Here is a 57,671-nt window from a genome sequence, read left to right on the forward strand (position 1 = left end):
CATACGATACGGAAAAAGGGGCAGGTACGATGAACCCGATGACCTTTTTGCGTTCGCTTGGACCCGAACCTTGGAAAGTGGCCTATGTGGAGCCTTCCCGTCGTCCTTCGGACGGACGTTATGGTGAGAACCCTAACCGGCTGTACCAGCATCATCAGTTCCAGGTCATCATCAAGCCTTCTCCGGACAATATTCAGGAAATTTACCTAGAAAGTCTGAAACGTCTTGGCATTGATCCGCTCAAACATGATATTCGGTTTGTTGAAGATAACTGGGAGAATCCTTCCCTTGGTTGTGCAGGTCTTGGTTGGGAAGTATGGTTGGACGGAATGGAAATTACGCAATTTACGTATTTCCAACAGGTTGGTGGGATCGAGACAAATCCGGTGGCTGTTGAAATTACGTACGGTATGGAGCGTTTGGCTTCTTACATTCAGGATAAAGAGAATGTGTTTGATCTGGAATGGGTGGAAGGTATCACTTATGGTGATGTATTCCGTCAGCCAGAATTCGAACACTCTAAATATACGTTTGAAGTATCTGATGTCAAAATGCTGTTTACACTCTTCAACATGCATGAAGAAGAAGCAAACAAGGCCATGGCGCAGCATCTGGTATTCCCGGCATATGACTATGTGCTGAAATGTTCCCACACGTTCAACCTGTTGGATGCACGTGGAGCCATCAGTGTAACGGAACGTACGGGTTACATCACACGTGTTCGTAATCTGGCTCGCCAAGTCGCTGCAACATATATGGAAGAGCGTGAGAAGCTAGGCTTCCCGCTGATCAAGAAAGGGGGAGCCGAGCATGTCTAAGGATTTGTTGTTCGAGATCGGGTTGGAAGAAGTACCTGCACGCTTTATGCGCACAGCAATCGCACAGCTGCAAGAGCGTGTCGTGAAATGGCTTGACGCATCCCGCATTGCTTATGGTGAAGTGAATGCATATGCTACACCGCGCCGTCTGGCTGTTTTGATTCACAATGTGGCTGAAAAGCAGGAAGATATCGAGGAAGAAGTGAAAGGTCCTTCACGCAAAATTGCCCTGGACGACAGTGGCAATTGGAGCAAGGCTGCACTCGGATTCGCCCGCAGTCAAGGTGTTGAACCGGACCAGTTCACGTTCAAGGAACTGAACGGTGTCGAATATATCTATGCAACGAAGAGCAGCAAAGGTGTGGAGACGGCTTCTGTAGTTGGCGAAGGATTACTTTCTGTATTACATGCCATGACGTTCCCAAAATTCATGCGTTGGGCTTCCTATGATTTCAAATTTGTACGTCCAATCCGCTGGATTGTGGCTATGCTCGGCAGTGAGGTTATCGATCTGGAAGTGACAGGTATTAAGTCGGGTAATGTAACTCGCGGACATCGTTTCCTCGGTAAGGAGGCTGTGATCTCCACTCCGTCTTCATACGTGGAAGTGTTGCGTTCCGAACATGTCATTGCTGATATCCAGGAACGTGAACAGATGATTGTATCCCAGATTCAGGCACTGGCTGCGGAGAAAAAATGGGATATTGCGATTAAGGAAGACTTGCTGGAGGAAGTTCTGTTCCTGGTGGAAACACCTACCGTATTGTTCGGGACATTTGACTCCTCATTCTTGAATATTCCACAAGAAGTATTGATTACTTCCATGCGTGAGCATCAGCGTTATTTCCCTGTACTGGACAATGAAGGACAATTGTTGCCATTCTTCGTGACGGTACGTAACGGTGGAAGTGATTCACTGGACGTTATTGCCAAAGGGAATGAAAAAGTTCTGCGTGCACGTCTGTCTGATGCCAAGTTCTTCTATGAGGAAGATCAGAAGCTACAGATTAAGGATGCATTGTCGAAGCTGGAAAGTATCGTCTTCCAGGAAGAATTGGGAACGGTTGGAGATAAAGTGCGTCGTATTCGCAAGATTGCCGATGGACTTGCTACCAAACTGCAAGTATCCGGTGATGTTGCTGAATCCGTTAGCCGCTCAGCAGATATCTGCAAATTCGATCTGGTGACACTGATGGTGGGAGAATTCCCGGAACTGCAAGGTGTGATGGGTGAGGATTACGCTCGTAAAGCTGGCGAAAAAGAAGAAGTGGCCAAAGCGGTATTTGAACACTATCAGCCACGTTTCGCTGGAGATCAATCCCCTGCTTCTCTTGTTGGTGCCATTGTGAGTGCTGCGGACAAAATGGATACAATCGTGGGTTGTTTCTCCATCAACATTATTCCAACGGGTTCTCAAGATCCGTATGCGCTGCGCCGTCAGGCTGCAGGTATTGTACAGATTTTGCTGGATCACAAGCTTCCGCTGACATTGTCAGACGTGTTCGGAGTAGCACTTCAAGTGCATGCCCAGATGAACCTGTTGAAACGTGCAGATGAAGAGGTTCGTAAAGATCTGCAAGACTTCTTTGGTCTTCGTGTGAAAAAATTGTTGTCCGAAACAGTTCGCTACGACGTAGTGGATGCCGTAATTTCTTCCGGATTCGATGATATCAGCGCTGTTGTACCAAAAGGTGAAGCGTTGATGGCGGCTGTTATGACAGGAGACGCATTCAAAACAACGGTTGAATCGTTCAACCGTGTGGGTAATCTGGCGGCCAAAGCATCCAATGCTTCCGTACATCCAGAACTGTTCACAGAAGATGGAGAACGTCAGTTACATGAGGCATGGAGCAAAACGAATGCAGAATATCGTCAGGCGTTGACTCAGCATCATGCTGCTGAAGCACTGGCTATTGCATCTGCCTGGAAGGATGGTATTACCTCATTCTTCGATTCGGTCATGGTTATGGCTGAAGATGAAGCTGTTCGGGCGAACCGACTTGCCTTACTCGCGGCTATTGATCGTGACTTGAAAGGATTTGCTGATTTTTCCAAGTTGGTTTGGTAATTGGGCGAATTTCATGAGTCCTTTTCCACAGACTTGGCGCAAAGCTAAAATTCAGTATTAAAGAAGGATATATGAGGGTATAAATATACGGAACGGGTTGTGAATTGTATTTTTGACAACCGCTCCGTATTTTAGCCTTTGATTTCCCTCGTTCCGGCAGAAGGATTTTGCCTGGCCGGGGTCGTATATAACAATATGCAGCTATTTTATGAAACCGGGTGGTCTGGGTTTGAGTGAGTTAAATATACGCCACATTGTTGTGGATGGTGATGCTTGCCCGGTCAAAACCGAGATTGCGCAAACAGCTCGCCTTTTCAACATCCCCGTATTGTTAGTCTCTTCATTTGATCATTTGCTTCAAGGAGGAGAAGGGGTACGAACCGTGCAAGTGGATCGCAGTGATCAGAGCGCAGACCTGTATATTGCTAATCATATTAAGCCATATGATGTGGTTATCACTCAGGACTATGGACTTGCGGCACTTGCGCTTGGCAAACGTTGTTATGTTTTGTCCTTTCGTGGTCGTGAGTTCAACGATCGTGACATTGATTTCATGTTGGATTCTCGTCATACTGCGGCCAAAGCACGAAAAAGAGGCCATTACGGGAAAGGCCCAAAGCCTTTCACAGAGCAGGATCGAGAAATGTTTCAACATAAACTGACAAAACTTTTAAAAGATTTGCAGGAGAATGTGTAAGTTTATCGAATTATATTTACGTGTTGAAGAGATGAAGGTGGCCAGAGATGAGTACCGGACAAGGCGGTATACCCGAAAGTATTATTGAATCGGTGTTACAGCAGAATGATATTGTCGATACGGTGAGCCGATTTGTGCATCTGACCAAACAGGGGAAGTATATGAAAGGCCTCTGTCCTTTTCATTCCGAGAAGACGCCTTCGTTCACCGTTACACCTGAGAAACAAATTTTCTACTGCTACGGTTGCGGCACGGGCGGAAATGCCATCAAATTCAGGATGGAAATCGAAGGGTTATCCTTTCCCGAGGCTGTCAAAACGATGGCGGAAGAAAGTCACATCTCTATGGGGGACTGGCAAGGGCGTGAATCTGCTCATGTGAATCCGGAGACAGAACGTCTGTTGGAGGCTTATGAGCTTACCGCGAAGCTGTATCATTTTTTGTTGAAAAATACAGAGCACGGCAAGTCAGCCATGGAGTATTTACGCTCAAGAGGTTTTGGCGACAAGTTGATTGACCAGTTCCAGATTGGTTTCGCACCAAATCGTTGGGACACACTGGTACAATTTCTTGAGAAACGTAACTATCCACTCGAAGAGATGGAAAAGGGTGGACTTCTGTCACCCCGAAATGAAGGTCAGGGATATGTGGATCGATTCCGAGACCGGATTATGTTCCCGATTAATGGCAGGAGCGGTAAGCCGATTGCATTTGCAGGACGCATATTGGGAGATGGGCAACCGAAGTATCTAAATTCACCGGAAACCCGGTTATTTAACAAAAGCCGTGTTCTCTATAATCTGCATCATGCCAAAAATGCAATTCGCAAACAAAGACAAGCCATTTTGTTCGAGGGATATGGTGATGTCATCTCCGCATGGGACCAGGATATCCAGAATGGTGTAGCGGCAATGGGCACTGCGTTAACCGAGAATCAGGCACTGATGCTCAAAGGGATGTGCGACGAAGTCATCATATGTTATGACGGCGACAGAGCAGGACAGGCTGCTGCACTCAAAAACTTCCCTATTCTTGAGGAAGCTGGATTGCAGGTCAAAGTGGCTCTCATTCCCGAGGGACTTGACCCGGATGATTTTATCCGGAAGCATGGTGGTGAACGGTTCCGAAACCAGATTGTGGACGGTGCCGTGACAACTACAAAATTTAAACTTATAAACTTAAAAAAAAGCCATATACTGCTAGAGGGTGGCGGACAAATCGCCTATTCGAAAGAAGCAGTAAAGTTGATTGCACCCTTACCTTCTCCAACAGAAAGGGAAGTGTATCTTCGTGAACTGGCTGCAGAAGTGGACGTATCGTTCGAAACATTGAAGCAGGAGTGTAATGAAGAACGGGAGGCGATGAAAAATAACCTCCAGTTTGGGGATAATAACCCGAAAAGGTGGAATAATGGTAGGCAACAAAATAGGCAGGTGCCTACACCCAATCTGTTGCCGGCTTATCACGCTGCCGAACGCAAACTGATTGCCTGGATGTTGCAGGATGATGAGGCTGCCCAGTACGTGAATGAGCATCTTGGTGAAGCTTTTAACTTGGATGATCATGCAGCTATTGCTGCTTATCTATATGCCTACTATGCGCAAGGCAAACCGTCGGATACAAGCCGTTTTATGTCTTCACTGCATGACGATCGCCTGGAAAAGACGGTTAGTTCAATCTCGATGATGGATGGTCCAGGTGAATGGAGTATTCAAATGCTCGATGATTGCATCAGGGAAGTGCTGAAGCATCCGCGTAAGAAAGAGTACGATTTGAAAAAAGAAGAAATGATTGCTGCAGAGCGGGCAGGTGATTCTGTACGCGCGGCACAGATTGCAATTGAAATGATTGCCCTAGAGAGACAGTGAACGTCTGATGAATAGATGTTTCTAGGGAGGAGGGAGTCGAATTATGGCGAATGATCAGCATACTGAACTAGAAACAGAATTGACACTGGATCAGGTTAAAGATCAATTGATTGAATCAGGTAAGAAAAGAGCTTCGCTGAATTACAAGGAAATTATAGAGAAACTCTCTCCTTTTGAGCAGGATGCAGAGCAAATGGATGAGTTCTATGAGCAACTGAGCGATCTGGGTATCGATGTAGTGAATGAAAATAATGAAGAGGTTACACTTCGTCCTAGTGAAGATTCCGAGAACAACACCAGAGAGGGAGAGGACGAATTCCACTTTGATGATGATCTGAGCTTGCCGCCAGGTATCAAAATCAATGACCCTGTCCGTATGTACCTCAAGGAAATTGGTCGTGTGCCACTGTTGTCGGCAGATGATGAAGTACAACTGGCTAAACGGATTGAGAACGGGGATGAAGAAGCCAAGCGTCGTCTGGCTGAAGCTAACTTACGACTCGTTGTCAGTATCGCCAAGCGTTACGTTGGACGTGGAATGTTGTTCCTTGATTTGATTCAGGAAGGTAATATGGGTCTGATCAAAGCGGTTGAGAAGTTCGACCACAAAAAAGGATACAAGTTCAGTACGTATGCAACATGGTGGATTCGCCAAGCGATCACTCGTGCTATTGCTGACCAAGCGCGTACCATTCGTATCCCTGTGCACATGGTGGAGACGATTAATAAGCTGATCCGGGTATCCCGTCAGCTGTTGCAAGAACTTGGGCGTGAACCGACACCAGAAGAAATCGCTGCTGAGATGGATCTGAGTGTAGAGAAAGTTCGTGAAATTACGAAGATTGCACAGGAACCGGTTTCTCTGGAAACACCGATTGGTGAGGAAGATGATTCCCATCTGGGTGACTTCATTGAGGATCAGGAAGCACTTGCTCCGGCGGATGCTGCTGCGTATGAGTTGCTGAAAGAACAGCTCGAAGATGTATTGGATACATTGACTGAACGTGAAGAGAACGTGCTTCGTCTACGTTTTGGTCTGGACGATGGACGGACGAGAACGCTGGAGGAAGTCGGCAAGGTATTTGGTGTTACGCGTGAGCGTATTCGTCAGATCGAAGCGAAGGCTCTTCGTAAGTTGCGTCACCCGAGTCGTAGTAAACGACTCAAGGATTTCCTCGAATAATCGAACTATGGGAGACTTTCCGCAAGACGCTTTAGCGGCGGCGGGGTCTCCTTTATTTTTAATTTAAACGTCTTGATTTCTTGGTTTTGGAAATTCATCCTTGAAATGTTTTATTGGATTTTATTTTATCGCTTTTCCTTGTTCAATGCAAATCAATAAATTAAATGAATGGTGTAGGTGCTTCATGAAACTTTCGAATCGATTACAGCGAATACATGATCAAATTCCCGATGGCAGCCGCATGGCTGATATCGGTTCAGACCACGCGTTGCTGCCAGTAGCCGCAATCCGCAGTGGGAAAGCTGCAAGTGCAGTAGCCGGGGAAGTCAATCCTGGCCCTTATGATGCTGCATGCAAACAAGTCAGCGATGCTGGCCTGAAAGAGAAAATCACGGTGCGTCGTGGAGACGGTCTTGATGTGATCTCTGCGGGTGAAGTGGATGTCATCACCATTGCAGGCATGGGTGGCGCCCTGATTGCTTCTATTTTGGACCGAGGTATATCCAAACTGGAAGGAGTCCAGTTACTTATTTTGCAACCAAATGTGGGTGAGGATATCCTCAGACGCTGGTTACTGGAGCATCACTGGGTGGTTGTAGCAGAACAGTTGCTCGAAGAAGATGGCAAGATCTATGAGATTATAACGGCGATGCCACAATCCGTAAGCCCGATTGCCAATGTAGAGGTGTATCGTGCACGTCCGCTTCAAGGCGGGGCAGAATTAACGGAAGATTTGCTGCTGCGGATGGGACCTTATTTGGTTGATCGTCCAACGGATGTATTTTTTGCCAAATGGGAAAGTGAGATCATCAAACTGCAAGGGGTTGTTAACTCCATCTCCAAATCCGATCAGGATTCTTCCCGGGACAAAGCGGCTGAGGTAGATCGTCTTATCGCAAACTTGAAGGAGGTTTTGGCATGTTTGCCAAAGGTCAAACTGTAATTCAACTGATGGAGCAACTCGCTCCCAAACATCTGGCTGTACCGGATGACCGCATTGGTCTCCAGCTCGGCAGTTTGCAAAAAGAAATCCGTCACGTGTTAGTAGCTTTGGACGTGACGGATGAGGTGGTGGACGAAGCGATTCGTATCGGTGCCAACCTGATTATCGCTCATCACGCGATCATTTTCCGTCCGGTTAAGTCACTGAGTACAGATACACCTATGGGTAAATTGTATGAAAAGCTGATTAAGCATGATATTGCTGTCTATATCAGTCATACAAACCTGGATGTGGCCGAGGGTGGGATGAATGACTGGATGGCCGATGCACTTGGCATCGAGAGTAAAGAATCGCTGGAAGATGTACACACAGATCATCTGTACAAGCTGGCTGTCTTTGTGCCTCGTACCCATCATGAACAGGTTCTTCAGGCCATTCTGGAAGCCGGAGCGGGGAGTATCGGTCAATACAACAAGTGCAGCTTTAACACGGAAGGTACAGGAACATTTGTACCTGGTGAAGGGACTCAACCGTTTATCGGTACCCAAGGGCAGATGGAACGTGTGGAAGAAATGCGTATTGAGACCATCGTACCCCAAAGTCTGAGAAGTAAGGTCGTTCAGGCGATGCTTAAGGCTCATCCGTATGAGGAAGTGGCCTATGACCTCTATGCAATGGATTTAAAGGGCCGTACGCTCGGTCTGGGACGCTTGGGACCCCTTAGGGATCCTAAGACATTAGGTGAGCTAGTGGAGGTCGTGAAGACCCAATTCAATGTGCCTCATGTGCGGGTAGTAGGAGATCTGAACAAGCAGATCAAAAAAGCAGCGGTTCTTGGCGGATCTGGCAGCCGTTACGCGCTCACTGCCCGCTTCAAAGGTGCGGATGTTATTGTGACTGGAGATATCGATTACCACACGGCTCATGATGCGTTAATGGCAGGTATGTGTATCATCGACCCGGGACATAATTCCGAGAAGATTATGAAACCAAAAACAGCGGATTGGCTTCGTTCCCGTTTGGAAGAGAAACGATATGATACGCAAGTTACGGCTTCTGAGGTAAATACGGAAGTGTTCCAGTTTATCTAAAAAGACCGTTGCTGTGCAGCTCCCAGTAATATTAAGCTTGTCTGGGAACCTAAATGCCTGTATACTATGTAATGTTGTTCGGAAAGCTTGACAGACAATCGCTGGTGGCCTTTGTTGCCACGAGAGGAAAGTCCGGGCTCCACAGGGCAGGATGCTGGATAACGTCCAGTCAGCGCGAGTTGAAGGATAGTGCCACAGAAATGGACCGCCGATGGCCGGATTTTCCGGCACAGGCAAGGATGGAACCGAGGTGTAAGAGACCCCGAGGAACGCTGGTGACTTCGTTCCTGGTAAACCCCATCTGGAGCAAGACCTAATGGGACACAGCCGCCTCTTCGGAGGAGGCAACCTTAGCCCGAGGTGTGTCTAGGTTGGTCGCTTGAGCTGTGCAGCAATGTATGGCCTAGATAGATGATTGTCGCTTCTGGTGGGAGGGTAGTTCCCGTATGAACCACGAAGAGCACAGAACCCGGCTTACGGTAAGCTTTCCTAACTGCAACAACAACACTATTGCAACACAATGTAGTCCACCTATCAGTCGAGGACAACTCGTATGAATTATCCGATGGCCTGACTGATCAGAAGGACCCATGAACATCAAAAAAAACATAACTCCTGTTGATAACAGGTTCTATAAAAATAAGGCGGCAGTTCCGAGATTCTCGGGCCTGCCGCCTTATTTTTGTTTCTCATATCAAGTTATTAACCATCATACGCTAATGGAATAGCGAAACGTTTATGACAGTTCATTACAGTGTAACAACACTGTCGGATGTTAAGGAAGCATGCCAACGTTGGATGGCGCGATCCATTCTTTCCACGGCTTCCGGAAGGAGCTCAGGGTCCGTATGAGTAAAGTTGATCCGCATGCGGTTTAACTCTGGTGTGCCTGCATAGAAGGAATCACCAGGGACAATGCACACTTTCTCCTGGATACCATAAGTGAACAGATTGCTTGCAAGCATGCCTTCAGGCAGTTGCAGCCACAAGAACATGCCACCTTGAGGTGAATTCCACGAGATGCCTTCCCAAGCTTTGGCTGCCATAAGAGTAGTCAATGTTTTCATGCGTTGTTCGTAATCCTCTGAAATATGGCGGATATGCGCATCCAGATCGAAAGATTCAAGCAGTGCATGAAGCGCTCTTTGGTCAATGCTGCTGGAGTGCAAGTCAGCACCTTGTTTGGCTCGTGCTGCCATTTTGACAATATCGGGAGCAGCCAGTATCCAGCCCGTACGAAGTCCAGGTGCTACCGTTTTGGAGAATGTACTGGTGTAGATAACGTTGGAAGGGCCGTCATAGGATACTGCATCCAGTTCTGCGAGAGCAGGGACATCCAATTGCTCCGGATTAAACCGAATTTCACCATAGGGATCATCTTCCAGAATGAGTACACCATACTTGCGGCACAGATCCACAGCCTGCTGTCTTCTTTCTCGCGACCATACTTTTCCCGTAGGATTGGAGAACGTGGGATTAATATAGACAAGTTTTGGACGATGCAACTGGAGCTGTTCCTCCAGAGATTCAGGCAACATGCCGTGATCATCACAGGCTACGCCGTGAGATTCAGCCTGATAGGAATGAATGACTTGCAGAGCAGCGAGGTAGGTTGGTGATTCAACCAATACGCGGTCACCCGGGTCGAGAAGGATGCGGCAAACCAAGTCAATGGATTGCTGTGAGCCCGTAGTGAGAAGCATGTGATCGGGTGAAGCGGGAATGCCCTTGGATTCAAGACGTTCAGCGATTTTGGCGCGAAGAGGACGGTAACCCTCAGTCTCCGCATATTGAAGAGCGGCTGCTCCGCTCATAAATACTTTTTCATATGCAACGCGTATGGCTTCCAGCGGGAATGAAGTCTGGGCTGGTAATCCACCGGCTAGTGAGATCATTCCAGGTGCCTGAGCGGCCTGGAGCATGTCGCGAACGACAGAGGACGGGGTGTTTTGTGCCATTTTGGACCAAGGGATACTCATGTTATTCTCATCTCCTGTTATTCACTGTTATACTGATATTATAAACTATAATAGACGGACTACACTATAACAGTAAAATGAAGATCATAACAGTTGGGGGAGCACATATGCATATTGAATTAAAGCGGGGAAGCAGTACCAAATTGTACGTGCAGATTGCGCTAACGATTGCCGATCGCATAAGATCAGGACTCATTGAACCCGGAACCCGACTTCCTTCTGTTCGTAAAATGACCGCGGATTTGGGTGTCAGTCTGGTCACTGTATCCAAAGCGTATGCTGAACTTGAAGCGATTCAATTGATCACCTGCTCCCAGGGGAAAGGTTGTTATGTGAGAGGTACATTGAACGTGGATCAGATGGAGGATGTGGACCGAACGCAGCGAAACAATGCCAACGGTGAATCCGGTACGTCATGGAATTGGCAGATGGCACTGGTGGATTATTTACCGCGAGCCCAGCTCTGGAGACATTTTGATACGTCACCTCAAGTGCGGTATGAACTTCATATGTCAGCGATTCAGCCTGAACTGTTGCCTACACGAGAGATTATCGACAGCGCCTACCGACTCTCCTCTGATCATACAGAGCGTATGGCAGCTTACGGATCTTTTCAGGGGGATCGGGAGCTTAGACAGATCTTGGCCGAACACTTTGCCGAGCGTGGACTACAGGCTGCACCTGAACGCATGTTAATTACAAGTGGTGCTCAGCAGGGGATCGATCTTGTGGCACGAACTTTTGTCGGACCTGGGGATGTTGTATACATGGAGGCACCAAGCTATACCGGAGCCATTGATGTATTTACGAGTAGAGGCGCGAAGATCATTACGGTCCCAATGGATGACGAAGGCATGCGTATTGATCTGTTGACCCGATTATGTGATACCTATCCGCCCAAGCTGATCTATACGATCCCGACCTATCACAATCCAACAGGTATCACGATGAGTGCAAGAAGACGAGCACAACTTCTTAATCTCGCGCAAAGCTACCACTGCCTCATTCTGGAGGATGATCCGTTTGCAGATCTTTATTTTCGGGACCCTCCCCCGGCTTCCATTAAATCGATGGATGGGACAGGTCATGTCGTATATATTAAAAGCTTCAGCAAGGTGTTGTCTCCCGGTTGCCGTATAGCCTGCGCCATCGCAGACGGAAGTGTATTGACCCGGCTTGTGGCCGCGAAATCTACGGCGGATCTGGGGAGTCCGCTGCTTACACAAAAGGCACTGCAATCTTTCATTCAGAATCAGTACGGTGCCTATGTATCCCGATTGAGGGATGAATTGTATTCTCGCTTGTGCGCAGCATCTGAAGTGCTGGAAGAGCATGCTACTATGGGCATGCAATGGCGCTTGCCAGAGGGAGGACTCAATCTGTGGCTCCAACTTCCGAGTAACTTGGATATGCGTGAATTGCATCATCAGTCACTTGCTGCAGGGGTCTCTTTCCTCCCTGGTTCAGCCTGTTATGTAGGGGAGATGGATACACCAAGTCTGCGTATCTGCTTCACGGTAACAAACGTTGAGCTTTTGTGTGAGGGACTTCGTGTACTGTGCCAAGTCATTGACAGAGTAACACCTGGGCAGGGTGGGACAGTGGCGGACAGGCTACCGCTCATATAATTTTTCGGACTATGGACATACATCCAATCCACTTTCGATCTGTTGCAATAGGTTATAGTATCACCAGAAAGGGAGTTGGTTTTGAAATGAACCATTACTGTCCACCGCTTTGCCCGATTGTCTGTGACCCGATCCAGGTTGTTGAGGATTATTACATCCCACAAATCGTGCCTGTAATCCACCCGATTGAAGTGATCAAAAAACATCACTGTGTTCCGATTCATCACCACATGTATCCTGTTGTTGTCAAAGAAGAAGACCCTTGTTATGTATCCAGCCATAATCCGAAGAAAAAATCCGTGAAAAAATCAAGCAAAGCCCGCACAACTTCTCGCAAACGCTAATCGCAGCGGGTGCCCCGGGGAATTGGATATAAACCAAAAAGAGCAGCGTACGCCCCGGGGCGCAGCTGCTTTTGTATTTTTTACAGATTATCCTCATTACGCTTACTGCGTATACTTTTTCATCGTATTATCCATTTGTTGTCTGACATGTTGCGGCCAGAACTGCAAAGGAGCGCTGTTGCCTGATGCGGCTTGCAGTGCCTTATAGACATCGATTTGCCCATAGCCAAAATACTTATCGTGACCTGGATCACCGAGGTCAATAACACTTTGGCGCATCAAATCCATCACTTCCGTGTTGGTCAAGTCCGGGTTCAACGAACGAATCAAACCTGCAAGTGCGGCTACATGAGGGCTAGCCATGGACGTTCCAGACAATGCCGCATACTGATTATTTGGATAGGTACTGGCGATACTGGACCCCGGAGCCATCACATCCACATAGTCTCCGTAGTTGGAATAGGAAGCTTTGCTCATATCCGGGTCCGTAGCAGATACGGCAAATACTTCCGGATAAGCAGCAGGGTATCCTGGACGCTCTGTATTATCATTTCCCGTGGCTGCAATCAGGACGATATCCCGGTCAAAAGCGTATTTAATGGCATCATGAAGAAATTGCGCATCAGCATAATTGCCTAGACTCATGTTGATAACTTTGGCTCCATGATCGGCTGCCCAGATGATGCCTTCGGCAACGGCATACGTGGTACCAGAACCTGAGTTGTCGAGTACTTTAACGGGTAGTACCTTGTTATACCAGCTCATGCCTGCTACGCCTTCGTTATTGTTGACAATAGCGCCGATAATGCCTGCAACGTGTGTCCCATGTCCCACATCATCCATAGGTTGGCTTCCGGGCTCGACCACATTATAACCCTCAAGGAGCTTGCCCTTCAGGTCAGGGTGATTCATATCAACCCCCGTATCAACTACTGCTACGATGACATCTTTGTTTCCCTTGGTAATATTCCAACCTCTGTTTGTCTCAATCGCAGGCAGGTTCCACTGATAATCGGAGAACAAAATGTCATTGGGTATCGTTACATCTGTTTGTTCAGTTACAGTATCATTGGTTAAATACATATAGTGGGGCTCCATATAGAGTGGATTCCATTTGCTTTCGAAATAACTATGCAATTGTTTGTAACTCATGTGTTCTGACCGAAAAACATACGTGTATCCCAGCTTGCGCGCAGATTGCGCTCTCAGATCGGATTTAATAATACGCATATCCCGTTCACCGGGATCTTGGCGAAAACGGATGACGATTTCATTTTCATAAAAATGACTGGCATTGGCATTATCATGTCCAGTTTTCACTGTAATTTCGTTAAGCGTATCCGGGTGAACAGACTCAATTTTGAACTTACCCTCACGCGGATAAGGGATCATACGCAGATTTTTGCGCTGATGTTGTTCAACAGCATTTAATACGTTCTGACTGAACAAGGCAATTACAGCTCTTTTTCCATCTTTGGAGGGTTGCCCCATAACAAAGTATTTTTCTTTTCCCAAAGGAAAAGAAGAGGATTCAAAACTTTGACGTTTGTTTACCGCTTTTTTGGCAAGGTTGAGCGAATGTTGAAGCTTCTGTTGTTCCAACTTGCTTCCTTGTGTGGAGGCGTGATCAAAGGGCTTGTTAAAAGAGCCATTGGTATTCATCAGATGAATGGATCTGATATGTTCATGTGAACTCTGGAGATCATTCACATATCGGCTAACCTGCGCAGCATTCATTGTGGCGGTTTTCTCCAGCATGATACTGAGATGTTGCTTGGCATCCATACGGGTCAGAAGATCGGTTGCTTTGACATCCTGGACTTTCAGACGCTGTTTACTCGTGTGCTCCTCATGAGCAGAGTCAGACAGGGCACCTGGCTTAGGTTCGGGACGATTGGATGTTGGAAGCAGGAGTGTCAGAGCGAGTGCTCCTGCACCAGCTGCAAGGGCCCAGTTAATCCATTTCGGTCTGGACATGGTGGATGGAACCTCCTTCGTTCATTTTGGACAATCATTAACAGTGCTTCGTCGTTGTCACTGGTTATATCTATCGTTAGAAAAAGCGGATATTTTTATGCAAGCGGGTTCGAGTCTAACTGCGTATAATAGGCATGTTTAACGGCAGAAGCGGAAAGCATGATTAAGGGATACCGCTCGTCATCTTTTTATGGTAGGATTATAGCTGAGAATTCAAAGGTCAGGGGAAAACCACCGTTGGCCGACCTATATGTAAGGACTTATTTAAGGGGGAGCTACCTTTATGTCAGCAGCCAATGTACAGAAAACATGTGAGTCAACTAGGGAAAAGTTAAAACCGGCTATCGATCGGATTGAAAATTTTTTGAATGAGAATGCTTTGCCTGAACTGGATCAGAATCAGACGGAAGAATCAACAGCCTTCTACAAAGGATTTCTTTCAGATCTCCGTCATTTGCTCGTTTTTTCTGAAGTTTCTTACGAAAAACTTGGCGTTGTGCTGCGTCGTGCCAACTTTGATGTCGATTTTGCCGAAAAGGCTCTTTATAATACGTATCACCAATGCGTAAACAGCTTTTTCTATCCCAAAAATGAATGTTATTCCGAAGACGGAAGATACGCTTATACAGGACAAGATGCCATTCGTTTCCGTGACAAGCCAATCCGCTCAGTACGGGATGTCATTCTTGAGGTTTCCAAAACGTACGAAGAATTGCGCGATGATCTGGCATATTATGAAAGTGATTACCTGACTCAGCGCCGTATGCAAAATCAACGGAATCACGCCTAATTAACGTTTAAACCTGAATATGAAATTGGACGAAACCGCCCTTGTGGCGGTTTTTTTGTGTTTTAGTGAGAATCAGACGAGGTGTGATCATGTCATCATCTGGCATTTTGACGGGGAATATCAGGTTTGTGGCGGGGAGACAATAGTAGTCGAGGTGATAAAAAATGAGCCAAGACAAACCAATTGTCAAATGCAGCGTCTCCAACTGCAACTTTTGGGGAGAGAACAACTTCTGCCACGCTGATGCCATCATGATTGACATCGACCAACATGCCACCCGTCGTCTGCATGAGGAGTTTGCCGGTGAGACATTTGACTCCGATCACCATGATCATGCACGTACATCCTCTGCAACATGCTGTCACACGTTCAAACCGAAGTGAGCAGTCATCCCTATTCATAACGGAGGTGCTTCCCAATGAAAAATGACGATAATAAGTTTAATTTGCAGGATCGCCCTAAAATCAATGTTGACGGTGAAAAACAGCGTATGCGCGTCGATTATCCCAGAAAAGCACATCGGGAAGAATACGGGGCAGAGGTCGCTCCTCCGACTGTCGTAAGAACTGGAGGTACCGAACGGGCAGAGCCTGTACCTGAGAAGCATGAGGCAGACCGGGTCATGGAATCAACAGGCAAGGTTGCGGGTTACATGGGACTTGCCTTCGGGATCGCGTCTTTGTTCATGTGGTCAATCGTACTTGGACCGGCCGCAGCCGTACTGGGTTACTATGCCTATGTGAATGGTCGTAAGACAGCGGGAGCCTGGTCCATTGGACTGGGTGTTGTAGCTACGCTGAGTTATTTCTTCATGATTCCATTCGCTCGTTAACGTGTAAAATGATTCATTCAAAAGCCTTCTGTTCTCACCCAAATGTGGTGAACTACAGAAGGTTTTTTTCGTATATGCGCAGGTTAAGTGGAGAGATTCATATATTTTTTTGAAAACAATGGAACCTTGCTGTAAAACGATGTAGAATAAGGTCATAATACGCTTAATTATACGGGAGTGGGTATAACTCATGCAGATTGATCCAAACGGATCGCGGCAGTTGTTGGAACTGCAATTGTCCAATGTGAATAACCAAACCAGTGGATCACAATCGGATGCTGGTTCAACAGTGGATTTCGCCAATGTGATGGACGGGCTGTTAGGTACGGGTGCCAATACGACGAGCAATACAGATTCCACCGCGACGGTCTCCAAAAGATCCAGTGATGGTCTGTTGTGGCTGCAACTCGGAAGCACGTACAATCCGGATATAAATACGGCAAGATCGTCCTCTGTCTCCAATAACATCGTTGAGTCTTTATTATCTTCATCCAATACAGGAATCGTGGATTCCGGTGCATCTGTACCTACGGATTATGAATCTTTGATTGCCGAGGCAAGTGCCAAATACGGTGTTCCTGAATCATTGATCAAGGCCGTCATTGACACAGAGTCCAATTTTAACCCAAATGTGGTGTCCTCCGCCGGTGCCAAAGGGCTCATGCAATTAATGGATGGCACGGCTGCAGGGCTGGGTGTGAGTAATTCATTTGATCCTGCCCAGAACATTGATGCGGGTACGAAGTATCTTTCCCTTCAGCTCCAGCGTTTCGGTGGAGAAGTGAAGATGGCACTTGCCGCGTATAATGCAGGACCGGGCCGTGTTTCACGTCTGGGCGTGTCGAGTGATAGCGAACTGATGAGTGTACTTAACCGTCTGCCTTCAGAAACACAGAATTATATCTCCAAGGTGGAGAAGGCACAGTCGAAATATGTGATCTAAACTCACAGATAGACATTTGTGAAAACACATGATAGGCAGGATGAGATCAAATGTGGGAGCAGAAGCGCTTGAAACGCCTGTTCCCGGTTGGTCTTTTTGTGTTGTATGGGTATCGTGTTACAATGCTCACTGTAGGTTCAAGAACGAAGAGATAAGGGAGGTCTAACCTCATTTGAAATATTTTGATTATGCTGCAACCACACCTCCCCATCCTGATGTGATTCGTACGATAGCCGAAATTATGGAGACACAATTCGGTAATCCGTCCTCCATCCATGGGTATGGAGAGCGTGCCGATCAGTTGTTGCGTCGTGCTCGATCCGGATGTGCTACGGCAATCGGCGTTAAGCCTGAAGAGATTGTATTTACTTCCGGTGCGACAGAGAGTAACAATCTTGCGATAAAAGGTGCGGCATTACGTTATCAGTCACGAGGCAGACACATCATCACTACGGCTACCGAGCATGCCTCGGTGTACGAAAGTTTTATGCAATTGCAGCAGTGGGGATGGGAAGTGACATTAGTTCCCGTGAATTCCGATGGTGTGGTAGACGCTCAACAGGTTGTAGACGCGATCAGACCGGATACGGTGCTTGTGAGTCTGATGCATGTAAACAATGAAACAGGTGCCATCCATCCGATTGCAGAGATCGGTAAACAGCTCAAAAAGAAAGCACCACGCGTGCTTTTCCATGTGGATGGTGTTCAGGGCTTTGGGAAAATGGAGGCGAGACCTGCCGATTGGGGTGCAGATCTGTACAGTCTGTCTGCTCACAAAATTCGTGGACCGAAGGGAGCAGGTCTCCTGTATGTTCGAAGTGGAGTGGAGCTTACGCCACTATTGTCAGGAGGATCACAGGAGCAGGGCCTAAGAGCAGGCACAGAAAACGTGGCCTTGCTGGTAGGCATGGCAAAGGCCATACGAATGGCAGCAGAAGATCAGGTTGATTTTGCACGGCGTACAACGGTGCTCCGTGATCGATTGATGGAAACAATACGTGTTATTCCTGAATTTGAATTGAACAGTAGCCCAGAGGGTGCACCTCATATTGTACACTTCTCCTATCCCGGGATGAAGGCAGAAGTGGCGCTGCACACCTTGGAGCAACTTGGCGTAACCATATCGACCCAATCTGCCTGTTCTTCGCGCTCGGCTGAACCGAGTCGGGCATTACTTGCGATGGGCAGAAATGCAGCTTGTGCTGGTGGCGGATTGCGTATTAGTCTTGGAGATGAACATACAGAAGAAGATGTAGCCTTGCTTGAACAGGCTTTACATCAGATGGTGGCGCAGTTGCGGCCCCTCGAAAGGCGGATGTAATAGATATGAAATATGATATGCTGCTTCTCCGTTTCGGAGAGTTTATGTTAAAAGGGAAAAATCGTGCCCGATTTGAGAAAACGATCATTACACAGGTGAAAGCTTTGCTTAAACCTTATCCAGGAGCGAGCCTTCGCAAAGAATATGGCCGTGTCTATGTGGATCTTGGCGGTGAATCACATACTGAACTGATTAAGGTGCTGAAGCGGGTATTCGGTGTGATGTCGATTAGTCCGGTTAAAGTTACTCCATCCGAGCTTGATGAGATTGTGAAAACAGCAGTTGCGTTTATGGACGAAAGGGAGGACGAATTCAAAGAAGGCACCACATTCAAGGTGAATGTAAGGCGGGTTTGGAAAGAGTTCCCGAACTCTTCCCATGAAATGAACCATTTGGTCGGTTCCCCGATCCTTCGGAAGTTTCAGCAATTAAGTGTTGATGTTCGTCAACCTGATATTGAACTGCGAGTGGAAATTCGGGATCAGGGTACCTATATTTTCAACGAAACCATTCCGGCAGTAGGTGGCTTTCCATTGGGTACGAATGGCAAAGCAATGGTACTGTTATCAGGTGGAATAGACAGTCCGGTGGCAGCCTGGTCTTCCATGCGCCGTGGACTTGAAGTGGAATGTGTACATTTTTACAGTTACCCGTTTACAAGCGAGCGTGCCAAAGAGAAAGTCATTGATTTGGCACGTGCCCTTGCTGATCATGCAGGAACAACCAAGCTGCATCTGGTTCCATTTACGGAGATCCAAACGGCATTTACCCAACTGGGTCAGGATAACCTGATTATTACGCTGATGCGACGTTCAATGCTGCGAATTGCATCCAAACTTGCCGAGCGTGAGCGGGCACTCGCACTGATCACCGGGGATAGCCTGGGCCAAGTAGCGAGTCAGACTCTTCCGAGTATGAATGTCATTGGTCGTGCGACGGATCTGCCACTGTTGCGACCACTGGTTATGATGGATAAACAGGAGATCATTACCTTGTCCAAACAGATCGGAACGTATGACATATCTATTTTGCCATATGAGGATTGCTGTACTCTCTTTGTGCCAAAGTCACCTTCAACCAATCCAAATCTTCGAATTGTGGATAAAATAGAATCAACAATGAGCCATCTGTCAGAATGGGTGGATCAAGCGGTGGAACAAACTGAAACGATCACGCTGCACGCCGGTGAAACTTCTGTAGTAACGAATCAGACAGACGATAATGGCATGAAAGATGACTGGTTCTAAACTCGATAAAAATTAGCATGGCTGACATAATAAGGGCTATGTTAACTGCAAAAAAGGACTGTCCGATGAAATATCGTTCAGTCCTTTGCTGTATCCAGATGTAATTTTAGTTTAAATTAGCCTACGAATAGGAGCGCTGCTGTTCCCCGCCAGATCCCTTGTGGCTGGAACTGCTGGAGCGTTTGCGATAACCTGCAAAGACTACGCCTGCAATAACCACAACGATAAAGAGAATGCGCAATGCCGGATGTTCCGTAAAGTAAGGCAAGAGTCGCTGTTCCTCAGTGATCATATTGGAAGCCGTATACCCGAGAACAATGGCTCCGACATAGATGATCCAAGGAAAGTGATTAATTAGCTTGATAAACAGGGTACTGCCCCAGACGATAATAGGTACACTAATCAGGAGTCCAAGGATGACAAGCACGAGATGCTGTTGTGCTGCTCCAGCAACTGCAATCACGTTATCTAATCCCATGGCTGCATCCGCAATCACAATGGTACGAATAGCGGTCCACAAGGAAGTTCCCGCTTGGACATCATTGTGTTCATCTCCCTGATCCGCCAATAATTTATAGGCAATCCAGATCAGAAGTATGCCTCCCACAAGCAAGAGCCACGGAACTTTAAGCAACCATAAAACAACAACTGTTGCTAAAATTCGAATCAAAAGTGCGCCGCCAGTTCCATATAGAATCGCCTTTTTCTGCACGGAAGGGTGCAAATTTCGAGCTGCGAGACCAATGACGATGGCATTATCCCCAGCCAGAATTAGATCAATAAAGACAACGTTCAGCAAAGCCAGCCAGAATGTGGGACTAAATAGCTCCATGATATATGTCACTCCTTATATACGGTTCAATCATTAAGAATAGCATGGACAACTCCGACATACAAGTTAATGTGGGGGGATGAGGACATGGATACACTATGGCTGTTAACTGAAATTTTAATGATCAATCTGGTATTAAGTGGAGATAATGCGGTTGTTATTGCGCTTGCCAGCAAGGATCTGCCACCAATACAACGCAAAAAAGCGGTATGGTGGGGAGCTTTTGGTGCGGTACTGCTGCGTTGTGTGTTAACCTTTGTAGCGGTATTATTGCTGGGAATTCCCTTTATCCAAGCGGCAGGTGGGCTGTTACTACTCTGGATTGCAATAAAGCTGCTGCTTCAAAATGAGGATGAAGTACATATTCGAGAAGCTTCTACGACCTGGAAAGCCATTCAAACCATTCTGATTGCCGATTTTGTAATGAGTTTGGATAATGTTTTGGCCATAGCGGCTTTGGCAGATGGAGATTTGGCTCTGATCGTCATTGGGATTGCAATCAGTATCCCCATCGTCGTATGGGGGAGCGGGTTGATTGTTGGTTTGTTGAAGCGATTTCCGATTCTTGTATTCGTTGGATCAGGCATCTTAGCCTTCACAGCAGGTGAGATGGTAATGAAAGACCCCAAGTTAGGAGAATGGCTGGGAGGTATGGCATCAGAGGTGCATACGCTGCTACCCGTAGCGATGGCTTGTCTTGTGGTTGCGATTGGAGGCGCACATAAATTTGTGCGTAAGAACGCATAGTTTAATTTTGGATAAAAGCTTAAACAGATGACCGTCTGAACCGTCCGGTTTAGGCGGTTTTGTGTTGAGAGAATACGCTTGTCAATACAACAACCATTGGGGTAGTCATAAGTTGCACATTTTAGGGTAATACAGGTAAAGGGCGCACGCAAAGTGCGACATAAAGTATAGTTTTTTGCCGAAACATCGGATACACTAGAAGCATGATTACAGGTTTGAATATCAAGAGTCAGCATGGAATGCGTATCGTTTATGAAGAAATAAAGTACATAGCCATAGTATAAGAGGTGATTTTAGATGAGGATGAGAAATGAAAAAGCGATTGGACTATTTATTGCAGCTGCGGGAATTATTATTCTGCTTGGCAAGTTTGGCGTGTTTGGATTTATTGGTCGTAATTTCTGGCCTTTGCTGATCCTGCTGCCAGGCATCGCCCTTCATGCGTTATATTATGCGCGTATTTCACCATCGTGGTCACTCGTTCCTGCCGGCATACTAACGGTGTATGGTGTTTTATTCAGTATAACGAATACATGGGGCGCTGGACTTATGAGCAGGCTGTGGCCAGCATTCTTGCTAGGGATCGCCATAGGGTTACTCGAATATGGAATGGCTGAACGACGCAGACCGGAATATGTGTTACCTGCAGCTTTGATCTTTGGTGCGGTGTCCATCATATTATTCGGATTTACCTTGCTGCAAACGGGAATAATCTATGTACTTGCTGTCCTTTTGATCTTGGGTGGAGTCTGGTTATTACTTGGACGAGGACGTCAAGGGAGAGGCTGGTAACATTCCCAGTGGTCTTTTCGTGCGAAATATCTTGATTTTTACCTATAATAAACTATAATATAAGGGATATAGACATGCGTCGGGATATCACCGACGCTTATTTTGTGAGTAACCTGCGAAATTGCGGGAAGTTTAAGTAGATATGATTTGAAATTGGAAAGGATATGGATACAAAACATGCATTCAAGAGAACACATTCGCAATATTGCGATTATTGCCCACGTCGACCACGGAAAAACAACACTCGTTGACAAGTTGCTCCAGCAATCCGGTACTTACCGAGATCACGAAACGGTACAGGAGCGCGTAATGGACTCCAACGATTTGGAGCGTGAACGCGGTATTACGATTTTGGCCAAAAACACGGCTATAACTTATAAAGATTACCTGATTAATATTGTGGATACACCAGGACACGCCGACTTCGGTGGTGAAGTTGAACGTATCATGAAAATGGTTGACGGTGTATTGCTCGTTGTTGATGCTTATGAAGGCTGTATGCCACAAACGAAGTTTGTACTTCGTAAAGCACTTGAGCATAACCTGACACCAATCGTTGTTGTAAACAAAATTGACCGTCCAGCGGCTCGTCCGACTGAGGTTATTGATGAAGTATTGGACCTGTTCATTGAACTGGGTGCCAACGATCAACAACTCGAATTCCCTGTTGTATATGCTTCCGCATTGAACGGAACATCCAGCATGGATAATGATCCTGCCAAACAAGATGACAACATGATGGCGATCTACAATACCATCGTTAGTCATATCCCACACCCTACCGAAAATGTTGAAGAACCACTTCAATTCCTCGTTACTTTGATGGACTACAATGAATACCTTGGCCGTATTGCCATTGGTCGTGTTAACCGCGGTGTGATCCGTCAAGGACAATCGGTAACGGTTATTATGCGTGATGGTAAGAGTAAAACTGCACGTATCGAGAAACTGTTTGGTTTCCAAGGTCTCAAACGTATTGAGACGGAAGAAGCAGGAGCAGGCGACATCGTTGCCATTGCAGGGATCAAGGACATCAACATTGGTGAAACCATTGCCGACCCTAACAACCCGGAAGCTTTGCCAGTTCTGAAAATTGATGAGCCAACACTGCAAATGACGTTCCTCGTGAACAACAGTCCATTCGCAGGTCGTGAAGGTAAATGGGTAACTTCCCGTAAACTTCGTGAGCGTTTGTTGAAAGAGTTGGAAACAGACGTTTCCCTTCGTGTTGACGAAACGGATAGCCCTGATGCATTTATCGTTTCCGGACGTGGTGAGCTTCACTTGGGTATCCTGATTGAAAATATGCGTCGTGAAGGATATGAGCTTCAAGTATCCAAACCAGAAGTTATCGTAAGAGAAGTTGACGGTAAGAAAATGGAACCTGTTGAGCGCTTGTTGATTGATATCCCTGAAGAGAGCATGGGTTCCGTAATGGAGAGCCTGGGCGCACGTAAAGCAGAGATGGTTAACATGGTTAACACAGGTAGTGGTCAAGTTCGTCTGGAGTTCCTAATTCCAGCACGTGGTTTGATCGGATATAGCACCAACTTCCTGACATTGACTCGTGGTTATGGTGTAATGAACCATGCATTTGACAGCTATGCTCCAGTAGTATCCGGTCAAGTGGGTGGACGTCACCAAGGCGTGTTGATCTCAACTGAAACGGGTACATCTACGTTCTATGGCATGATGGGCGTTGAAGATCGCGGTACGCTCTTCTTGGAGCCGGGTACTGAAATCTACGAAGGTATGATTGTTGGTGAACATACACGTGACAATGATATCGTTGTTAACATCTGCAAAGAAAAACAACTGACTAACGTTCGTTCTTCCGGTAAAGATGATACGGTTAAAATTAAAACTCCGATTATCTTCTCATTGGAACAGGCGCTTGAATATCTGAATGAAGATGAATATTGTGAGATTACACCAAAATCTATTCGTCTTCGTAAAAAGATCCTGAACAAATCCGAGCGTGAGCGTGCAGAAAAACAACGCAAAATGGCTTCTAAAGCCTAATAACAACAAAATAAACTATATAAGTTAGCATTTGATGGACCCGGCAAGTAACGAGAGGGTTGTACAGCTAAAGTAGTGTAGGGATCAGAATCGATTCTGAAGAAGCGAAGCGCTCGCCTTTATCCCCGGATTTTACCATTGAAAAATGATCAAAAAAATCTGGGGATAACAGCGATCAGAAGAACGAGCTGAGACCGAAACGGTCACGATGCACGTACTGGCTCTCTAAGTTGCTAAAGGGAATTCCATCAACCAGTTAACTTATCCTAGCATGAACACGAAAGGAGCTGGCTGTGCATGCAAGCATGGTTCGCATCACACCCGATCGTAGCCTACATCGTCATCTTTGTATTGATTACTTACGTATATAATAAGGTGTTTCGGGTACGTCAGAAATTGCCACTTGGTAAGGAAATCGTTCTCTATATTTTGATGGCGATGGGCACATTCATGCTTCTTATTTTTCAGATCGACAAGCTGCCCATCATTCAATGTTTGCTGGTGGCGGTTGGTTTGATGTTGTTAGTGAGAGTGCGTTATTTTATTGAAGGTCGTCAAAAGAAAAAAGCGGAAGCTGCCGCTCGAAACTCATAAATCCTGTCTTGTACAGACCATCCGTTTTCCTTAGGGAAAGCGGTTGTCTTTTATTTAGACAAAAACAGATGTGATAAAGGTGTTGAAGATATGAACTCAAATTCGAACGGACTGCCTCCACGGAGACAGGCACCAACGCAATCCGGTGCTTCTGGATCGAAGAATGGCAAGGGCAAGCAGCCTAAGAAGAAAAAGAGAATGAATGCTTTTGGCAGAATCCTTTTAAGTCTATTGGTTATTGCCATTGTGGTAGGCGGTGGATATGCGTACTGGGTATACAATCAAGTCGTGGATACAGGCATCGATAAACCGGTACCTCCCGGGATGTCAGCCACAACCAAACCGATCACGATGCTGTTATTAGGCACAGATAACCGTCCTGAAACTGGCACATATCTCTCGGATGTTGTTATGGTGGCTTCGTTGAATCCGGAGACCAAGACGGCAACCATTGTATCTTTGCCTCGAGACACGCGTATTCAATTGGATGGGTACAAATCCAACAAGCTGAATTCCTATTATCCAAGATTCAAAGCACAGGAAAAAACCACTGGCAAAAATGCAGAGGATCAGATGAAGGAAATGATGGGCAAGTATTTGGATGTAGATATTAATTATACAACCGTCCTGAATTTCCAGGCTTTCCGTGATGCTGTCAATGCCGTGGGTGGCGTGGATGTGACTGTGGATAAAAATATGTGTTATAGAGATACAGCTGATGGTACAGATATCAATCTGGTCACAGGCGCACAACATCTCGATGGTAAAGCAGCACTAGATTTTGTTCGTTACCGCAAATCCAATTGTAATCCAAAGACTGATGAATCCAATGACTTTGATCGTAACAAACGTCAAAACCAAGTGCTGAACTCTATGCTGGATCAGATGAAATCTCTTGGGGGCATTACAAAGATCAGCAAAGTGATTGGTGCAGTTGACAAGAATATGACGACAGATGTGGAATCGGAACAAATGAAAAACTTTATCTCAACGTATTGGAACATTTCCACTTCGGATGTGCATTATACTCCGGTTACCGGAGAGTGGAGAAGTCCATATGTGTATATTAATGAGACGGAACTCGCCAATGCCAAGCAGGCATTACAAGATACACTTTCAGGTAAAGTAACGGCTTCACCTTCAGGCGAATAACCTTCATTCTTTTGGGATTGGAAGCACGTTAATCGGTATGCTATAATAACATAAACCAAGTACAAGAATTGCATAAAGAAGGTTAGGGGGCTGGTTGAATGTCCGAAGCCGTCACACAATTAACTGAATCTCTTTTACAGCAATTCAAGAATGAGACCTTTGTGCTTCTGAGCACAGTGGATGTAGAATCCGGAGGTCCGACTTCAACAGCCATCTCCTGGATTTATGCGGAGAATGCTTCTACTTTACGTGTAGCGATCGATCATCGTTCACGTTTAGTGAATAACATGATTACTAATCCGCTCATTACGGTAACTGTCTTTGGAGAAGAGACGGTGTACGCAGTGAACGGACGTGCTGCGGTACGACAAGATCCGCTGCTGGACGTTCCATTTAATATGTGCTGTTTCGACATTACAATTGAAGCGGTGAGGAATGCTCTGTTTTACGGCGCTCAATTGTCCTCTGTGCCTCAATATGTCAAAATATATGATCAGCGTGCTGCTGAGAAATTAGATGAGCAGGTTTTTGCTGCCATGAAAAAAGCCTAGTGAGAGATCACTGGGCTTTTTGTTGTCTTTTGTCCGATGAATGCAGCTGCTGCATTTGTTGTTTTTGATTCATGTGTTCATCCGGATTTTGACGGACTTTGACGTCTTTCGGGAGTTGAGGGATAATTCGTCCCACCATGTCAGCGAGTTCTGAAGCAAAACCCGAAATTGGGTGCCCTTGACGAATATGTTCACCAATCTCTTTAATTCGTTCAGTGACATCTGCATCAGCAGTAACGATGGAATCTATACCTTCGGGGTCTTTGCGAAGTGCTTCGGCAACAGCGTACTTAATGGTACCCACCCGAGCACGTTCCAGTTCACCATCAACATCGATGCCAACTACAGCTGTATTACCGAGTATGACGCAGTTCGCATCTTCAACACCTTCTACTTGTTTGGCAAGGGCTTTAAGGTGATTGATTCGTTTTTCATTTGGCATCCGGCCACTCTTTGCATCATCTGCAATGTTGGTATCATGGACTTCACCTGTATTCTCATTGAGACGGTCCAAACGTGAAGGATTCATCCGATCTTCCTGTGCATTGAGCATGTGAGATCCTTTCCCTTGATCTTGCTGAGTTGTTACATTTCCTCCGTAACCTTTCGCATGTGTACCTTGATTCGGCGAAGCGCTACGTGTGGAACTGTTGCAACCTGTAAGTATAAAGATCAGAAGCAGCGTGCAAACCCATATTTTCATAAATGTTCATCCTTTCTTGGAGTTTTTCAGAATGGTTGACAATTATTTTGCCCTAGTCGAATACATTTATGTATGGGATCATGATTGTCCATGCCGCTGCTGAAAGATCACACTATTCATGCCTTTAACGACGCCGCTTTGGAGGGGATTGAATGAAAAAGATTTTTGTATTGGATACCAACGTGCTTCTGCATGACCCCAATGCCATATTTGCCTTTGAGGAACATGAGGTAATCATTCCCGCGGTTGTACTGGAGGAGATCGACTCCAAAAAAAGAAATGCCGATGAAATTGGGCGTAATGCCCGTAATGTATCCAGACTGTTAGATGGATTACGAGAGCTGGGTCACTTGCACAGTGGGGTACCTTTGGCTAATGGAGGTAACCTGAAAGTAGAGCTGAATCATCGGAGTTTCGTGAAAGTTCAGGAAATGTTTGGTGAAGTGTCCAACGATAATCGCATTTTGGCTGTCGCACTGAATTATCAGATTGAGGAGAATGAAAAGGAAGTAGTTGAACGTCAGGTCGTGCTTGTCAGTAAAGATGTACTTGTGCGTATCAAAGCGGATGTACTTGGTCTGTTCACACAGGATTACTTATCAGATCGGACGGCAGGACTCAGTGAGTTATATCCAGGTTATACGGCCCTAAAAGTTCATCCGTCAGTGATTGATGAGTTTTACACATATCGTTTTTTACCAATCAAACCATTGCAGTTGTCTTATTCGTTGTATCCGAATGAATTTGTCATTCTCAAGGATGAGATGGGAACCAATAAATCGGCTTTGCTTAAAGTGAACACAGAGGGAACAAAGCTGGAGCCGCTTTTCCTCAGTAATGATAATGTCTGGGGTATTAGTGCACGTAACGCACAACAACGCATGGCACTGGAACTGCTTTTAAATGATGACATCCCGCTTGTTACTATCACCGGTAAAGCCGGAACAGGAAAAACCTTGCTGGCACTTGCAGCAGGTCTGCTTAAGGTAGAGGATGATCATAAATACAAAAAACTGTTGATCGCTCGTCCTGTCGTTCCGATGGGGAAAGATATCGGTTATTTGCCTGGTGAGAAGGAAGAAAAACTTCGTCCATGGATGCAGCCGATATATGATAATCTGGAGTTTTTGTTTGACACCAAAAAAGCCGGAGATATCGATAAAATCCTAATGGGACTTGGCAGTATTCAGGTGGAGGCCTTAACGTATATTCGTGGAAGATCGATACCTGGACAGTTTATCATTATTGATGAAGCCCAGAATCTGTCGCGCCACGAAGTGAAGACCATTGTATCAAGGGTCGGTGAAGGCAGTAAGATAATATTGATGGGAGACCCCGAACAGATAGACCATCCGTATCTTGATTCTGCCAGTAATGGTCTGACGTATATCGTGGAACGGTTCAAACAAGAGGGAATCAGCGGACACATCATGCTCGAAAAAGGAGAACGGTCCAAGCTGGCACAGCTTGCAGCTGATTTATTGTAAAATTCAGGGGATTTATTTCCCGGAAAATGTTGTTATTGAAGCCGGCTCCTGGAGCCGGCTTTTTGCTGAAAAAATAAGTAAGCGTTATTACACAGAACTCGATATGCTCTTATTATGCAAAAATCCGAAAAAGTGTTTTTCGGCAGGGTAGGACAAGAGTACTACTTATTTGTTACAATAATTGCTGCAGGAAAAAACTAGGTGAACAGGGAGGGAAGTTAATGAAGCGTAGACATCAGGTTGTTTTATTCGCGGTATTGTTGCTTTCGTTAACGATCTTGTCACCGAGTTTTGACTTTAGAGGTTCGCAGCTCAATCAGGAACGCGATCAGGAGAAGGATGCTTTTCCTGGGTCTTCGTCCCGTAATGAAGATGCTCAAGCTCCGCTGGAGATTGTAGTGGCCATGTCGGATGAAGAGTTCCAAGCCTTTCAAAAAATAGCCAAAGAAGTTGCTGCCTCCCAGCTGGTAGAGATTAATCTTCGGAATGAGAAGCCGGATACATATAAGCATGTTTTGGATCTTGAATTTTCACTAGGGGAGAACGGTGATGTTGTTCTGCTTGATAGTGAGGAAGTGCAATACTATGCCCAAAAAGGGTACCTGTATCCGTTAAACGGAACAACATTATCGAAGTCGCTAGGAGATACGGTAGTTGGGTTACGGGGAATGACAGAGTGGAATGGTTATCAGTGGGGAATGCCTTTTGATTTTGATCCGTACATTCTGGCTGCACAATCTTCATTTCTGAAGAGAGCTGGTCTGGAGTCATTACCTCGCAATAAAGATCAGTGGGTCAAACTTACTCAACAAGCCATTGCGGAAGGCACCCCTTTAATTACAATGGACATCAATGATATGTACGGGACAAATGCGTGGCTGAATCATTTGGAACCGAAAATGGCACCAGACCAAGTTAAACGAACACAAATAGATTCGCAAACGGGGAATCTTCAGCAGGGGATTCAGTTGATGAATCAGATTCAGCCCCTTATTAAGCTGGAGTCTACCAATTCAGAGTTCTCTCCAACTGCTGACCAGAACGGCACACCGATGGTTGTATCATTGTTATCTCAATTATTAAGTGCGGATCAAGCGAGTGCAGTTGATAAAGATTCTTTGGAGCGGATTTCTTTCGAAACCTTGGAAACCGTAAACTCCAGAAGCCTTGTTATTACTGCGGGTTCGGTTGAGGCTGAGGAGGCCAGTAGATGGATTGAAGGAATGACGTCCGCTACGACACAGCTGAAATGGTACCAACAGGTTAACCGGTTGCCCGCAAAGCAACAGGAACTGGATTTGGCGTCTGAGAAACTCGTTGGACCTTATGACATGACAAAGGGACAATCCTGGTTCCCGACCACCCAAGATGTCCCTGCTGCAACGACCGAAAGTCATGCTCTAATAACTCGTTTTCATAAAAAAGTACAACAATTCTTAAAGGGTGAAATTACAGCGAATCAATACGTAGACAGTATTAAAACAACGAATTAACTTTAAGTTCGTGTTCAACCTCTTTAAAATGATATAGCGAGTTTTACTTCCAGTATGCCTTCACTTGTTGAAACATCGGTTGCTTTCACAAACGACAGGATTTTCTGTGGATAGAACCCAAGGTCAAATTCTTTTTCCAGCATTCGGCGAGTGGTGTCTGGTAATTCAAGCTGGTTGAATACAAGTTTGTCCACATGAAAACGAATGGAGTTTTGCGGTTCATTTTCAACCGTATAATGTCCTTCAATGCTTAATTGCAACTGATCCCGCTGACCGGAAGCTATAATCTTATCCTGGTTAAACTGAAAGGCAAAGTCTTCAAAGATTGAATTTTGGGAACGTAGAAATGCATTAAGCTCATCCTGCCCAATTCGAATCGTATACGTTGTTCCAGTCGTGGATATTCCTCCGTTTTGTTTTTGGATAAAATCAGGCAGGTTCTGCATGGCAGATGCCAATGCTTTGAAATATCGTTTCACCTCATAAATGCCTATATTCTCCCAATAAAGGGTTAATTCATCCATCAGTTTCTGAATCGCTGCCGCATCTCCGCTGGTGGCTATTTGGTCATCCACTTCTTTTTGCAAGGCGACTACACGTTCCCGCTGGTTTTGAAGATTAGTCTTCATTTCGGTTAATTCTGTTGTAGTCTGACGAATCTGAGTAGAAGTCTGTTGCAGATTGCGATAACGGTCCTGATACTTGTCCAGCACAGCCTGATCCCGTCCGATAATAATCTGGTAATAATCATACAGTACAAACAGGTCTTTGAATGATCTGGCTCCCAGGACCGTCATGAGGAGGCTGTCGCGTTCTCCTGTGTAGTAGGACCTCACTACAGCTCCGGCCCGATCTTGCTGAATATGTATCTGCTCTTCCTGTTCCTGCAGCTGGACGGATAATGTCTCGTGTTGTTGACCCAGCTGCTTCTGCCTTTCGGTGATGCGTTCGATTTCATGATCGATTTCAACGATGGATAGACTTTTTTGTAATATCTCACGTGTATCCTCAGGTGAAGACTCTCCATAGGCATAGGCTAAAGGTAGCTGGAGGAATAAAATGATGCATAATATAAAGGCGGAAATGCCGTGTTGACGTTTCACCGATCCATTCTCCTTTCCACTTCTTAAATGACAATCGTACAGGCTTGTTGTCTTCCAGACAATATATGAAACAAATACGTGAAATATCCTTAGTGGTTACATAACACCATGAACATTCATTTAATCTGAACACAACAAAAAAGCAACCCGACAGATATCGGATCACTTTGATGCTGCAGGTGGATTAGAGCGGCAAACCCATTTCGAATACGGTCCAGTAGCTGAACCCCGTGAATGTTACGATCATATAACCCCAGAAGAGCAATATGTACGTTCGCTCGGTAAATTTCAAGTATCCCAAAATGACAAAAAACGCAGTCTGCAGGAAAAAAAGCAAAGCCATTTCGACCAGATCTCCCGCAAAAGCCATCAGGCCAATTGCAAGCGTGAAGAACCCGAGTACCCGAAACATGCGTGCCACGGTAAATCCTCCTCTCCTAAGTACGTTCATAGATTGTCTACACAACATTATACCGGGAAAGGAAAAACGTGTAAACAAATTTGGATATGAAAGCGAATTCTTTTTTTGCTCAAAGTAAGTATAGATGGATATGTTTTACGTATGTCACGTATGAGCAAGCCTGAATGTGGAAATACATTTTAGTATGAAATCAATTCTATGAACTCTATGAGAGGCATAAGAATGAATGAAGCAGCTTTTATACCTAATTCACATACCGGGCTTCCGGTAATGCGGACGGTTATTTTAGGATGTTGTTAGGAGGGTATTATAGCATGACTGCAGTGAGACAGGATGCTTGGAGTACAGAGGACGATTTGATATTGGCTGAGGTTACTTTGCGTCATATTCGGGAAGGCAGTACACAATTGGCCGCTTTTGAAGAGGTGGGCGAAAAAATAGGCAGAACATCTGCCGCATGCGGTTTTCGCTGGAACAGTTGTGTACGTAAAAAGTATGATTCTGCTATCAGTAACGCCAAGGCACAACGACAAAAACGAAGTTATCTCAGAAAGCAACCAGCTATGCTCGGACCGCAGGTTGCAGCACTGTCTACACTGGACACTGAAGAACATCTGTACAAATCAGATGGGATCTCAGACGATTCATTATCGATGGATGCAGTAATCCGCTTCCTGCGACAATGGAAGGGAACGGTGCAGGAGAGTAATCGTCAACTCAAGATGCTGGAGAAGGAGCTTCGGGAGAAAGAAGATGAATTGCTTGAACTACGTCTTGAGAATGACCGTCTCTCCAAGGAAGTGAATGAAGTACAGACGGATTACCGTGTGGTGAATGACGACTACAAAGCTTTGATTCAGATTATGGATCGGGCTCGCAGACTCGCATTTTTGTCCGAAGAAGAAGAGGAACTTAAGACACGTTTCAAGATGGATGCCAACGGGAATCTGGAACGAATTGAATAACAAATTCAGACGTTTGATTTGTGAAAGTCAGGTATGAACCCGCCACACCTCCGTTACACAACGGCAGGTATGACGGGTTTTTAGTTTGGTGTTTTTGTTCTATTATAGATAATAGAAGAGAAACTACTGAAGCGGAGAGGAGTGCATCATATGATCATTGACATCGTAGGAGCGGGGGCACTTGGTCTTTTGTATGGCGGGAAACTGCTGGCGTCAGGTAACCAGGTCAGATTTTGGACCAGAACAACAGCTCAGGCAGACCTCCTCAGCCATAATGGAGTAACCATTGTGGAACAAGACGAAGAGATACATATTCTACCGGATCAAATACAGGCGAAACCAATAAGTAAGCTGACTGACACATGGAAGAACACACCAGGAGAATGGTTACTGCTCATGGTTAAGCAGACAAGCATGGATGATTTCATTGATGAGATTAGTCCATTACAAGATCATGTGCTGAATGTCGCTTGTTTTCAGAATGGGATGGGCCATCTTACAAAACTTCAAGCAGCTTTGCCAAAGTCGCTTCTCTGTAGTGCGGTTACAACAGAAGGTGCGAAGCGAACACAAAGTCAGGTGACTCGTGCAGGTACAGGTGAAACCAGTCTGGGGAGATACAACATACATATAGGAGCTTCTACCTCTATAGAGGAGAAGAGAACATTTACTCTGTCGGGATCGTTGCAGCAGGCAGGATTTGACTGTACAGTGTCGAATGAAATCGATAAGCTGATATACAGGAAACTATTGATTAATTCAGTCATTAACCCGCTCACGGCACTATGGCGAATCCCTAATGGAGAATTGATCGTCAAGGAAGAACGAAAGAGGCTAATGCGGCAGTTATATGATGAAGTATTGTTAATCTACTCTGCAAGTGGAATATGTTTGGATCAGGATATGTGGGATCAACTGATATCGGTCTGCCGTTCTACTGCCACGAATACTTCCTCCATGCTTGCAGATGTTCTCGCTGGACGTGGTACAGAAGTAAGGTCAATTAACGGTCATATTGTAAAGATGGCACAGAAGTTGGACCTTGTTGCACCTACACATGAAATACTGCTTCATCTGATTGAAGGAATGCAACCGGAAGGAGTGAATTAATGGGACTTTTTATTGTGTTGAGCATATTGCCCTTTTTTCCGTTCTTTCTTGTCTATTGGGGCATGTACGTATGGAAAAAAGACAAACGGAACGCCATGCGGATGGCAATGGATGTAACCACTTTTTTTCTTGTTTTTTCAGTATCGGCGTTATTCAACTTAACATTTGATTCGAATTTTGGTTTTTATCTGACACTATTACTCATACTACTAGCACTTGGATTTATCGGAGGTGCGCAAAATCGACTAAAGGGGAAGGTCGATGGGGGGAGAATGTTCCGGGCCGTATGGCGCATGGCCTTCATCATTATGAGTTTCGGGTATGTTTTGTTTACTTTATTTGGATTATTTAGATACTTCATGAAACAGATGTGAGGTTACATAACGCAAAAGAGGCAAAAAATGTGTCGATTTTGTCGAAAACTGAAAAAAACATTACTTTCTGAAAAAGTAATGTAGATTTTTTTGACCGGTGGTTGTATAATCTATAAACATATAAACCATATCAATTTAGGGGGAACGTGTTAGATGAAAAGGAAAAGTCTATTAGTCCTTTTGACGCTGATTTTGGCGTTCGGTACCGTACTTGCAGCGTGCGGATCGAAAAACGAAGGCACAGGTAACACCGATACTGGTTCTGCAAACGAAGGAAATGGTCTTGCAAAAGATCAAATTCTGAAAATCAACCTGTCAGCTGAACCTCCTACGTTGGACCCGGCTCAAGCAAAAGACAGCCAAACCAACACAGTTCTGAAATTCTTGTACGAAGGTCTTGTACGCATTGATGCTGATGGTAAAGAACAAGCAGGCGTAGCTAAAGACTGGAAAATTTCCGAAGATGGTTTGAAATATGTTTTCAACCTGAACCCGGATGCTAAATGGAGCAACGGTGATGCAATCACTGCCGAAGACTTTGTTCGTTCTTGGGAACGTGCTTTGAAACCGGAAACAGCTTCTCCATATGCATACCAATTGTACTACATCAAAGGTGCTGAAGGTTACAACCTCAGCAAAGATGAAACATACAAAGGTACTAAAGTCACAGATTTCTCACAAGTAGGCGTTAAAGCTACTGATGAGCACACATTGGAAGTAACTTTGGAAAACCCAACACCTTACTTCTTGGGTCTGACAGCATTCTACACGTACTACCCAGTACATGCATCTGCTGACACCAATGACAAATTCTTCACAGACTACAAAAACATGATCGTTAACGGACCATTTGTAATGGATCAATACTCTAAAGGTCAAAAAATTGTTGTGAAGAAAAACGATGGTTACCATGCAGCTGCCGATATTAAATTGGCTCAAATCGATATGTCTCTGACAAACAGCAGTGCTTCCGAACTGCAAGCTTACAAATCAGGACAATTGGACTACACTGGTGCACCTAACGGTGAAATTCCATCCGACCAAATTCCTTCTGTAAAAGCGGAATTGCCGGACGAGTTCAAAGCTACTGGTATTGCAAGTACGTACTACTATCAGTTCAACGTAAACGAAGCACCATTTAATAACGTAAAAATCCGTAAAGCATTTGCAATGGCAATTCAGCGTCAACTGATTGTTGACAAAGTTACACAAGGTGGACAAATTCCAGCATTCGGCTTTGTACCTCCAGGTATCCGTGGTGAAAACGGCGAATTCCGTGATGAGCACAAAGACGACTACTTCACAGAAAATGTTGAAGAAGCTAAAGCATTGCTTGCTGAAGGTATGAAAGAAGAAGGTTACACAACATTGCCAGCTGTTACGTTGATCTACAACACTAGTGATGGTCACGCGAAAATCGCTTTGGCGGTTGCTGACATGTGGAAACAAAATCTTGGTGTTGATGTAAAAACAGAAAACCAAGAGTGGGGCGTATTCCTTGAGAACCGTCAAAACCAAAACTTCCAAGTAGCTCGTGCAGGTTGGTCTGCTGACTACAACGATCCATACAACTTCTTGGAAATGTGGACTACTGGAAACACAAACAATGATTCCAAATTCAGCAACGAACAGTATGACAAAGATGTTAAAGAAACTGTAAAATCTGCTGATCCAGCTGCACGTATGGCTGCATTTGCTGACGCTGAGAAAATCCTGATTCAAGATGAAATGGGCGTTATGCCAATCTATTATTACACTAACGTATCTTTGACTAAGCCTTACCTGAAAGGTGTACAACTTGATTTCAGTGGAGCTATTGACTACACTCGTGCATATCTGGAAGAGAAATAAGTTGTTCTGAAGTCTAATATGAATACTTCGGGATATATATGTGGAATTCCATATATATCCCGATTTTTTGTATGTGCACCGATTTTCCTTATAATTCTTGAAATTTCCGATAAATGGATTGGACTTTATTTCTGTCTAATTCTACAATCGATTTGTATACAAAATATTGTTTGTGGAGGTGTGCAAGGGTTGGTTAAGTATGTGTTGAAAAAACTATTATTTATGCTGCTATCGCTTTTCATACTCGCATCTGCAACCTTCTTCCTGATGAAGGCTATTCCGGGTGACCCTTTTACATCTGAGAAAAAAGTATCGCCTGAAATTCGGGTCTTGCTGGAACAGAAGTATGGATTGGACAAACCGATGTATGAACAATACCTGAAGTATATGGGTGGAATCATTAAGGGAGATTTCGGAGTCTCAATGAAATATCTCAATCGAGATGTAGCCGGAATGATCGGCGAAACATTCACCGCTTCGCTGAAGCTTGGAGTGTTTGCAATTGTTATCTCCATTATCGTTGGTGTTCTGCTGGGCCTTATTGCTGCAGTTTACCATCGTAAACTCATTGATGATATCACGATGATCCTGGCTGTCATAGGGATAGCTGTTCCGAGCTTCTTGCTTGCGTCACTATTGCAGTACCTCTTTGCTACTAAATTAGGCTGGTTTAACGTTATGGGCTTTGATGGTCCATTGGATTATGTTCTTCCGGTTGCAGCGTTATCTGCATCTCCGATTGCTTTTATCGCTCGTTTGACGCGTTCGAGCATGCTTGAAGTCTTACATGCAGATTATATCAAAACAGCTAAAGCCAAAGGTCTGAAGTGGCCTGCAATTATGTTTAAACACGTTGTAAGAAACGGTATTCTACCAGTAGTAACTTATGTTGGTCCAATGACAGCGAATATCATCACAGGTTCCGTTGTAATTGAACAGATCTTTAACATCGGGGGAATTGGTAAAGTATTCGTAGAGAGTATCACAAACCGTGATTACACTATGATCATGGGGATTACGATTTTCTATGGTATCCTCCTGATGTTGGCTCGTTTCTTTACGGATATCGCTTACGTGCTGATTGATCCTAGAATTAAGCTGGAAAGCCGGAAGGGGGCATAACGTTGTCTGGCACGAATAATAAAAAGAATGAAACGGCGAACACGAACCTGACTAGTCAGGCAGCGGTTAAACCGCAAGAAAGTGTATCCCTTTTTAAAGATGCCATGTACAGACTTGCAACCAATAAGGCTGCAATGATCAGTCTGAGCGTGTTGGTTCTTGTCGTGATTTTCTCTTTGATTGGTCCAACTTCTTTGTTTACAAGTTATAATTATTATTCCAATGATTTGTTGAATGCCAATGCAGCACCGAGTGCGGAGCACTGGTTCGGTACGGACGAGCTTGGTCGCGACGTGTGGGTAAGAACTTGGGTAGGAGCACGTGTATCCCTTACTGTAGGTTTGGCCGCAGCCTTGATTGACCTTGTTATCGGGGTTATTTATGGAGCGATCATGGGTTTCTATGGTGGACGTGTAGATGGAATTATGAACAAGTTTTCCGAAATCCTCTACTCCTTGCCGTACATGCTTGTTGTAATTTTGTTGCTGGTTGTACTGGAACCAAGTCTGACAACGATTATCATTGCCCTCACCATCACAGGCTGGATCAGCATGTCATGGATTGTGCGTGGTGAAATTATGCAACTCAAAAACAGAGACTTTATTCTTGCTGCAAGGTCCATGGGAGCAAGCACAGGGCGTCAATTGTTCCGTCATTTGTTGCCCAATGCAATAGGACCGATTCTTGTAACATTGACGTTGTCCATTCCAAATGCAATCTTTGCTGAAGCGTTCCTGAGCTTCCTTGGATTGGGTGTATCAGCACCAAGATCTTCACTTGGTTCTATGATCAATGATGCACTTACAGGCTGGACGCTATTCCCGTGGCGGATGTGGTTCCCAGCAGGTCTGATGGTTCTTACAATGCTTGCATTTAACTTGCTCGGAGACGGTCTGCGTGACGCACTCGATCCGAAATTACGTAAATAGAAACAGGAGGTGGGATTATGGAGCCGATTTTAACTGTCAAAGACCTGAGTGTGTCGTTCTCAACACGTTCTGGTGAATTTGATGCCGTTAAACATGTGAGTTTTGAACTTGGCAAAGGAGAGACGCTGGGGATCGTAGGTGAATCGGGTAGTGGTAAGAGTGTTACCGCCCAAACCATCATGAAATTGATTCCCTCCCCGCCTTCGAAGGTCAAAAGCGGAGAAATTACTTTTCACGGGCAAGACCTGCTGAATAAGACAGACAAACAAATGGAAGCGATTCGTGGTAAAGATATCGGTATGATCTTCCAAGATCCAATGACTTCATTGAATCCTACCATTAAAATTGGTAAACAAATTACCGAAGTATTGCGCAAGCATCAGAACATGTCCAAACAAGCGGCGAATAAAGCGGCTTTGGAGATGCTGGAACTTGTAGGTATCAAGAATGCGGCTATCCGCATGAATCATTATCCTCACCAATTCTCTGGTGGTATGCGTCAGCGTGCTATGATTGCGATCGCGCTTGCATGTCGTCCATCCCTCCTGATTGCGGATGAACCGACAACTGCACTTGACGTTACAATTCAGGCTCAAATTCTGGATGTCATGAAAGACATGCAACAAAAGCTTGGAACATCGATCATGCTGATTACGCATGACCTTGGTGTCGTAGCGGGTATGTGTGACCGTGTTGTTGTTATGAAGGAAGGCGAAGTTGTTGAAACAGGAACAACTGCTGAAATCTTTAGTAACCCTCAACATCCATACACGATTAAATTGCTGAATGCCTTGCCTCGTCTGGACGAGCCCAAAAAGGAAAAACCAGCTCCGGCTGGTATTATCAAAGGTAGCAATAAGCCTCTGGTACAAGTGAAAAACTTGAAACAATACTTTAATTTGGGTAAAGGTAACATTCTCAAAGCGGTCAATGACGTAAGCTTTGATATCTTTGAAGGTGAAACACTTGGCGTTGTAGGCGAGTCTGGCTGTGGTAAATCCACAACAGGTCGTACCATTCTGCGTCTTTATGAGCCAACTGGCGGAAATGTTAACTTCAACGGAACGGATATCTACAAGTTGTCTCCGCGTAAAATGAAAGAAATGCGTAAAGATATGCAGATGATTTTCCAAGATCCATATGCATCTCTTAACCCGCGTTTCAATGTTATGGATATTATCGGGGAGTCCCTCGATATTCATGGTCTGGCTTCCAGCTCTAAAGAGCGCAAGAGACGAGTGGAGGAATTGCTTGATCTGGTTGGTTTGAATCCAAGTCATGCTCTTCGTTATCCACATGAATTCTCCGGTGGTCAAAGACAACGGATCGGGATTGCGCGTGCACTTGCTGTAGACCCTAAATTCATCATCTGTGATGAGCCATTGTCTGCACTGGATGTATCCATTCAGGCACAGGTCGTTAAATTGCTTGAAGAACTTCAGCAACGTCTCGGCTTGACTTACCTGTTTATCGCGCATGACTTGTCGATGGTTAAACATATCAGTGACCGTGTCGCTGTAATGTACATGGGTAAAGTGGTTGAGCTCGCAGAAAGTGAAGAACTGTATGCGAACCCTATCCACCCTTATACCAAAACATTGCTCTCAGCAATCCCTGTACCTGATCCGGAAGTGGAAGCGAACAAACGTCGCATCTTGCTGCCGGAAGAGCATATGAGCCCGATTCAAAATGGATCTGGTGGTCCTGCAAATGACCCGTACAACCTGGAAAATGCTCAATTGATTGAGGTTTCCAAAGGTCACTGGGTTGCAGAACCTTACGTATAATAGGAATATTAATGCGATATGCTATTATTGATGTATTAAATGCCGCCGACTCGTTCGGCGGTTTTTTTCGTATTTTAATCACTTTCTTTTGACGAAGCGGCCTTGAATTCGGTACAATCAAGAAAGGCTCTTTGAAGCAGAATAGGAGGCAGACCTCATGAACGGTATTACCGAGGCACTCCGCAGCGGATCAAGACTTGCAGAAGATTATATCTGTTCAAGAGATGCTGCGCGTGGCCTTTACGAGTATGACATTCGCTGGGAATCAGGACTTCAGGCGCGTGCCGAGTGGCTGGACCAATCGGAAAACACACGTATTGATCGTCGTGATCTGGCAGAGTATTTACGTATATATAATAAGAGGGTGAACGACCATGGAGAGGTTCATGCGTCCATCACACGTCTTGCAGAACAAGATGCACTAGTGGTTACAGGAGGACAGCAGAGTGGTCTGCTCACCGGACCACTGTTCGTCATATACAAAGCCGCCAGCGTAGTGGCAGCTGCGCGTGAAGCGGAAGAAAGACTTCAACGCCCGGTAGTCCCAGTATTTTGGATTGCCGGTGAAGACCATGACTGGGATGAGGTTAACCACACATATCTACCTGATCATCAGGGAGACATGAAGAAGGTCAAGTTACAAGGACGATTTGCAGGAAGGGATTCTGTGAGTAATGTTCATGTGGATACGCAGCAGTGGATGAATGTACTCGAACAGGTGGAACATCTTTTACCTGATACGATACATAAACCAGGACTGATGAAATGCATCACAGAGATCCATCAATCCAGTTCAAATCTGAGTGATGCATTTGCCCGCATGATATCTGCCTTGTTTGCCAGTAGTGGACTTGTTCTAATGGATGCATCGGATCCAGATTTACGCAGGTTGGAACAGCCCGTGTTTGAGCGGTTGATACGAAAAAATGAAGTGCTGCACAGCGCATACACACAAGGTGCTTCGTTGGTACAACAAGCTGGTTATGCTATGCCTGCCGAAGTAGCGGAGGATGGAGCCAATCTGTTCTACATTCATGAAGGGACGCGTCTACTCTTGTTGTTGAAGGACGGTTTATATAGTGATCGCAAAGGTTTGGTTTCTTTCACAGAGGAACGTTTGCTTCAGGAACTGGGAGAACATCCGGAGCGCTTCAGTAACAACGTATTGACACGACCATTAATGCAAGATTCCGTGTTGCCTGTAGCCGCTGTTATTTTGGGGCAAGGTGAAATTGCATATTGGGGTTTGACTCGGGAAGCATTCCGTCAGTTCGGCCTGCAAATGCCCATTTTGTTGCCGCGGTTGTCTTTCACCATTATGGAAGATATTCATCACAAACATATGAAACAATATGGACTTTCTTTTCAGGATGTTCAATATCATATGGAAGAAAAGAAGGAGCAGTGGCTCGCACAGCAGGAGACGTTCCAGGTAGATGAACAGTTTGACAAGGTTCAGGAGGCGTTTCTTGATCTGTATGGACCGTTGCTAGATGAGATCGCGGAGATTCATCCGGGGCTGGAACGAATTGGCGACACCAATGTGAGTAAAATCAACGAGCAAATGCAGTATCTGAAACAGCAGACTCACAAAGCTATCGAAGATAAACACAATGTGAGTCTAAGGCACTGGAACGGCATTCAGAACTCCTTATTCCCAACGGGCAAACCACAGGAACGAGTACATAATGCACTCTTTTACCTGAATCGTTATGGCACCGAGTGGATCGATGAACTGATTAAGGCCTCAAGTGAATTCCTTGGAGAGCATAAGGTTATTGCACTATAGAGCCCTTTATAATAGAAGAAACACAAAAACAAGGAGGATATGAAATGACTACACCTGCATTGCAAAACAGTATTGTTAAAGATATGGGACTCGCTTCAGAGGGTCACCTGAAAATTGATTGGGTAGAAGCGCATATGCCGGTACTGAACCGCATTCGTCGCCAGTTCGAACAGGATCTGCCCTTCAAAGGTTTGAAGGTTGCCATTTGTCTTCATCTGGAAGCGAAAACAGCTTACTTGGCAAAAGTGATCCAAGCGGGTGGTGCAGAAGTAACAATTACGCATAGCAATCCATTGTCTACACAAGATGATGTTTGCGCAGCATTGGTGGAAGACGGCGTTACGGTGTATGCGAAGTACAATCCGGAGCCTGCGGAATTCAAATCACTGCAACTGCGTGCGCTTGAGGTGAAGCCTGATCTCATTATTGATGATGGTGGAGACTTTGCAACCATTATTGCATCTGAGCGCCCTGACCTCGCAGCAACCATTCGCGGAGGAGCAGAAGAAACGACAACGGGTATTATCCGTTTGAAAGCATTGGCGAAAGAAGGCCAATTGAAGTTTCCGATGGTTGCGGTTAATGACGCATACTGCAAGTATCTGTTTGACAATCGCTACGGTACTGGACAATCTGCATTCGACGGGATTATTCGTACAACTAACTTGGTTATCGCTGGTAAAAACGTAGTGGTAGCAGGTTATGGCTGGTGTGGTAAAGGTGTAGCCATGCGCGCCAAAGGTCTTGGTGCCAATGTGATCGTAACCGAGATCGATCCAATCAAAGCGGTAGAAGCACACATGGATGGGTTCCGAGTCATGACGATGGTGGAAGCCGCCAAATTGGGAGATTTCTTTATCGCAGTTACAGGCAATAAGGATGTTATCACAGGTGAGCATTACGATGTGATGAAGGACGGAGCGATCCTGAGCAATGCAGGTCACTTTGATGTTGAAGTGAATAAACCTGAACTGGCTAAACGTTCGGAATCGATTCGCACAGTTCGTCGCAACATTGAGGAATATCGTTTCAAAGACGGTCGTAAAATGTATCTTCTTGCAGAAGGTCGTCTTGTGAACCTGGGTGCAGCAGATGGTCACCCTGCCGAAATCATGGATACGACGTTTGCTCTGCAGGCGCTTGGTCTGCGTTATGTAAGTGAGAATTATGAAAACTTGGGTAAAAACGTTGTTAATGTACCTTATGATATTGACCAGCAGGTTGCCAGCTATAAACTTGAAAGCCTGAATATTGGCATCGACTCCTTGTCAGCTGAGCAAGTGAAATACCTGGATAGCTGGAAATTTTAAGCACTATCCAATAATTACAAGCTGATGAAATGATTCAATAGGTATAGAATGGTTTATTGATGATATGGCTCATGTGCGGGTAGACATACGATTGCCCGTTTAAGGGAAGCGTCTTTGATCCTGAGTGACAGGATCAAGGACGTTTTTTTATGCTGAAAAATTAAAAAATCAAGTCATGCAAGAAGGGTTTTGATTTTTTTGTGCGAATCTATTATGCTTAGGTGGTGGAAAGTGGGGCAAAGTGGGAGAAACGGGTGAGGAGTGAGTGGGCCAATGTTTATGGGGGAGTTCCAACATAGCATTGATGATAAGGGTCGGGTTATCATTCCGGCTAAATTCCGCGAATCTCTGGGACCGTCTTTCGTTGTCACACGGGGTTTGGACCAGTGTCTTTTCGTGTACCCCATGGAGGAGTGGGGGGTCATGGAACAGAAGCTCAAAGCACTGCCATTGATGAAATCTGATGCACGTGCGTTTACCCGATTTTTTTTCTCGGGTGCAACCGAATGTGAACTGGACAAACAGGGCAGGGTAAATCTGCCGGGCAATTTAAGAGAGTATGCCAAGCTGGACAAGGATTGTGTTGTTCTTGGCGTGTCGAACCGGGTGGAGATTTGGAGCAAAGGCATATGGGAGAGTTATTTCAATCAATCCGAAGAAGCATTCAACGACATTGCCGAAAAGCTGGTCGATTTTAATTTTGATTTATAAAGTCAGGAGGGGTGCAGGTTGTTTCACCACATAACCGTACTCAAAGAAGAGGCAACAGAGGGATTAAACATCAAGCAGGACGGTATATACGTGGACTGCACTTTAGGCGGTGGCGGACATAGCTCCGTGATTGCTTCCAAGCTCGGTCCAGGGGGACGTCTGATCGCACTTGATCAGGATGATTGGGCTTTGGATAATGCTCGCGAGAAGCTCGCGGCTTATGGAGAACGTGTAACATTGGTGAAAACCAATTTTCGAGATCTGGAACAGGTACTCAAGGATCTGGATGTACCAATGAAGGATGGTGCACCACAGGTCGACGGTATTTTGTACGACTTGGGTGTGTCATCCCCGCAATTTGATGAAGGAGAACGTGGATTCAGCTACAATCACGATGCTCCGCTCGATATGCGAATGGACCAGGATGCAATGCTGACGGCCAAAGAGATTGTGAATGAGTGGCCAGAAGAAGAGATTGCTCGAATTTTGTATCGCTATGGTGAAGAGAAGTTTTCGAGAAGAATTGCCCGTGTTATCGTGGGAAAACGAGCGCAATCTACCATTGAGACGACAGGTGAACTCGTGGAACTGATCAAGGAAGGCATCCCGGCGGCAGCTCGCCGTACAGGTGGACATCCTGCCAAACGCAGCTTCCAGGCATTACGCATTGCCGTCAACGATGAGTTGGGTGCGTTTGAAGAAGGCTTGCATCAGGCTGTTCGTTGTCTGGCACCAGGAGGACGTGTATCTGTTATTACCTTCCACTCCCTTGAGGATCGGATATGTAAACAGATTTTCAGCAGTTATCTGGAAAAATGTACATGTCCACCCGATTTTCCTTTGTGTGTATGCGGCGGCAAGGGGACCCTGCGTTTAGTTAACAGAAAACCGTTGATTCCAACGGAAACGGAATTGACCGAAAATTCACGTGCTCGTTCAGCCAAGCTGCGCGTAGCCGAGAAATTGTAGATCAAGAGTGGAGGAGAGAATCGGAGTATGGCATATACACGTGGTAATCTCGCTGTAAAAGAAAAAGCGTCCCAGGAACGTGTGACCCAGCAACGATACAAAGAAACCACCAAAGTGGTGACCCGTCGTACGGGTCTTCCGGCACGCGAGAAGATTTTGTATCTGATTACCCTGGTTGCAGTTATCCTTGTTGGAGGAGCCTTGATGTCTCGTTATGCTCATATCTATGATTTGAACAAGCAGGCTCAGTCCACTATTTCGGATATTAAGGGGTATGAAAAGACGATTGCAGACCTGCAGGTGGAAAAAGAAACATTGAACAACCAGGTCATCGAAAATGCAAAACAACTTGGTTACGTTGAAGCTTCCGGTAAGGATGTCATTTATGTACCTCGCTCAACAAGTACGAAAACAACTGGCACTGAGTCGTCCTCGAATACAGCAAGCAGTAAGTAAAGAGGTGTTCCGATGATAAAAAGAATAAAGATGCGCACGTTGCTTATAGGGGGATGTATTACCCTCTTTTTTCTTGTACTCGTAACCCGAATCTTTTTCATTCAGGTTGTGAATGGCGGTGTATGGCAGGAACGGGCAGCCGGTTTGGTAGAGCGGGAACAGACGATTAAGGCTGCACGTGGAACGATTACGGATCGAAATGGTAGTATTTTGGCTACCGATGCGCCTGCATACACGGTCTCGGTCAATCCCCTCTTGATCGATGAACTTGGCATACAGGATGTTGTCACGGAGAAACTCTCTACCCTTCTAGGGAAAAATGAGAGTGAGATGCGTGCTCTGGTAACAGCCAAAAATAAAGATGGAATTTTCTATCAGCAACGTGAAGTACGCAGTGAAGGTTATAAAATAAGTCCTGAACTTGCGGCACAAGTCAACGAATTGCGTGAAGAACTGCAAGATGAATATAAGGCGCGTAATGCAATTGTGATGGCTCAGGAGTCGAAGCGTTTTTACCCTGAAGAAACACTTGCTTCTCACCTCTTGGGATATATGAGCCGTGATGGGAAAGCTGTCAATGGACTTGAAGTCTCATATGATGAAGCACTGACAGGTACAGATGGATATTTGAATTATCAGAAGGATGCCAAAGGCATTAAACTTCCGGATTCACAGGATAACTATCTGCCACCTCAGAACGGTAAGAACCTTACGCTGACCATCGATGATACGATTCAGTTCTACATTGAGGATGCAATGAAAGAAGCCGTTGCCAAGTATAATCCACTGAGCATGACGGTCATTGCCGCGGACCCAAACACGATGGAGATTCTAGGGATGGCGAACTGGCCAACCTTTAACCCGAATACGTATGGGAGTACACCTGATCAAAAGAATTTTATCAACCATGCTACTCAATCCATCTATGAGCCAGGTAGTACATTCAAAATAGTTACTCTAGCAGGGGCTGTTGAAGAAAAACTCTTCGATCCCAATGCAAGTTTTGAATCCAAACGCATGTATATCGGTGGTTTCCCGATTAGTGATAATGGTCATTCCTATGGTTGGATCTCGTATCTCGAAGGTGTCAAACGGTCAAGTAACATTGCTTTTGTTAACTTGGGTTACAACATGCTTGGCGGCGAACGTCTGCGTCATTACATAGACGAATTCGGCTTCGGCAAAAAGACGGGTATTGATCTGCCAAATGAGGCAGCGTCCCCGATCAAGCCACTGGTTTACAAATCCGAGATTGCTACTGCTGCTTACGGTCACGGTCTTGTACAGGTAACACCAATTCAACAGGTCGCAGCCATCTCTGCGATTGCCAACGGCGGCAAATTGCTGGAGCCACATCTGGTGAAGGAGATCAAGAACCCGAATGATGGAACAACGGAAGTCATCAAACCTAAAGTTGTTCGTCAGGTGATTTCCAAGGAATCTTCCAAACTGGTGAGCGGTTATCTGGAACAAGTGGTTGCAGACCAAACGATTGGTACCGGTCGTAACGCCTATATTGAAGGTTACCGTGTAGCTGGTAAGACAGGTACAGCAAGAAAGGTTGTTAACGGAGCATACAGCAAGTCAAAAGACGTTGTATCGTTTATTGGATTCGCGCCTGTGAATAATCCGAAGATTGCTATACTTGTTGTCATTGACCAACCGGATGGAACCAACATTGGGGGAGGAACCGCAGCTGCGCCGGTGTTCAAAAAGATTGTCAGCCAGACTCTTCAATACATGGGGATACCCAAAGATACAGCCAAAACTCCTGACAAAAAGTCAAAAGAAGTCTCTGTCGTGCAAGCCAAGGCGCCTGACTTGAGTGGCAAGACAGCCAAACAGGCCAGAAGCCAGCTTCTAAGCGCAGGTATTGCTTATGTGACACTTGGTCAAGGTGATAATGTAATTCGGCAGTATCCGGTTGCTGGCGCCTCTATGAATCCAGGCCAACGAATCTATCTGCTAACGGAAGAAAGCAGCAAGATGAAGATTCCCGATCTAACAGGTGAATCTCTCCGAGATGCCCTTGAAGTACTTTCTCTCATGAAAGTGGGGGTTACGGTCAAGGGCGAGGGTTATGTCGTGAAGCAAACCGAGCAGGTCGCAGGTGAGCAGAGAACTGTGCAGTTGAACTTGCAAACTGCCAAAGCTGCAGTGACAGGTATAGCAGATGAGGCTCCGATCTCTTCTGATCCGTCGTCAGAAGCTGAAGTGAAGGAACAAGAGCCTTCGGGCGGAGAAGGTAAAACCGACGGAACAGACGAAACAGACGAAACAGATAACAACAAGACTCCTGCCAATGAATCCGAATCCTCTGACGATCCAGCAACAAACGGAGCTACGCTTCCTTAGAGAGCTCTGACAGCTTGTTCTAACCCCCGGTTGTCCTGAATATTCATGAATGGAACGAATGTCATGATTTTGGGACGAGTGGGGGGATCTTTTCGTGAAGGGATCAAGCGTAAATCTGCGACGCAGGTTGCTATGGAGTTTAATGATTTTAGTTTTGTTATTTTCGGCCCTGATGATCAGGCTTGCTTATGTACAGCTCGGGGAAGGCCCTGAATTGTCAGCAAAAGCAGAAGAATCCTGGCGGCGTAATATTCCTTACTCAGCTAAGCGAGGGGAGATCCTGGATCGAAATGGAACCTCTCTGGCCTATAATGTGACAACACCAACCATTATGGCCATTCCGGCTCAGGTTAAAGAAGCTGAAACGACGGCTAAAGCGCTGGCCCCATTGCTTGGGATGACGGAAGAAAAAGTGCTCGCAACCATCAAGAAACGAGAACTCATTGTACGACTACAACCCGGCGGCCGCAAAATTACGATGGAGAAAGCTCAGCGCATCCGTGATTTGAAGCTTCCGGGTATCGTTGTTGCTGAAGACAATAAACGTTTTTATCCTTATGATGATTTGGCTGCCCATATTCTTGGTTTTACGGGCATTGATAATCAGGGCTTAACGGGTGTCGAGAAGAAATATGATGATAAGCTGAATGGTTTGAATGGCAGTGTGTCCTACTTGTCCGATGCGGCCGGAAGGCTAATGCCGGGCTCATCCGAGAAGTATGTGGAACCGAAGGACGGCCTTAACCTCAAGCTGACCATTGATAAATCCATTCAGTCCATCATGGAGAGAGAACTGGATCAGGCCATGGTGAAGTTCCAGGCGAACTCAGCATTGGCCATAGCGATGAATCCGAAAACGGGTGAAATTTTGGGGATGTCCAGCAGACCGGGATACGAACCTGCCGATTATCAGCAATATCCCGCGGAGATATACAATCGCAATTTACCGATCTGGATGACGTACGAACCGGGTTCTACGTTCAAGATTATTACCTTGGCAGCAGCGCTTGAAGAGAAAAAGGTCAATCTGCAACAGGATCAATTTTTTGATCCCGGATACGTTGAGGTGGGTGGAGCTCGTCTGCGTTGCTGGAAAAAGGGCGGCCACGGAAGTCAGACCTTTTTGCAAGTGGTGGAGAACTCATGCAACCCGGGATTTGTAGCTCTGGGGCAGAGGCTGGGCAAAGAATCGCTCTTCTCCTATATTAAAGACTTTGGTTTCGGTACCAAAACGGGAATTGACCTCAGTGGAGAAGCCAGTGGAATTCTATTCAAACTGTCGAGAGTAGGACCTGTCGAACTTGCAACAACTGCTTTTGGTCAAGGTGTATCGGTTACGCCTATTCAGCAAGTAGCAGCTGTGTCAGCGGCCATCAATGGGGGTAAACTTTACAAGCCATATGTTACGAAAGCGTGGGTTCATCCGGTAACGGGAGAAGTCATGGAAGAGGCCAAGCCGGAACTGGTTCGTCAGGTGATCTCGGAGAATACATCCAAACAAGTACGTGAAGCACTCGAGAGTGTTGTTGCAAAAGGTACCGGGCGTCCAGCATTCATTGATGGATACCGGGTCGGTGGCAAAACAGGTACAGCCCAGAAGGTTATCAACGGACGTTATTCCTCGACCGAGCATATCGTATCCTTTATCGGATTTGCACCAGCAGATGATCCACAGATTGTGGTCTATACCGCAGTTGATAACCCCAAAGGAATTCAGTTCGGAGGTGTGGTTGCCGCCCCGATTGTGCAGAATATCCTTGAAGATGCTTTGCACTATATGAATGTCCCTGTTCGGAAGGATCAGGTCGCCAAAGAATACAAGTATGGTGAAACCAAAATCGTGACAGTCCCAGACCTGACAGGAGCTACTGTTGAAGATCTGTACGAGGACCTGAACATGAATTTTATGCTGGCGAAGTCTGGCAGTGGTAAATATGTGATTAATCAGGCACCTAAACCTGGGGCGAGGGTAGAACAGGGATCAACCATCCGCATTTATATGGGGAATGTACTGAACGATGCACATGATCACACAAAGGATGAATAACAGGGCTTAGGGGTAGTTTGAGGCCTCTAGCGCAACAAAATTCATCCAAGTGCGTTTCATTATAGGGTTGTATTGACGATATTAATAAATACAGACATATGTTAAAACAGAAGTATAATTGGAAAAGTGAGGTTATTCATGTGCTTTTAAAACAATTTGCATCGATGCTGACCACCGCCCGCCTCGTGGGCGAATCAAATACAGAATGCCAAAACCTTCAGACAGATTCCCGGCAGGTAAAACCGGGTGATCTGTTTATCTGTCTTCCGGGACATACAGTAGATGGTCATGATTATGCAGAAAAAGCTGTAAATGCCGGTGCAGTTGCATTAGTGGTTGAACGGCAGCTGGATCTGCCTGTACCACAATTGCTGGTGAAGGATAGCCGATTTGCGATGGCTGTTTTGGCAGATTTCTTTTTTGACTCCCCAAGCCAGAAGATGAATATGATTGGTGTAACGGGAACGAACGGAAAAACAACGACCACCTATTTGATTGAAAAAATCATGAGTGATTACGGACGCAAGACGGGATTGATCGGTACTATTCAAATGCGGTATGACGGTCGCACCTACCCGATGTCAGGAACAACACCAGAGGCGCTTGATCTGCAGCGTAGTCTGCATGATATGGTTCAGAAGGGTACGGACTGCTGTGTTATGGAAGTTTCTTCTCACGCATTGGAACAAGGGCGAGTAAAGGGAACAAATTTCCGTACTGCGGTATTTACTAACCTGACGCAAGATCATTTGGACTACCACCATTCCATGGAGGAATATCGCGGGGCCAAAGGATTGTTCTTTGCACGTCTGGGTAACGGTTATACGGAAGATGTTTCACAGCGTAAATTCGCTGTTATCAATGCAGATGATCCGGCTGCGGCTTATTTCATCTCTGTGACTGCGGCTGAAGTGATTACATATGGCATGGGTGAAAAGGCGGATGTACGCGCATCCCAAATCTCAATCACGTCTCAGGGAACTGCTTTCCACGTGGATACATTTGCAGGCAGCGCGGATATTCGCTTGCGCATGGTAGGCAAATTCAATGTGTACAATGCAATGGCAGCCATCTCTGCAGCGCTGGTGGAAGGTATTCCGCTGGAAGAGATCAAGCGCAGTCTGGAGACGGTACCGGGCGTGGATGGACGTGTTGAAGGAGTGGACGAAGGACAGCCATTTGCTGTTATTGTCGATTATGCCCATACACCGGATGGACTGGAGAATGTGCTGCGGACGGTGAAGGAATTTGCCGAAGGACGTGTGATCTGCGTGTTTGGCTGTGGTGGTGACAGGGACCGTACCAAACGCCCTCTCATGGGGAAAATTGCTGCGAATTATAGTGATTTTGTACTGGTTACTTCCGATAATCCACGGACAGAAGATCCGGATCTCATTCTCAAAGACATTGAACAGGGCCTGATTGAAGAATCCGTTCCTGCTGAACGTTATACGATGATTGTGGATCGACGCCAGGCGATTCATGAAGCTATTGAAATGGCAAGCCCAGCCGATGTAGTATTGATTGCGGGCAAGGGTCACGAGACCTATCAGATTATCGGCACAACCAAAACCGATTTTGATGACCGAATCATAGCCAAAGAAGCGATAAGGGGCAAATCCAATTGATAAAAAGAACATTGGCACAATTGGCCGAGATGTGTGGAGGAACATTAAGTGACGTTGCTGCTCATGGCAATGTAATGGTCGAAGGGGTGTTTACCGATTCGCGTAAACCTCTGGAAGGTAGTTTATTTATCCCGCTAGTGGGTGAAAGGTTTGACGGACACGAATTTGTGAAAGCCTGTCTAGAGAAGGGGGCTGCAGGCGCGATCTGGCAAAAGGATCATGCTATTCCGCCACAAGGAGCTGTCATTGTTGTTGACGACACACTTGTCGCACTGCAAGCACTCGCATCTGCTTATCTCACGGAGAATAAAGCGGCTGTAGTCGGCATTACAGGCAGCAACGGCAAGACAACAACAAAGGACATCGTGGATGCCATTCTCTCGACGACGTTCAAAGTGCATAAGACGCAAGGCAACTTCAATAATCACATTGGTTTACCACTGACTGTACTAAGCATGGACCCGGATACCGAGATTATCATTTTGGAGATGGGTATGAGTGGTCGCGGGGAAATTAACGATTTGTCGGTTATTGCGCAGCCTGATGTAGCGGTCATTACCAATATTGGTGAATCACATCTGCTTCAGCTGGGGTCCAGACTGGAGATTGCCAGAGCCAAAGCCGAGATTGCCGCGGGATTGAAGCCTGGCGGGTTACTGATCTACAACGGAGACGAGCCTTTAATTGCACAAGTCCTTGAAGAGCCCGCAACGAAACAACCCGATGGATTGCAGCGGTTTACATTTGGTCTGCAAACCGATAATGATGACTATCCTACCGGACTTATGAATGCGCAGAACGGGGTAGTTTTCACCACCAAACAGTCTGGAGAACATGCATTTACGCTACCTCTGCTGGGGACGCATAATGTCGTTAACTGTCTGGCTGCTTTGGCAGTAGCTCGTCATTTCAAAGTGACGACGGAGCAGATTGCCGCGGGATTGTCTCGCTTGAAACTGACAGGCATGCGTATTGAGGTTACGCAAGGCGTTAGTGGTCTAACCCTGCTGAATGATGCATACAATGCAAGTCCAACCTCCATGAAGGCCGCAATCGATGTACTAGAAGGTCTGAAAGGATACCGCATGAAAGTGGCTGTGCTTGGTGATATGCTTGAACTCGGTCCCCAAGAGCAGGATCTGCATTACGGAATCGGAGAGTATATCACATCGGCCAAAATGGACATGGTGCTGGTATATGGTCCGCTATCAGCCAAGATTGCTGAAGGAGCAAGCAAGCATATGCCTACAGAGGCTGTGCATGCTTTTATAGATAAAGAAGAAATGACCCGTTATCTACTGGAGAAACTACATCCCAGAGACGTTGTCTTGTTCAAAGCCTCAAGAGGCATGAAGCTGGAAGACGTGGTCGAAGCACTACTAATAGCACCATTACAGAATCGAGTAGACTAGAGGGGTGAACCCATGGATTTTCAGGTATTACTGTTAACAATCGGCGTTTCATTTATTCTGGCGGTGATTGCCGCACCGCTCCTGATTCCGCTGTTACGCCGGATGAAATTCGGACAGCAAGTTAGGGAAGATGGGCCTCAGAGCCATTTGAAAAAAAGCGGAACACCTACAATGGGTGGAGTCGTCATTTTAGTTGCGTTCACATTGGCCTTTTTGAAATTTTCGGCAGTCAAGAATACAGACTTTTATGTCTTGCTCGTGGCTACGCTGGGATTCGGGCTGATTGGCTTCCTGGATGATTACATCAAAATTGTGTTCAAACGTTCGCTGGGACTGACGGCCAGACAAAAAATGCTGGGCCAATTGTTCTTCAGTGCAGTGATGTGTTTCTTGCTGATCCAGAATGGACACAGCACAGCCATCTCTATTCCGGGAACGTCATTCTCGTTTGACTGGACCGGATGGTTCTATTATCCGTTTGTTGTATTCATGATGCTTGCCATTACCAATGCGGTTAACTTTACCGACGGTTTGGATGGTTTGCTATCAGGGGTAAGTGCGATTGCCTTTGGCGCGTTTGCCATTGTGGCGATGCAAGCCACGTCGATGCCGGCAGCAGTGTGTGCAGCAGCGATGATCGGAGCCGTACTCGGTTTTCTGGTATACAATGCACACCCGGCCAAAGTGTTTATGGGAGACACCGGTTCTCTCGGGATTGGCGGTGCGATTGGTGCGGTAGCCATTGTAACCAAAACAGAGCTTCTATTTGTCATCATTGGCGGTATTTTTGTTATCGAGATCCTGTCTGTCATCATTCAAGTGGTATCTTTCAAGACTCGTGGCAAGCGTGTATTCAAAATGAGCCCCATTCACCATCACTTTGAATTAAGTGGTTGGTCAGAATGGCGAGTTGTTATTACCTTTTGGGCGGTAGGCGCAATTTTGGCCGCTCTTGGACTTTATCTCAACAAGGGGTTGTAGATCATGAATCATCCTGAATCATATCGCGGACAACAAGTAGTCGTGCTCGGATTGGCCAAAAGTGGCGTACAGGTCGCCAAAGTGCTGGATCGCGCCGGAGCGAAGGTTACAGTAAATGATAAAAAAGAGAGAGATCAATGTCCCGAAGCTTCCGAATTGGAGGCTTTGGGAATTTCTGTTGTATGCGGAGGGCATCCGGATGATCTGATTCACAGTGGTGTGAAGCTGGTTGTCAAAAACCCGGGTATCCCATACCATGCTGCTCCTGTGCAGCAAGCTTTGGCATTGGGCATTGAAGTGGTGACCGAAGTAGAGGTTGCTTATCATCTATGTGCTGCACCCATGATCGGGATTACGGGCTCCAACGGCAAAACAACAACCACCACTTGGGTGGGTAAAATGTTGGAGCATGCCGGCCTCAAGCCGATCGTTGCCGGTAATATCGGAACACCTCTCTGTGAAGCGGCAGAGCAAGCTTCTCCAGATAACTGGATGGTTGTTGAGCTTAGTAGTTTCCAGCTCAAAGGAACGGTTGATTTCCGTCCCCGGATTGCCAGCTTGCTTAACGTTGCTGAGACACATCTGGATTATCACGGGAACATGGATGATTATGTGGCTTCCAAAGCCAAACTATTCGCCAATCAGCAGCCTGACGACGTAGCCATCCTGAATTGGGATGATGCGGTATGTCGTGGTCTGGTTCCTTACATCAAAGGCAGATTGATCCCCTTCTCCGTGACAGAGAAATTGGATACAGGTGTGTATGCAGATCCTCCTTATGTGGATGGAGAAGAGGATGATGTGAAGCGTCAGGTAATCTACGCGGATGAAAACGGAGATCACCACATCATTATCGACGTTGAGGACATTGGCCTTCCTGGGCGATTTAATGTGGAAAATGCACTGGCTGCTGTGGCTATTGCCGTAGCGGCAGGAGCTGATCCTGCGTTGCTGGCTGCTCCGCTTGCAGACTTTAAGGGAGTTGAACACCGACTTGAATATGTCCTGGAGCATAACGGCTCTGCATACTACAACAACTCCAAAGCGACCAATTCGAAAGCTACGGTTATGGCTCTGAATTCGTTCAAGGAACCGGTTGTATTAATTGCTGGAGGGTTGGATCGCGGGTCAGACATGATGGAGTTGTTACCCTTGTTCCAGGAACGGGTAAAAGCTGTCGTTGCAATTGGAGAAACACGGACAAAAATTGCCAAGGTCGCGGAACTTGCCGGATTAAAGCAAATTAAGGTCGTCGATAATGAGGAGGACGCTGCCCGGACGTTAACCGTTGCTGTGCAGGAAGCATCGAAGCTTGCCAGTGCCGGTGATGTCGTTTTGTTATCCCCGGCATGTGCAAGTTGGGACATGTTTGCTTCCTATGAAGAGCGGGGACGCATTTTTAAAGAGGCGGCGCATAACTTGTAAGTAGGGGGGTGGAAAAGCCCCTACTTCCATGCAAGGGGTGGCCTCCTGATGAAACAGACGCGACCGGCACCAGATATTTGGTTGCTGATTTGTATTTTGGCATTGCTTGCCATCGGCATTATTATGGTATATAGTGCGGGCTCGGTGCTTGCCTTTCATGACTATGGCGATTCATTTTATTTTGTAAAAAGACAGGCCCTGTTTGCGGTGCTTGGGCTTGTGGCCATGTTCGTAACTGCTAATGTAGACTACCGGGTGTGGAGGAAATATGCCAAGCCTATATTGATTGCCTGTTTTATTATGCTCATTGGGGTGCTCATTCCTGGAATTGGTGTAGTTCGCGGTGGTGCACGAAGTTGGCTGGGCATTGGTTCGTTCGGTATTCAGCCCTCAGAATTCATGAAGCTGGGCATGATTCTGTTTCTCGCTCACTGGCTGAGCAAGGAACCGGGCAAAATCAAAACCTTCACAACGGGGCTTCTGCCACCGCTGGGATTGATTGGTTTGGCTTTTGGGATTATTATGCTGCAACCTGATTTGGGGACTGGCACCGTGATGATGGGCGCATCGATGCTTATTATTTTCACAGCCGGAGCGCGAATGAAACATCTGAGCTTGCTTGCTCTTGGCGGCGTAGCCGGGTTTGCAGCTTTGATTGCAGCAGCACCCTATCGGCTACAGCGTATCACAGCGTTTTTGGACCCGTGGTCCGATCCGCTGGGTGCCGGATATCAGATCATTCAATCCTTATACGCGATTGGTCCTGGAGGACTGGCGGGATTGGGACTGGGTATGAGCCGGCAGAAGTACAGTTATGTACCTGAACCGCAAACGGACTTTATTTTTAGTATTTTGGCCGAAGAACTCGGCTTTATAGGTGGAATGATTGTATTATTGTTGTTTCTGGTGCTGGTGTGGAGAGGGATGCGTATAGCCATGACCGTTCCGGATGCCTTCGGCAGTCTGCTTGGTGTTGGTATCGTAGGTATGGTCGCCGTACAGGTCATTATTAACATTGGTGTTGTCATTGGCATGATGCCTGTTACGGGCATTACATTGCCTCTGATCAGTTACGGCGGATCATCATTGACCCTCATGCTCACAGCACTGGGCATTTTAGTGAATTTATCCCGTTATGCGAGGTGACTATGCGATGCGAGTCGTTCTAAGCGGTGGCGGTACGGGTGGACATATCTATCCGGCCGTTGCCATAGCAAGACAATGCGAGGCGGAGAACCCGGACTCTACATTTCTATACATCGGAGGAACCAGAGGTCTGGAAAGTAAACTGGTTCCCCAAGAAAATATTCCTTTTAAATCCATTGATATTACGGGCTTTCGGCGGAAATTGTCCATCGACAACCTGAAAACGGTCATGCGTTTCATTCAAGGTGTACGCAAGTCCAAAAAAATGCTGAAGGAATTCAAACCGGATGTTGTGATTGGTACAGGTGGATATGTATGTGGACCTGTGGTATATGCAGCAACAAAACTGGGGATTCCGAGTATAATTCATGAACAGAACGCCATCCCTGGTCTGACGAACAAATTTTTGATGCGTTATGTGGACACGGTTGCCGTTAGCTTTGAAGGTTCTGAAAAATCGTTTTCCGGCGCAAAAAAGGTGATGTACACCGGTAATCCGCGAGCGACTACGGTAGCCCAGGCTAGCCGTGATCGTGGTTTTGCCACGTTAGGTGTACCGATGAACAGCCGTGTTGTTCTTGTAGTTGGTGGCAGTCGCGGGGCAAAAGCAATCAATCAGGCCATGGTGGACATGGCTCCATTGCTGGAACAACTGGATGATGTACATGTAGTTTACGTTACAGGGGATACCTATTTTGATGAAACGCGTGAAGCCATTCGTAGCTCATTGGGTACGATGCCAAACCACCTGCATGTCCTGCCTTACGTGCATAATATGCCTGAGGTGCTTGCCTGCACATCCTTGATTGTAAACCGCGCAGGTGCATCATTCCTTGCGGAGATTACATCACTGGGTATTCCTTCAATTCTGATTCCGTCACCTAACGTGACTAATAATCATCAGGAAGCCAATGCTCGCACGCTTGAAGGTGGAGGCGCATCACTCACGATGCTGGAGAAGGATCTTACAGGCAAAGTCCTGTATGAAGCCATCGCCAAGATTATGAATGATGAATCGGGACGCAAACGAATGGCTGAAGCCTCCCGGAAACTGGGGAAACCCGATGCAGCTGAAGTGCTTGTTCATGAAATTCAGCGTCTTGCTACACGCCGATAAAGTGCGATTGTGGGCGATTGTCACACACAAGACGGGGCTGACATAAGATACCGTATAAATCGTGACCATCGTTCCATGGCGCCAGAACACGGTCTGTAACAACAGAACATACCGTGCTCATCGGTTTTGAAGCAAAGGAGGAAGCAAACATGCATCAGTGGATATCGTTACTATCCCAGAATAATGTTGGCAGAGTTCTTGAAAACGAATCACTAGCCAAATACACCACATGGAAGATCGGCGGTCCTGCGGATGCACTGGTCATTCCCGAGAATAAAGAGCAGATGATGAATCTCGTTCAATTGCTTCACACGTATCAGATTCCGTGGATGCAACTTGGACGGGGCTCAAACATGCTGGTGTCAGACAAAGGAATACGTGGTGTTGTGGTGAAACCAGGCGAGGGCTTTGATTATGCCGAATTTCACGAAGGCGGTGTAACCGCCGGAGCGGCGCATTCTTTTGTTAAACTCAGCGTGGTTGCTGCCAAAAAGGAATGGACCGGTCTGGAATTCGGCAGCGGTATCCCCGGCACTGTCGGTGGAGCCGTATACATGAATG

At 46.0% G+C, this 57,671-nt stretch carries 50 protein-coding genes and 1 other RNA gene (2 of these 51 cut by a window edge); 45 read left to right on the top strand and 6 right to left on the bottom strand.

Translation table 11 applies throughout. From position 1 onward, the window contains the following. The 8 genes from glyQ to rnpB all read left to right on the top strand — a co-directional run. Nucleotides 1-818, top strand: the 3' portion of a protein-coding gene (gene glyQ, locus MHI01_RS28025) for a glycine--tRNA ligase subunit alpha (protein WP_017687252.1). 70 nt of this gene lie to the left of the window's left edge; the window shows 818 of its 888 coding nt (coding positions 71-888); the start codon falls outside the window, past its left edge; it ends in the stop codon at nucleotides 816-818. Then, nucleotides 811-2,886, top strand: coding sequence for a glycine--tRNA ligase subunit beta (gene glyS, locus MHI01_RS28030; RefSeq protein WP_036615031.1), 2,076 nt, complete (start codon nucleotides 811-813; stop codon nucleotides 2,884-2,886). The genes glyQ and glyS overlap by 8 nt, the downstream gene beginning before the upstream one ends. A gap of 208 nt (nucleotides 2,887-3,094) precedes the next feature. Continuing rightward, complete coding sequence (locus MHI01_RS28035; RefSeq protein WP_047843776.1) at nucleotides 3,095-3,583, top strand: YaiI/YqxD family protein; 489 nt, start codon at nucleotides 3,095-3,097, stop codon at nucleotides 3,581-3,583. A gap of 47 nt (nucleotides 3,584-3,630) precedes the next feature. After that, nucleotides 3,631-5,451: a DNA primase gene (gene dnaG, locus MHI01_RS28040; protein WP_036615029.1), complete on the top strand. Its 1,821-nt coding sequence runs from the start codon at nucleotides 3,631-3,633 to the stop codon at nucleotides 5,449-5,451. A 43-nt stretch (nucleotides 5,452-5,494) separates the two neighbouring features. Then, complete coding sequence (gene rpoD / locus MHI01_RS28045) at nucleotides 5,495-6,634, top strand: RNA polymerase sigma factor RpoD (RefSeq protein WP_017687256.1); 1,140 nt, start codon at nucleotides 5,495-5,497, stop codon at nucleotides 6,632-6,634. A gap of 184 nt (nucleotides 6,635-6,818) precedes the next feature. Beyond that, complete coding sequence (locus tag MHI01_RS28050) at nucleotides 6,819-7,577, top strand: tRNA (adenine(22)-N(1))-methyltransferase (protein WP_340984621.1); 759 nt, start codon at nucleotides 6,819-6,821, stop codon at nucleotides 7,575-7,577. Continuing rightward, nucleotides 7,553-8,668 carry a Nif3-like dinuclear metal center hexameric protein gene (locus MHI01_RS28055; protein WP_076328102.1) on the top strand — a complete coding sequence of 372 codons (1,116 nt, stop codon included), beginning with the start codon at nucleotides 7,553-7,555 and terminating at the stop codon, nucleotides 8,666-8,668. Before MHI01_RS28050 ends, MHI01_RS28055 begins: the two co-directional genes overlap by 25 nt. Before the next feature lie 82 nt (nucleotides 8,669-8,750). After that, an RNA gene (gene rnpB, locus MHI01_RS28060) (RNase P RNA component class A) lies at nucleotides 8,751-9,160 on the top strand. 257 nt (nucleotides 9,161-9,417) lie between these two features. Here rnpB and MHI01_RS28065 read toward each other — a convergent pair. After that, complete coding sequence (locus tag MHI01_RS28065) at nucleotides 9,418-10,647, bottom strand: aminotransferase-like domain-containing protein (RefSeq protein WP_036615022.1); 1,230 nt, start codon at nucleotides 10,645-10,647, stop codon at nucleotides 9,418-9,420. A 107-nt stretch (nucleotides 10,648-10,754) separates the two neighbouring features. On the opposite strand from MHI01_RS28065, the gene pdxR reads away from it, so the two are divergent. Both pdxR and MHI01_RS28075 read left to right on the top strand, forming a co-directional pair. Beyond that, nucleotides 10,755-12,275 carry a MocR-like pyridoxine biosynthesis transcription factor PdxR gene (pdxR, locus tag MHI01_RS28070; RefSeq protein WP_340984622.1) on the top strand — a complete coding sequence of 507 codons (1,521 nt, stop codon included), beginning with the start codon at nucleotides 10,755-10,757 and terminating at the stop codon, nucleotides 12,273-12,275. Nucleotides 12,276-12,361: 86 nt separating this feature from the next. Next, on the top strand, nucleotides 12,362-12,619 hold the full coding sequence (locus tag MHI01_RS28075) for a hypothetical protein (RefSeq protein ID WP_036615016.1): 258 nt from the start codon (nucleotides 12,362-12,364) through the stop codon (nucleotides 12,617-12,619). Between the two features lie 102 nt (nucleotides 12,620-12,721). Here MHI01_RS28075 and MHI01_RS28080 read toward each other — a convergent pair whose 3' ends face one another. Next, nucleotides 12,722-14,596 carry a S8 family peptidase gene (locus MHI01_RS28080; protein ID WP_340984623.1) on the bottom strand — a complete coding sequence of 625 codons (1,875 nt, stop codon included), beginning with the start codon at nucleotides 14,594-14,596 and terminating at the stop codon, nucleotides 12,722-12,724. Nucleotides 14,597-14,879: 283 nt separating this feature from the next. Between MHI01_RS28080 and MHI01_RS28085 the strand changes: the two genes are divergently transcribed. The 6 genes from MHI01_RS28085 to thiI all read left to right on the top strand — a co-directional run bounded on the left by MHI01_RS28085 (nucleotide 14,880) and on the right by thiI (nucleotide 19,729). Beyond that, complete coding sequence (locus tag MHI01_RS28085) at nucleotides 14,880-15,386, top strand: YpuI family protein (RefSeq protein WP_340984624.1); 507 nt, start codon at nucleotides 14,880-14,882, stop codon at nucleotides 15,384-15,386. 164 nt (nucleotides 15,387-15,550) lie between these two features. After that, nucleotides 15,551-15,769 carry a DUF1540 domain-containing protein gene (locus MHI01_RS28090; RefSeq protein WP_074095869.1) on the top strand — a complete coding sequence of 73 codons (219 nt, stop codon included), beginning with the start codon at nucleotides 15,551-15,553 and terminating at the stop codon, nucleotides 15,767-15,769. 35 nt (nucleotides 15,770-15,804) lie between these two features. Continuing rightward, nucleotides 15,805-16,218 (top strand): hypothetical protein, encoded by a 414-nt coding sequence (locus MHI01_RS28095; RefSeq protein WP_036674813.1) that lies wholly within the window; start codon nucleotides 15,805-15,807, stop codon nucleotides 16,216-16,218. Nucleotides 16,219-16,408: 190 nt separating this feature from the next. Continuing rightward, complete coding sequence (locus MHI01_RS28100) at nucleotides 16,409-17,161, top strand: lytic transglycosylase domain-containing protein (RefSeq protein WP_340984625.1); 753 nt, start codon at nucleotides 16,409-16,411, stop codon at nucleotides 17,159-17,161. Between the two features lie 172 nt (nucleotides 17,162-17,333). Next, nucleotides 17,334-18,482 (top strand): cysteine desulfurase family protein, encoded by a 1,149-nt coding sequence (locus MHI01_RS28105; protein ID WP_340984626.1) that lies wholly within the window; start codon nucleotides 17,334-17,336, stop codon nucleotides 18,480-18,482. Between the two features lie 5 nt (nucleotides 18,483-18,487). After that, a complete protein-coding gene (thiI, locus tag MHI01_RS28110) occupies nucleotides 18,488-19,729 on the top strand; it encodes a tRNA uracil 4-sulfurtransferase ThiI (protein WP_340984627.1) in 1,242 nt (413 codons plus the stop codon). Nucleotides 19,730-19,850: 121 nt separating this feature from the next. On the opposite strand, the gene MHI01_RS28115 is transcribed toward thiI, so the two are convergent. Further along, the gene (locus MHI01_RS28115) at nucleotides 19,851-20,561 is read right to left on the bottom strand and encodes a TerC family protein (protein ID WP_047843768.1); all 711 of its coding nucleotides are present in this window, start codon (nucleotides 20,559-20,561) and stop codon (nucleotides 19,851-19,853) included. A gap of 87 nt (nucleotides 20,562-20,648) precedes the next feature. Here MHI01_RS28115 and MHI01_RS28120 point away from each other — a divergent pair, with 87 nt between their 5' ends. From MHI01_RS28120 to MHI01_RS28145, 6 genes are all read left to right on the top strand, one after another. Further along, nucleotides 20,649-21,308 carry a TerC family protein gene (locus MHI01_RS28120; protein ID WP_036615000.1) on the top strand — a complete coding sequence of 220 codons (660 nt, stop codon included), beginning with the start codon at nucleotides 20,649-20,651 and terminating at the stop codon, nucleotides 21,306-21,308. A gap of 297 nt (nucleotides 21,309-21,605) precedes the next feature. Then, on the top strand, nucleotides 21,606-22,100 hold the full coding sequence (locus MHI01_RS28125) for a hypothetical protein (RefSeq protein WP_340984629.1): 495 nt from the start codon (nucleotides 21,606-21,608) through the stop codon (nucleotides 22,098-22,100). A gap of 177 nt (nucleotides 22,101-22,277) precedes the next feature. Further along, complete coding sequence (gene typA, locus MHI01_RS28130; protein ID WP_036614992.1) at nucleotides 22,278-24,122, top strand: translational GTPase TypA; 1,845 nt, start codon at nucleotides 22,278-22,280, stop codon at nucleotides 24,120-24,122. Between the two features lie 297 nt (nucleotides 24,123-24,419). Beyond that, nucleotides 24,420-24,716: a YlaH-like family protein gene (locus MHI01_RS28135; RefSeq protein ID WP_036614990.1), complete on the top strand. Its 297-nt coding sequence runs from the start codon at nucleotides 24,420-24,422 to the stop codon at nucleotides 24,714-24,716. A gap of 90 nt (nucleotides 24,717-24,806) precedes the next feature. Then, nucleotides 24,807-25,868 carry an LCP family protein gene (locus MHI01_RS28140; protein ID WP_340984630.1) on the top strand — a complete coding sequence of 354 codons (1,062 nt, stop codon included), beginning with the start codon at nucleotides 24,807-24,809 and terminating at the stop codon, nucleotides 25,866-25,868. 98 nt (nucleotides 25,869-25,966) lie between these two features. Continuing rightward, on the top strand, nucleotides 25,967-26,419 hold the full coding sequence (locus tag MHI01_RS28145) for a pyridoxamine 5'-phosphate oxidase family protein (protein WP_340984631.1): 453 nt from the start codon (nucleotides 25,967-25,969) through the stop codon (nucleotides 26,417-26,419). A 7-nt stretch (nucleotides 26,420-26,426) separates the two neighbouring features. Here MHI01_RS28145 and MHI01_RS28150 read toward each other — a convergent pair whose 3' ends face one another. Next, a complete protein-coding gene (locus MHI01_RS28150) occupies nucleotides 26,427-27,122 on the bottom strand; it encodes a YhcN/YlaJ family sporulation lipoprotein (protein ID WP_127545293.1) in 696 nt (231 codons plus the stop codon). A gap of 152 nt (nucleotides 27,123-27,274) precedes the next feature. On the opposite strand from MHI01_RS28150, the gene MHI01_RS28155 reads away from it, so the two are divergent. Continuing rightward, nucleotides 27,275-28,609: a PhoH family protein gene (locus tag MHI01_RS28155; RefSeq protein ID WP_024628438.1), complete on the top strand. Its 1,335-nt coding sequence runs from the start codon at nucleotides 27,275-27,277 to the stop codon at nucleotides 28,607-28,609. Between the two features lie 221 nt (nucleotides 28,610-28,830). After that, nucleotides 28,831-30,102 (top strand): extracellular solute-binding protein, encoded by a 1,272-nt coding sequence (locus MHI01_RS28160; protein ID WP_340984632.1) that lies wholly within the window; start codon nucleotides 28,831-28,833, stop codon nucleotides 30,100-30,102. Between the two features lie 23 nt (nucleotides 30,103-30,125). Here MHI01_RS28160 and MHI01_RS28165 read toward each other — a convergent pair whose 3' ends face one another. Beyond that, on the bottom strand, nucleotides 30,126-31,205 hold the full coding sequence (locus tag MHI01_RS28165) for a hypothetical protein (protein ID WP_340984633.1): 1,080 nt from the start codon (nucleotides 31,203-31,205) through the stop codon (nucleotides 30,126-30,128). 184 nt (nucleotides 31,206-31,389) lie between these two features. Continuing rightward, nucleotides 31,390-31,626 (bottom strand): DUF2626 domain-containing protein, encoded by a 237-nt coding sequence (locus tag MHI01_RS28170; protein WP_017687281.1) that lies wholly within the window; start codon nucleotides 31,624-31,626, stop codon nucleotides 31,390-31,392. Nucleotides 31,627-31,940: 314 nt separating this feature from the next. Here MHI01_RS28170 and MHI01_RS28175 point away from each other — a divergent pair, with 314 nt between their 5' ends. The 21 genes from MHI01_RS28175 to murB all read left to right on the top strand — a co-directional run. Next, complete coding sequence (locus MHI01_RS28175; RefSeq protein WP_076211575.1) at nucleotides 31,941-32,591, top strand: RsfA family transcriptional regulator; 651 nt, start codon at nucleotides 31,941-31,943, stop codon at nucleotides 32,589-32,591. A gap of 150 nt (nucleotides 32,592-32,741) precedes the next feature. After that, nucleotides 32,742-33,701, top strand: a complete 960-nt coding sequence (locus MHI01_RS28180; RefSeq protein WP_253501961.1) for a ketopantoate reductase family protein — start codon at nucleotides 32,742-32,744, stop codon at nucleotides 33,699-33,701. After that, nucleotides 33,701-34,075, top strand: coding sequence for a DUF3397 domain-containing protein (locus tag MHI01_RS28185; protein ID WP_047843759.1), 375 nt, complete (start codon nucleotides 33,701-33,703; stop codon nucleotides 34,073-34,075). Before MHI01_RS28180 ends, MHI01_RS28185 begins: the two co-directional genes overlap by 1 nt. A gap of 153 nt (nucleotides 34,076-34,228) precedes the next feature. After that, the gene (locus MHI01_RS28190) at nucleotides 34,229-35,926 is read left to right on the top strand and encodes a peptide ABC transporter substrate-binding protein (RefSeq protein WP_036674827.1); all 1,698 of its coding nucleotides are present in this window, start codon (nucleotides 34,229-34,231) and stop codon (nucleotides 35,924-35,926) included. 189 nt (nucleotides 35,927-36,115) lie between these two features. After that, the gene (locus MHI01_RS28195) at nucleotides 36,116-37,048 is read left to right on the top strand and encodes an ABC transporter permease (protein ID WP_036614893.1); all 933 of its coding nucleotides are present in this window, start codon (nucleotides 36,116-36,118) and stop codon (nucleotides 37,046-37,048) included. Nucleotides 37,049-37,095: 47 nt separating this feature from the next. Continuing rightward, entirely contained in the window at nucleotides 37,096-37,977 is an 882-nt protein-coding gene (locus MHI01_RS28200) for an ABC transporter permease (protein ID WP_370511422.1), read from the top strand. A gap of 17 nt (nucleotides 37,978-37,994) precedes the next feature. Next, nucleotides 37,995-39,764: an ABC transporter ATP-binding protein gene (locus MHI01_RS28205; protein WP_091028470.1), complete on the top strand. Its 1,770-nt coding sequence runs from the start codon at nucleotides 37,995-37,997 to the stop codon at nucleotides 39,762-39,764. 157 nt (nucleotides 39,765-39,921) lie between these two features. Further along, the gene (gene bshC, locus MHI01_RS28210; protein WP_340984634.1) at nucleotides 39,922-41,553 is read left to right on the top strand and encodes a bacillithiol biosynthesis cysteine-adding enzyme BshC; all 1,632 of its coding nucleotides are present in this window, start codon (nucleotides 39,922-39,924) and stop codon (nucleotides 41,551-41,553) included. A 44-nt stretch (nucleotides 41,554-41,597) separates the two neighbouring features. Beyond that, entirely contained in the window at nucleotides 41,598-42,863 is a 1,266-nt protein-coding gene (locus MHI01_RS28215) for an adenosylhomocysteinase (protein WP_036614885.1), read from the top strand. 273 nt (nucleotides 42,864-43,136) lie between these two features. Further along, on the top strand, nucleotides 43,137-43,574 hold the full coding sequence (gene mraZ / locus MHI01_RS28220; RefSeq protein WP_017687291.1) for a division/cell wall cluster transcriptional repressor MraZ: 438 nt from the start codon (nucleotides 43,137-43,139) through the stop codon (nucleotides 43,572-43,574). A gap of 18 nt (nucleotides 43,575-43,592) precedes the next feature. Next, nucleotides 43,593-44,543 carry a 16S rRNA (cytosine(1402)-N(4))-methyltransferase RsmH gene (gene rsmH / locus MHI01_RS28225; RefSeq protein WP_036614882.1) on the top strand — a complete coding sequence of 317 codons (951 nt, stop codon included), beginning with the start codon at nucleotides 43,593-43,595 and terminating at the stop codon, nucleotides 44,541-44,543. A gap of 27 nt (nucleotides 44,544-44,570) precedes the next feature. Continuing rightward, nucleotides 44,571-44,999: a hypothetical protein gene (locus MHI01_RS28230; RefSeq protein WP_127545321.1), complete on the top strand. Its 429-nt coding sequence runs from the start codon at nucleotides 44,571-44,573 to the stop codon at nucleotides 44,997-44,999. A 12-nt stretch (nucleotides 45,000-45,011) separates the two neighbouring features. After that, nucleotides 45,012-47,354: a penicillin-binding transpeptidase domain-containing protein gene (locus tag MHI01_RS28235; RefSeq protein ID WP_340984635.1), complete on the top strand. Its 2,343-nt coding sequence runs from the start codon at nucleotides 45,012-45,014 to the stop codon at nucleotides 47,352-47,354. 94 nt (nucleotides 47,355-47,448) lie between these two features. Continuing rightward, nucleotides 47,449-49,401 carry a stage V sporulation protein D gene (locus MHI01_RS28240; RefSeq protein ID WP_282320756.1) on the top strand — a complete coding sequence of 651 codons (1,953 nt, stop codon included), beginning with the start codon at nucleotides 47,449-47,451 and terminating at the stop codon, nucleotides 49,399-49,401. Nucleotides 49,402-49,541: 140 nt separating this feature from the next. After that, a complete protein-coding gene (locus tag MHI01_RS28245; RefSeq protein WP_127545327.1) occupies nucleotides 49,542-51,029 on the top strand; it encodes a UDP-N-acetylmuramoyl-L-alanyl-D-glutamate--2,6-diaminopimelate ligase in 1,488 nt (495 codons plus the stop codon). After that, nucleotides 51,029-52,441 (top strand): UDP-N-acetylmuramoyl-tripeptide--D-alanyl-D-alanine ligase, encoded by a 1,413-nt coding sequence (locus MHI01_RS28250; RefSeq protein WP_340984919.1) that lies wholly within the window; start codon nucleotides 51,029-51,031, stop codon nucleotides 52,439-52,441. The genes MHI01_RS28245 and MHI01_RS28250 overlap by 1 nt, the downstream gene beginning before the upstream one ends. A gap of 12 nt (nucleotides 52,442-52,453) precedes the next feature. Further along, nucleotides 52,454-53,422 (top strand): phospho-N-acetylmuramoyl-pentapeptide-transferase, encoded by a 969-nt coding sequence (gene mraY / locus MHI01_RS28255; RefSeq protein WP_047843751.1) that lies wholly within the window; start codon nucleotides 52,454-52,456, stop codon nucleotides 53,420-53,422. A 3-nt stretch (nucleotides 53,423-53,425) separates the two neighbouring features. Next, nucleotides 53,426-54,847, top strand: a complete 1,422-nt coding sequence (murD, locus tag MHI01_RS28260) for a UDP-N-acetylmuramoyl-L-alanine--D-glutamate ligase (protein ID WP_340984636.1) — start codon at nucleotides 53,426-53,428, stop codon at nucleotides 54,845-54,847. Nucleotides 54,848-54,895: 48 nt separating this feature from the next. Continuing rightward, on the top strand, nucleotides 54,896-55,993 hold the full coding sequence (spoVE, locus tag MHI01_RS28265; protein WP_340984637.1) for a stage V sporulation protein E: 1,098 nt from the start codon (nucleotides 54,896-54,898) through the stop codon (nucleotides 55,991-55,993). Between the two features lie 7 nt (nucleotides 55,994-56,000). After that, complete coding sequence (gene murG / locus MHI01_RS28270; RefSeq protein ID WP_315372160.1) at nucleotides 56,001-57,110, top strand: undecaprenyldiphospho-muramoylpentapeptide beta-N-acetylglucosaminyltransferase; 1,110 nt, start codon at nucleotides 56,001-56,003, stop codon at nucleotides 57,108-57,110. A gap of 149 nt (nucleotides 57,111-57,259) precedes the next feature. Beyond that, nucleotides 57,260-57,671 carry the 5' portion of a UDP-N-acetylmuramate dehydrogenase gene (gene murB, locus MHI01_RS28275; RefSeq protein WP_127545339.1) on the top strand. Its footprint extends 494 nt past the window's final position, so only the first 412 of its 906 coding nucleotides appear in the window; its start codon is at nucleotides 57,260-57,262; the stop codon falls past the right edge of the window.

The organism is Paenibacillus sp. FSL M7-0656 (assembly GCF_038003225.1).
GTDB classification, from domain to species: Bacteria; Bacillota; Bacilli; order Paenibacillales; family Paenibacillaceae; genus Paenibacillus; species Paenibacillus amylolyticus.

Coding starts and splice junctions, on each gene's coding strand:
- glyS (WP_036615031.1), top strand. CDS start 811: ATGTCTAAGGATTTGTTGTTCGAGATCGGGTTGGAAGAAGTACCTGCA.
- MHI01_RS28035 (WP_047843776.1), top strand. CDS start 3,095: ATGAAACCGGGTGGTCTGGGTTTGAGTGAGTTAAATATACGCCACATT.
- dnaG (WP_036615029.1), top strand. CDS start 3,631: ATGAGTACCGGACAAGGCGGTATACCCGAAAGTATTATTGAATCGGTG.
- rpoD (WP_017687256.1), top strand. CDS start 5,495: ATGGCGAATGATCAGCATACTGAACTAGAAACAGAATTGACACTGGAT.
- MHI01_RS28050 (WP_340984621.1), top strand. CDS start 6,819: ATGAAACTTTCGAATCGATTACAGCGAATACATGATCAAATTCCCGAT.
- MHI01_RS28055 (WP_076328102.1), top strand. CDS start 7,553: ATGTTTGCCAAAGGTCAAACTGTAATTCAACTGATGGAGCAACTCGCT.
- MHI01_RS28065 (WP_036615022.1), bottom strand. CDS start 10,647: ATGAGTATCCCTTGGTCCAAAATGGCACAAAACACCCCGTCCTCTGTC.
- pdxR (WP_340984622.1), top strand. CDS start 10,755: ATGCATATTGAATTAAAGCGGGGAAGCAGTACCAAATTGTACGTGCAG.
- MHI01_RS28075 (WP_036615016.1), top strand. CDS start 12,362: ATGAACCATTACTGTCCACCGCTTTGCCCGATTGTCTGTGACCCGATC.
- MHI01_RS28080 (WP_340984623.1), bottom strand. CDS start 14,596: ATGTCCAGACCGAAATGGATTAACTGGGCCCTTGCAGCTGGTGCAGGA.
- MHI01_RS28085 (WP_340984624.1), top strand. CDS start 14,880: ATGTCAGCAGCCAATGTACAGAAAACATGTGAGTCAACTAGGGAAAAG.
- MHI01_RS28090 (WP_074095869.1), top strand. CDS start 15,551: ATGAGCCAAGACAAACCAATTGTCAAATGCAGCGTCTCCAACTGCAAC.
- MHI01_RS28095 (WP_036674813.1), top strand. CDS start 15,805: ATGAAAAATGACGATAATAAGTTTAATTTGCAGGATCGCCCTAAAATC.
- MHI01_RS28100 (WP_340984625.1), top strand. CDS start 16,409: ATGCAGATTGATCCAAACGGATCGCGGCAGTTGTTGGAACTGCAATTG.
- thiI (WP_340984627.1), top strand. CDS start 18,488: ATGAAATATGATATGCTGCTTCTCCGTTTCGGAGAGTTTATGTTAAAA.
- MHI01_RS28115 (WP_047843768.1), bottom strand. CDS start 20,561: ATGGAGCTATTTAGTCCCACATTCTGGCTGGCTTTGCTGAACGTTGTC.
- MHI01_RS28120 (WP_036615000.1), top strand. CDS start 20,649: ATGGATACACTATGGCTGTTAACTGAAATTTTAATGATCAATCTGGTA.
- MHI01_RS28125 (WP_340984629.1), top strand. CDS start 21,606: ATGAGGATGAGAAATGAAAAAGCGATTGGACTATTTATTGCAGCTGCG.
- typA (WP_036614992.1), top strand. CDS start 22,278: ATGCATTCAAGAGAACACATTCGCAATATTGCGATTATTGCCCACGTC.
- MHI01_RS28135 (WP_036614990.1), top strand. CDS start 24,420: ATGCAAGCATGGTTCGCATCACACCCGATCGTAGCCTACATCGTCATC.
- MHI01_RS28140 (WP_340984630.1), top strand. CDS start 24,807: ATGAACTCAAATTCGAACGGACTGCCTCCACGGAGACAGGCACCAACG.
- MHI01_RS28145 (WP_340984631.1), top strand. CDS start 25,967: ATGTCCGAAGCCGTCACACAATTAACTGAATCTCTTTTACAGCAATTC.
- MHI01_RS28150 (WP_127545293.1), bottom strand. CDS start 27,122: ATGAAAATATGGGTTTGCACGCTGCTTCTGATCTTTATACTTACAGGT.
- MHI01_RS28155 (WP_024628438.1), top strand. CDS start 27,275: ATGAAAAAGATTTTTGTATTGGATACCAACGTGCTTCTGCATGACCCC.
- MHI01_RS28160 (WP_340984632.1), top strand. CDS start 28,831: ATGAAGCGTAGACATCAGGTTGTTTTATTCGCGGTATTGTTGCTTTCG.
- MHI01_RS28175 (WP_076211575.1), top strand. CDS start 31,941: ATGACTGCAGTGAGACAGGATGCTTGGAGTACAGAGGACGATTTGATA.
- MHI01_RS28180 (WP_253501961.1), top strand. CDS start 32,742: ATGATCATTGACATCGTAGGAGCGGGGGCACTTGGTCTTTTGTATGGC.
- MHI01_RS28185 (WP_047843759.1), top strand. CDS start 33,701: ATGGGACTTTTTATTGTGTTGAGCATATTGCCCTTTTTTCCGTTCTTT.
- MHI01_RS28190 (WP_036674827.1), top strand. CDS start 34,229: ATGAAAAGGAAAAGTCTATTAGTCCTTTTGACGCTGATTTTGGCGTTC.
- MHI01_RS28205 (WP_091028470.1), top strand. CDS start 37,995: ATGGAGCCGATTTTAACTGTCAAAGACCTGAGTGTGTCGTTCTCAACA.
- bshC (WP_340984634.1), top strand. CDS start 39,922: ATGAACGGTATTACCGAGGCACTCCGCAGCGGATCAAGACTTGCAGAA.
- MHI01_RS28215 (WP_036614885.1), top strand. CDS start 41,598: ATGACTACACCTGCATTGCAAAACAGTATTGTTAAAGATATGGGACTC.
- mraZ (WP_017687291.1), top strand. CDS start 43,137: ATGTTTATGGGGGAGTTCCAACATAGCATTGATGATAAGGGTCGGGTT.
- MHI01_RS28230 (WP_127545321.1), top strand. CDS start 44,571: ATGGCATATACACGTGGTAATCTCGCTGTAAAAGAAAAAGCGTCCCAG.
- MHI01_RS28235 (WP_340984635.1), top strand. CDS start 45,012: ATGATAAAAAGAATAAAGATGCGCACGTTGCTTATAGGGGGATGTATT.
- mraY (WP_047843751.1), top strand. CDS start 52,454: ATGGATTTTCAGGTATTACTGTTAACAATCGGCGTTTCATTTATTCTG.
- murD (WP_340984636.1), top strand. CDS start 53,426: ATGAATCATCCTGAATCATATCGCGGACAACAAGTAGTCGTGCTCGGA.
- spoVE (WP_340984637.1), top strand. CDS start 54,896: ATGAAACAGACGCGACCGGCACCAGATATTTGGTTGCTGATTTGTATT.
- murG (WP_315372160.1), top strand. CDS start 56,001: ATGCGAGTCGTTCTAAGCGGTGGCGGTACGGGTGGACATATCTATCCG.